Raw genomic sequence first — 50504 nt, forward strand, 5'->3', positions numbered from 1 at the left:
ATCCCGCCGTCCTACCTGGAGACCGTGCTCGGTGGCCCGGTCGGCCTGCGCGACTACCTCACCATTGCCGCGATGGCGAGCGCCCTGGGCACCGTGGCCGGTGCGGTCGGGTCGGGATTGGAGGACGATCTCACCGTCCGAAAGGCCACCTACGGCTACCGTGACCGGGAACGCCGCAGCTGGGTCGATCGGCAGCGTGATCAGGAAGAGCCGTGAACCGGCGGCGCGCCATCGTCTGCTGGGCGCCGCCGGTACGCGCGGGCCGGGGCAGCCGCGCGGCTCAGATCCGGAGCTCCTGGGCTTTGGTCTTGGCGCCCTGCACCATGAGATGGAAGGCGTCCGGATCGCCGCGCAGTAGGGATTTGCCCAGATCCTTGATCTGTTCGTAGGAGGCGTGCGGCGGAATCGGTGGGACATCCGGGTCGCAGCGGACATCGAGCACTGTGGGACTGGGGGTGGCCAGCGCCCGGTCCCACATATCCCCGATATCGTCGGGATGGTCGATGGCGATCCCCTCCAGGCCCATCTCGTGTGCCAGATCGGCATAGGGCACATCGGGAAGGTTCTGCGATTCCTCGAATTTCGGCGCACCGCCCATGGCGCGCAGTTCCCAGGTGACCTGGTTCAGATCATTGTTGTGGAATACGCAGACGATCAGCCGGCGATCTTCCCAGAGGTGCTGGTAGCGCGCGATGGTCATGAGTTCACCGAGCCCGTTCATCTGCATGGCGCCGTCGCCGACCAGCGCGATCACCGGCCGGTCGGGATGGGCGAATTTCGCGCCGATCGCATACGGCACACCGGGCCCCATGGTGGCCAGCGTGCCCGACAGCGAACCACGCATCTCGCCGCGGAAGCGCAGACAGCGCGCGTACCAGTTGGTGGAGGATCCGGAATCGGCGGTGACGACGGCGTTCTCGGGGATCCGCTCGGACAGTTCGGTGACCACCCGCATCGGGTTGAGAGGTTTCGCCTCGACCGCCGCCTGCTGGGCGATCGTTTCCCACCAGCGCGCGACATTCTTCTCGACGGTGTCCCGCCACGAACGGTCCGTCTTGCGTTCGAGCAAGGGAATCAATTGCCGCAGAGTGGCCTTCGCATCACCCACCAGATTCACCTCGGTGGGGTAACGCATCCCGATGAGCGCGCCGTCGATATCGATCTGCACCGCACGGGCCTGATCGAAATCCGGCAGGAACTGGCTGTAGGGGAAATTGGACCCCACGATGAGCAGGGTGTCGCAATCGCGCATCAGCTCGTAGCTGGGCCGGGTGCCGAGCAGTCCGATGGATCCGGTGACGAACGGCAGCTCGTCGGACAGCACATCCTTGCCCAGCAACGCCTTGGCGATCCCCGCGCCGGTGATCTCGGCGACCTCGAGCACCTCCGCGGCAGCGCCACGCGCCCCCTGCCCGATGAGCATCGCGACCCGCGAGCCCCGGGCGAGAACTTCGGCCGCGCGTTCGATCTCCGCCGCCGGCGGAGTGAGGGTGGTGTGCTGGCTGCTGGGCGGGCTCGACGGCACCTGCTTGAACGCGTGCTCCGGCGGCTCGTAAGGCTCTTCCTGCAGGTCCGCGGGCAGAATCAGCACAGTCGGTGCGCGCCGCGCCATCGAAGTACGGAAGGCGCGATCCAGCGCGTTCGGCAGCTGGCTCGCGACATTGACCTCGACGAGATAGTCCGACGCGACATCCTTGAACAGAGATTGCAGATCGACTTCCTGCTGGTAGCTACCACCCATCGCGCTGCGTGCCGTCTGGCCGACGATCGCCACCACCGGGACATGATCGAGTTTGGCGTCGTAGAGGCCGTTGAGGAGGTGGATGGCGCCGGGCCCCGAGGTCGCGGTGCATACTCCGACTTCCCCGCTGAACTTGGCGAAACCGGTCGCCTGGAATGCCGACATCTCTTCATGGCGCGCCTGCACGAACCGGGGCCGGTTGTCGGCCCGGCCGAAGGCGGCCACGAGACCGTTGATCCCGTCGCCGGGGTATCCGAAGACCTGCTCGACACCCCATTCGCGGAGACGTTGCAGTACGTAATCGCCCACCTGCAGCGACATGAGTCCTCCTGGTTCTGTGGATGGCGCGGCGTCGCGGGCGGCCTACCCGCTCGGCGCCGGTTCAACCACGAGGGGTGCGGGCCGGCTCCGGCCGGGCGGGCGGACGGCGAGGCGCGGTGGCCGAACGCCGAAGCCCCGAATGTTCGTCCCTACCACGGTGTACGTATTCCGGACGACACCCTGAGCTCGCTGCAGTGGGCGCGACCTGCACCGGACAGCGACTATCTGTCTCCGGTGAAGAACCTGCACGGGCCCAACCCCGTATCTCCGGTGCCGCCGATCGCGCCGCCGCCCGGCGTGCTGCGGTTCGGGGATGTCCGCGTGGGCGTGCCGGAGTGGTTACCGAGGGAACAGGCGATCCAGCTCGACGACGGTGCCGCGGTCACCGGAGCCCAGCTGGCCACATTCCTGGACTCGATCGGTATGGAACGCACCCGGTCGGACCGGGTAGCCGGTCAGACCCTCGGCGCGGCAGCGCTCGGGGCCGCGGCCGGTGCGGCGGTGGCCGCGCCGTTCGCGCTCGTCGGTGCCGGTGTCGGCGGGGTGATCGGACTGACTGTGGGCTGCCGTTCGCGCCGATCGGGCTCGGCGCGGCACCGCTGGGTGCGGCCTACGGCGCGGCGCTCATGGCCGCCCCGCTCGCGGCGGTCGGGGCGGGAACCGGTGCCGGTATCGGTGCCGCACATGCCCTGAGTGCGCCGCCGCGGGCCCTCGGTCCGGCGCCGGCCGAGGGGCAGTGCTCGCGAGCTGATACCGGCCCCCCGGGGCCACTCCGGGCCGGGGGTCAGGCCGAATGCGGCAGGCTGGTGAGCGCCCGGACCGCGTCGGCCAGCGGGATCATCCGTTCGGACTGTTCGGCCAGCAGACCCATTTCGATGTACTGGCGGATCAGGATGGACGGGGTCACCCCGTGTTCGGCGGCCTTACGCCGGACCCGGTCGCGCATCTCCGGTGTCCATTTGAACGAGGTGGCGACCATGCCCTGTTCGATCCGGTCCGCGGCCGGCGGTAGCGGAGGCAGGGGAGCGGTGTCGTCGTAGGTGAGTGTGTTCAGGAAGTCCTCGGCCGCCTCGGGAGTCCGGGGGTAGCCGGGGTCGGGTTCGTTATCGATCATCTCGGGTCGCCTCCCATGCGGTGTATTCGGCGAGCTGGTGGGGCCGCATCGGGCTCGCCAGCAGGATCTGCCAGCGGGTATCGGCGCGGAGCCACCGCAGCAGCACGATCAGGGTGCGGCCGTCGTCGGTACGACCCCAGACGGTCGCGGTGGGTAGTCCCTCGCGGCTCGTCGCCGCCCGGGGCCACCGCCGCGGCGAATACAGCACCTCCAATACTTCCCAGGGCTCGATTCCGCTGCGGTGGAGCAGGTCGTACGCTCCGGCCCACCATTCGTATTGCCCGTGATCCACGGACAATCACGATAATACCCTGGTATTACCTCCGTGGCCCAGAGCCCGTCCCGGGGAGCACGGTCAGGCGGGCGCGGGCACCGGGGTGTTCTGCCGCGCCGCGACCCACCAGCGCCCGCCCTCCCGGACCAGGACGTACAATGCGACCATTGCGGGATCGTGGTCGATGAGTTCGCCGTGCGCGGTGACCGCGCGGGCCGTCTTGTGCGCGATCGCGATATCCGGGCGTAAGAAAACGATATCGGTCACCGCATAACGCACGTATTCGTCGGCCAGGAAACCGGACAGGCCGCGCCGAGCGGCATCCAGGAGGGCGTCGTAACCGGCGATGATCATGCCCACCGCGTTGCCTGCAGCGGCGTCGGCGGTGAATCCGCTGACCATCAACTCTGCATCGTTGGTGTTGTAGCCCGTTTCGACGTCGGCGACCAACTGCCGGATCGCGGCGATATCGGCGGTGTGGTCGACCGTGCTGTCCTCGACCGAAGGGCGTTCGTATGCTGGTGTGCTCATGAGAACAGCCTGCAACCTCAACATAAGTTGCGGTCAAGACGAGTTGGGCCGAGCGGGCGAATTGTGGCGACCGTCATGGACCGGTCAGCGCAACTGAACCACAGCCGTCGCACGGCCGAACACCCGGCGGCCCTGGTGCCGGGCGGTGAGCGCGATCGTCGCGGTCCGCGCGGCCGGATCGGTCGCTTTCACCCGGCCACCGAACTCGATCTCGGCGCCCTCCCGCGTGACGAAGACCGGACTGGTCAGCCGGACCGCATACTCCCGGAGAGCGCCCGGGTCGCCGAGCCAGGAGGTGACGAAGCCCGCGGCCGTACCGATCGTCAACATGCCGTGGGCGACCGGGGCCTCGAGATCGACGCGATCGGCGACCGCCGCACTCCAATGGATCGGGTTGGGGTCTCCGGAAACTCCGGCGTAGTTCACCAGATCCCCGATCGTGAACCGCACCGTCCGGGCAGGCAGCTCGTCGCCGACATGCACGGTATCGAAATCGCGGACGCAGGGGCCGGGCGGCGGTTCGGCGCCGGGCAGGGCGGGTCGCGAGTCCGGCGGGCGGACGGCCGAACCACCATGCGGGGCAGGAGTGGTGCGATCGGCACCGGGCCGGAAACCGTGCATGAGGACACCGGCACCCAATTCACCGAGGTCGGGTCCCGCACCGCTGCGCCCGACCACATCGGTCCGGGAAACCAGGACCAGCGCGCCGTGCTGATCGGTGACCACGGTTTCGAACGACATGAGGTCGCCGCCGAACGCGTGACGCACCGATTCCAGGCAGACCTCGAAGGACAGGGCGTCGCCGGGGCGAATCGGCCGGTGATAGCGGATCACCTGATCGGTCTGCATGACCTGGCTGAGGTCGTAGCCGGTCATCACCGATTCGAACATCTCCGTCTGCGCCAGGAATCCGGGCACGGAGAACAGCGTCGGCGGGGCGATCAGGCCGGCATATCCGTAATCGATACCGGCGTCCTCGGACCAGTGCACCGGATGGTGATCCTGGACGGCGCGGGCGAACTCCCGGATCTTCTCGCGGCCGACCACATAGTGGTCGCGGGCGCGGTAACGCAATCCCACCGGGAGTTCACCGGCGACGAAACCGCCGCGGGTGGAATCGATTACATCCTCATGAACCATGAACTCGAACCTTACCGAGTCGATATCGATAGTGCTGAGCGACTGCCTTGCACCCCGGCGCGAGGTAGATGCGCCGCCACGGTCGTCACCCGATATTCGCCGAGAGGTCCGGCAGCATCCGCAGCGCCTGATCGGCCCAGTTGTTCCACGCGTGGATACCGTGGGAGGGGAAGTCGTAGTGCACATTCTGTGCACCCAGCGTCGCCATCCGTACCTGGAATGCCCGGGTGTTCACCAGCGCCAGTGCTTCCAGGCCCATTCCGTTGACGGTGCCGATACTGGGGCCGTCGGTTGCGGTGGGCAGCCCGCTCGCGGCCGAAACCCACAGTCGCGTGTTGTTGGCCACCAGACGGGGCGCGGCGACGAACGGGTCGATATGCAGCCATTTCGGATCCCACGGGGCCGCCATCGAATCCACGTTGTACCCGCCGGCGTCGACCATCGCGACCCGGATCGCTTCCCGCATACCGGGCGCGGAGATGTTCAGGTAACCGGAATAGGAACCGGCGAAACTGAACTGACCGGGATAGTGCGCGGCGAGGGTGAGTGCGGCGCTGCCGCCCATCGACAGGCCGAAGACGCCGTTGCGGTGGCTTGCGAAACCCAGCCGGTCGCGCAGGGCGGCCGGCAGGTCGCGGGTCAGGAAGGTCTCCCACTTATAGGTGTAGGACTTCCCCGGACCGGCCGCCAGGGCCTGTAGCCCGCCGGAGCCCGACGCCGAACCCGACGACGATCCGTTCCCCGAGCCGGTTCCCGGCGGTACGCCGAGGAAGGTGCTGGGGGCGTTCCAGTCGGTGTAGAAGCTGGACTGCCCGCCGACCGGCATCACCACATTGATATTCCATTCGGTGAATTTCCGGGCGATATCGGTATCGATCTCCCAGCCGCTGAGGTCCTCGCGGGCGCGCATACCGTCGAGCGCGTACACCACCCGGGAGGTATTGCCGTCGGCGGCGCGGAACACCCGGGATTTGATGGGCCCCATGGCGGAGTCGACCCAGAAATCCATACCCGTGGGGTCGAAGGCGGCCCGCGCGGCGGGAGCGCCACCGCTGACCAGTGATACTGCCTGGATCATCACGGCGAGGGCGGCGGTGGCCAGCCAGAATCTGCGGCGGCTGCGGAAGGCGGGGACCGCCGGTGACAATCGCATGAGGGAACAGGGCCTTTCGTCCGGTGTGAGCACATCGTGCGCACGACCGGCTGCCGCCGTCCGTGCGCTTCCCGACCGGTGCCGAACAACGCGTGGCCCTGCCACGGCATCGGCGTACCGGTTTCTATGTCGCTCCCGGAGACTGTTCTGTTACCTCTTTGTGATGTGTCACGCGCCCGGGCAGGGACGCCTATGACCGGTTCCGGCCGGCCACAGTGGCCGCCGGACGGCCTGCTCCGTTACTTGTGGGCCTTCTTGTACGCCTCGAGCACCTCGGCCGAGATACGGCCACGGTTCGAGACCTCCATACCGTTCGCGCGGGCCCATTCACGGATGGCCTGGGTCTGCCGGGGGTCGGACGCGGCCTGGGCCGGACGTTTGCTCTTCGTGACCCGGCCGCCGACCCGGCGCGCGTGCGTAGCCCACCCCCCGACGATGTCGCGCAACTTCCCGGCGTTGTGTGCCGAGAGATCTATCTCGTAGGTGACACCGTCCAGAGCCAGGGTGACGGTCTCTTCCGCCGGTGAAGTTCCGTCGTAGTCGTCGACCAGCTCAACGATGACCTTGCGCGCCATGCATTCCTCCGAAAGTGGGCATATTGTCCCGACAATCGTAGCGATATCCTTACGGCGCACCGGAACCGGCGGCGGTCGCGACAGATGGTAGGGGTTCCGCCGCGGCGGCGCGCGGGATCTGCTCGGCAGGGCGGCGAAGACGAGCCGGTGCCCGGCTATCCGACCCGGGTCGTGTGGAACTCCTGAAATGCGCGCAGCGTCTCCTGCGGAGCTTCCAGTTGCGGATAGTGGCCGACAGCGGGCAGTTCCACCACATCGGGTTCGTCGACGAGGTGGCGATAGCGGCGCACCATCCGCTCCCCGGACACCGGATCGCGTAGACCGTCGACCAACCGGACCGGGACCTGCGGCCGGATGAGGGCACCCACCCAGCGCTGCCGATGCGTCCGCCGTTCGGCCATATACCCCATCAGCTTGTGGCCGTTGCGTTTCCCGTGCTTACTGCACCACAGCAACCAGAAACGATGCATGTCGTCGGCATCGGGCCTGCTGTCGGGCCCGAACACTGCGGCCAGGCTGTGCGCGAAGGTACCTTCGGTGCCGAACCGGCCGACCAGCGGCCCGAGCGGGCCGGCCAGGAGCCGCTGGATGGGCCGCGGCCGGTGGGCCTCCGGGAAGAGTCCTCCGTTGAGCAGGCAGACCGATTCGATGATCAGCGAGGTATCACCGACGGCCCGGCGTTCGGCATCCCGGGCCAGAAGTTCCTGGGCGACGGTATCGCCGTAGTCGTGCGCGAGGATGTGGAAACGGTCGATGCCCTGTTCGCGCAGCAGCTGCTCGCACAGATCGGCCTGATCGGTGATCGTGTAGTCGTACTGCTGCGGTTTGGCCGACCAGCCGAAACCGATCAGATCCGGGGCCAGGACGCGGGCGAACTGTTCGCACAGGTCCGGCCAGATCCGGTGCCAATCCCAGGACGCCGTGGGGAACCCGTGCAGGCACAATAGTGTTCCCGCCGAACCGGTTCCGCCGGGCTGCCAGAAGATCTGGTGTCCGCGATGGGTGAAACGCTGTCCGTTCGACCGCCAGCTCGCAAACTCGTCCATGGTCACAGCATGCCCCGCCGCGGCCCCGGGGTCGAGCAGGTCCCGGGCGCGTCGGCCCGCACAGGTTAGGGTCGGTGCCGCAACCATCGAGGTCCAGACCCGACCAACCGTCCAGGAGGCCCGCCGTGCGGATCGGCATTCTGCTCAGTGAACGATCCGGAAGCGACGCCCTGCGCGCGCTCACCGATGACCTGCACCGGACCGCCGAGGAAGGGTTCGTCTCGGCGTGGATGTCGCATATCTTCGGCGTAGACGCGCTCACCGCGCTGGCGGTGGCCGGTAGCCAGGTGCCGGAGATCGAGCTCGGGACGGCCGTGGTACCGACCTACCCGCGGCATCCGGGCGCGCTCGCCCAGCAGGCCCGCACGACCGCGCTGGCGGTGGGCCCGGACCGGCTGACCCTCGGTATCGGACTGTCCCATCGCGTCGTCATCGAGAACATGTTCGGGTACGGATTCGAGCGGCCCGCCCGCCATATGCGCGAATACCTGTCGATTCTCGGCCCCCTGCTGGACCGGCAGCCGGTGTCCTATACCGGTGAAACCCTCACGGGGAATCTGGAACTCGGGATTCCGGACGAGGGCCGGATCCCGGTCCTGCTGGCCGCCATGGGCACCCGGATGTTGCAACTGGCCGGGCGTCGCGCCGACGGCACCGTGCTGTGGATGACCGGGCCGGCCACGATCCGGGACCATATCGCCCCGACCATCACCGCGGCCGCCACGGACGCCGGCCGGGCCCCGGCCCGTATCGTCTGCGCACTGCCGGTGCTGGTGACCGACGATGCCGACGCCGCACGGGAACGGGCGGCCCGCACCTTCGCCACCTACGGCACACTGCCGTCCTACCGGGCGATGATGGACCGCGAGGGCGCGGCCGGCCCGGCGGATCTCGCGATCATCGGCACCGAGGAGCAGGTCGCCGCCCGGGTGCGGGAGGTATTCGATGCCGGTGCCACCGAATTCGTCGCCTCGGTCTTCGCCGGTGGCGCGGAGGCACAGCGCACCCGGGCGCTGTTGTCCGGTTTGCTCGGCTGACCGGCTGACGGGGCGCCCGGCTGACCGGCTGACCGAGTGCCTGAGTGCCCGGCCGGTCGATCGGGCCGGCCGGGCGGTCCGGCTGATCAGCCCGGCCGCGTGATCATCACCGGGCAGGCGGCCCGCTGGATCAGCGACTGACTGGTCGAACCGAGCAGCAGTCCGCGGAATCCACCCCGGCCGCGGCTGCCGACCACGACCAGCTGAGCGCGCTCGGACCATTCACGCAGATGCAACGCCGGGGTCGAGGGATACACCTCGCGCCGCACGGTGACCTCCGGGTAACGCTGCTGCCAGCCGGCCAGCCGCTCGGCGAGCACCGCCTGTTCCGCGGTCTGCAGATCTTCGGCCGGTATCTCGATGAAACCGGTACTGGCGAATTCGGTGAAGGTGAGATCGCTCCAGGTGTGGACCGCGACCAGTTCGGCTCCGCGTTCGGAGGCCTCGGCGAAGGCGGCGGCGACGGCGGTATCGCTGACCGGGCTGCCGTCGACGCCGACCACCACCGGGCCGCTCGTGATGTCCTCGGCGTCCTCGCGGACCGCGACGATGGTGCCCTGCCCGTGCGCCGCGACCGCCAGAATGGTCGATCCCAGATGCGCGATGGCGCCGCCGCGACGTGAACCCAGCACCACCATATGCGCGGATTTGGACAATTCGATCAGCATTTTGGCGGGGCTGTGCTCGGAGAGCAGGGTGTCGGCCGCCAGGTCCGGCGCGGCCTCGCGGACGACCTGCACGCCGGTGGTCAATGCCTGCTCGCCGTGTGTGCGCAGGGTCTGCACGGCTTCGTCCACCATCGGCTGATAGGCGACCAGCCAGGTCTTGGCCGGGGTGGAATTCATCCCGTAGGCCAGGACCAGCCGCCGCCCGCGCCGGGCGGCCACCGTGGCGCCCCAGCGGATGGCCGAATGGGCGGCCGGGGTACCGTCCACGCCCACCACCACGGCAGCGGATACGAGCCGATGCGGATCCTCCGGGTTATCGGTCATGCTCCCGAGTATCCACCCGGCAAACCGTGCCGGTCCTATACTGCGGGCGTGTCTGCACGATTGCGTGTCGCGGAATTGTTGCTCGCCGGGCTTCCCGATGCGGCCAGGAATTCTCGTCGGCGGCTCGCCGTCCATGGGGCTTGTCGAATGCCGTGAAATATGCAGATCATGATCACGTGCTGATATCGGATGGGGTGATCGGACTACGGCCGATCGAGGTCGCCGACGCCGCTGCGCATCTGGCTGCCCAGGATCGGGAGTCGGTGCGCCGGACGGCCGGGCCGGGCACACCGAATACGGTGGCCGAATTCGAACGGTGCGCCGCGGAGTGGGCCGCCGGCGGACCCAGGAAAACATTTGCCGTGGTGGCCGTATCGTCGCATGCGCTGGCGGGGACGCTGGATGTGATGCTGGAACCGGACTTCCTGGCGAAACGCCAGGCCGATATCCGCTATGGAATCCACGCGCCGTGGCGCGACAATGGAGTGCCCGGCCGGACGATCGTGCTGGCGTGCCGGTATCTGGCCCGCAACGATTTGGCGGACGAAGCGATGCTGCGTATCGACAGGGACAACAAATCGGAGATCGCGCTGGCCCATCAGCTCGGATTCCACTACCACCGCAGCAGCATCGACTCCGAGGGATACCTGGATTGGTTCCTCCAAGCCCTGTGACCGGGGGATCACGCGCCTTTACGGGTTCGCTTCTGAGCGGTTTTGCGTGGGGCTGTCCTGCGAGCTTTCGCGGTGCCGGAGCTCTTCTCACCGGTGGATTTCGTCCCGCCGGATTTTCCACCACCGCGGCCACCGGACTTCTCGCCACCGCGGGCGCCGCTGGCCTCCAGGCTGCGCTGCAGCGCAGCCACCAGATCGACCACTTCGGCATCGGATTCCTGGGCCGGTTCCGCGGCGCGTTCGGCAACCTTTCCGTCGCCGCTGGCGATCGCCTCCTCCAGCAACCGCTGTAGTTCGACCTGATATTCGTCGGTGAATTGATCGGGGTCGAAATCGTCGGACATCGATTCGACCAGGGTTTCGGCCATTTTGATTTCCTGCGGCCGGGGCGCCTTGGCCTCCTCCAGCGATTCGAACGATACCGAGCGCACCTCGTCCGGCCACAGCAGCGTCTGCAATACCAGCATTCCGTCCCGCACCCGCATCGCGGCCAGCCGGGTCTTCTGCCGGAGGGTGAAATGGACGAGGGCGGTGCGGTCGATACGTTCGAGTGTGGCGGCCAGCAGGACATAGGCCTTGGGCGTGGTCGAATCCGGCTCCAGATAGTACGTCTTGTCGTAGAGGATCGGATCGATCTGTTCCGACGGGACGAATTGCAGAACCGGGATCTCGTGTTTCTCGGCCACCGGCAATTTGGCGAAATCATCGTCGGTGAGCACGACCTTCTCGCCTTCCGGCGATTCGTACTGTTTATCGATATCGGCGAATTTCACCGATTGCCCGCAGACGGAGCAGACGCGGTCGTATTTGATCCGGCCGCCGTCCTTGGCGTGGACCTGGTGGAACCGGATGTCGTGGTCCTCGGTGGCGGTGTAGACCTTCACCGGGACGTTCACCAGCCCGAACGCGATCGAGCCTTTCCAGATTGACCGCATCACTCCATGATGACCGAACGGGACCCGGCGTGCGAGAGCGCCGGGAGATGGAGTGTCGCGGCGGCGAGCCGCGCGCGGGTACCGGGCGGCACCGCCGCGAACAGCCGGGTCATCGCGGTGACGGTTCCGGCGAGATCGGCGTGACCGGACAGATAGGTGCACTGCAGACCGAGATCGAGCTCGAAGAACGCGTCGAAGAATCCGGGAAGCTCGTCCGGCGGCAGTGCGAGCAAGGCCCGGAGCCCGGCGCGGCGCAGGCGATACACGGCCCGGGCAGTATTCGATGTGGCCGGCTGACCGGCCGCGATACCTCCGGCCGCTGCCAAAGCAGCCCCCACGCTGTATCCGGTGGCCGGATGCAGGTACCCGCCGGCGGCGCCGAATCGGCCGGCCCCCGGGGCGCCGCCCACGACCGGGAAGCGGACCCGCTCGACCGGTTCGTCGCCGCGCACCGGGATACCGCGAGCCCGTAACCGGCAGCGCAACCGCCGGGCGAGTTCACCGAGGTCGATCGCCGGTGCGCCCACCAGGCAGGTCTCCTCGAACAGAACCCGGCCGCCGCCGAGCGGGATCGTGTACAGGAACGAGCGCGGGGAGCCGGGATCGGTACCGTTGTCGGCGCGCCAGTCCATGAACAGGGCCGGCTCTTCTTGTCCGGGATCGTCGAGAACGAGTCCGTAGGCCGTCTGTTCGGCCCGGCCGGCCCGGCGCCGCAGGCCGCGCGCGTCGATGACACGATCGGCCCGCACCGTCCGGCCGGAATCCAGGGTGACGGTATGCCGATCGAGGGTCGTTACCCGGCCGGTGAGCACGGTGGCCCCGGTGAGATCGAGGCTGTGCTGGAGGCGGCCGGTATCCAGTATCGAGTACGGCCGGGGGATCGTATGCGCGCGCCGCCCGTGGGCGTGCGGCCGGACGACTGTCGCCGCGACGGTCGTATCGTCCAGCCAGGACGGGAGTTCGTCGGTCCAGGCAGCATAGGTCGCCTGCCAGCGTCGTTGCGGATTCGGATCGATCGCGACAACCGCCATACCGCGCACCAGGCATCGGTGGGCGAGCGCTCGCCCCGCCGGGCCCAGACCGCAGATCACGATATCGGCGCGCACGAGGAGGATCGAAACACGACCGGGACGATCCGGTGTCGGCGGGGTACGGGGATCGTGGTGCGGCTCGGATCGGCCGCGGAATCTACGGACGACGGTCCACATGTCCGGTACGAAGACCTGTCCGCGTGCCCCTGGTCCGTGCGGGGGCTGTGCGAAGGAAATTCTCGATCAGGGAAAGCGGGTGTCCGGCGGGCGAATCCCGCCGGACACCCCGGTGATCACTGGGGCGTCGCGCCGTAGGGTGCCGCGGTGTACCCCTCGGCCGCGCCGATCGCCCCGCCGACAGCCGCGCCGACGGCCATCGCGGGTGCCGCGATCACTGCGTAGCCGATGGCCGCGCCGAGCACCGGGCCAACGACGAGACCGATCGGCAGGAATGGGACACCGGAGATCAGCCCGGCGACTGCGCCGACCATCGCGGAGGTGGTCGAGATCGGGGAGGCCAGCGTATTGGCGACCGATGCCCCGATGGCCGCGGAACCCACGGTCTGTGCGGCCATCCGGTCCGATCGGCTGCGTTCCACGCCCACCGAATCGTAGAAGGTCGCCACCTGCGCTTCCGCCTGTGCGGCGGCGGTATTGATCTCCCGGACATCGAACGGCGGCGCGTCCATGACGACATTGCCGATCCGGAGCTTGCCGGGCGGCGCCTCGATCGGCGCTACCGGCGCCACCGGCATCGGCGCGTGCAATTCGCCCTGCGGAGCGAGGTAGGCGTGCTGGGGTAGCGCCCGGGTCGCCGGGGTGGGGGCCGGTTCGGCGACCGCCGCGGGGGCCGGCTGTGCCGGGAGCAACGGTGCCGCCGCCATCCCGAACGTATCGGTAGCGGACCGCACGGCCACCCGGGTCGCATCCTGGACGGCGACGGTGAGATCGCGGACCGGGTCGGGTGTGGCGGAGGCCGGCTGGAGCGGGTTCGCCGGTAGCGCGGGAATCGGGGGTGACGCGGGTGGAGCGGGGAGTGCTTCGGCATTGGCCGTACCGGCGCCGATCAGTGTCGCGATGAGCGGAACCGCGCCCGCCGCTACCACCGATCCCGCTGCCCGCCGAGCCGGACCGGTAGCTCTGTGCTTACCCATGGTCGCCTTTCTCCGGGAAATTGTCGGTTTGCCAGACATTCGGACCGGAGCGCCCCGCGGATGGGATCATCCTGTTCAGACCGCTGGGCAAGGCGATCCGGAACCGGTTGCGAAGACCGGGCGGAGCGGCGATAACGGGTGGTTTGCGGTCGGGAGGCGGTGACCATGCCACTGGTTGTGCAATCGATCGGACAGACTCGATTCGACGCGGTGCCCGGCGAACAAAACCGGGAACCGGCGCCGGGCCGTGGCGGTTCGGCGTCCGGGACGCCGAGACCGGTTGGGCAGACTGCTCACCGGTAGCCGTGCTGCCCGGGGTCCGGCTGCGGGGCTCGGGCCGGACACCGGGACTCACGGCTGGGCTGCGCCGAGTAGCGGTGTGGTGAAACCATCGGTGACGCCGTACGCCGCCCCGAGTGCGGCTCCGGCGATTATGGCGGGCACCGCGACGACGCCGTACCCGACCGCCGCCCCGAGAACGGGACCGACGACGAGACCGGTCGGCAGGAATGGGATCCCGGCCACGAAACCCAGTGCGGCGCCGAGCATTCCGAACGGAATGGCGACCGGTGCGGCGACGGCGTTGCCGATGGCCGCGCCGATGACGGCGTTACCCAAGGTCTGGGCGGCGAGCCGATCCGACCGGGTGGACTCCACCCCCATCGAATCGAGGTGGTTCGATACCTGATCCTCGGCCTGCGCGGCGCCCTGATTGACCGGGCCGGCATCGAACGGTACGGCGATCACGAAGTTGCCGATCCGCAGTGTGCCCGGTGGGGCGTCGACCGGCGCCCCGGGGATCCCCGGCTGTGCTGCGGGGAGGGAACCTCGGGGTGTGCGATAAGCAGGTGCGGACCGCAGTGCCGCGCCCGGATCGGCGAGCGCCGCCGGTGGTGCGGTCTCGGGAACGGGCCGGATCAGCGGTGCCGCCGCCGCGCCGACCGTATCGGTCACCGATTGGACAGCGTCGTGGACGGCGGTGGTGACCGCAGCGACCGGATCCGGGACGGCAGGTGCTACCGGCGGTTGTGCGGCCGTCGCCGGTGCGTTGATCGGGTCCGTGGCTGCCGGTCCGGTGAACAGGTCTGCGATCGGTGTCGGAATAACGGGTGCCGCCGGCGGGCCGGGCACCGAGGCGCCGAGTGCGGCAAGTGGACCGGGCGCCGGGGAGACGGACGTGGCGAGCGGACCGGGGGTCTGTGTCGCTGGCGTGCCGAAATGGCCCGCGCCGGCCGGTGCTTCTACTGGGGCCGGGGCCGCCGGTGCGCTGAACATGTCCGAGATCGGTGCGGGGAGGGCGGGTGCGGCAGGCATCGGCCCGGCGGGTGTGGTGGCAAGATCCGTGACCGGCGCGGCGAGCGGCGCCGGACCGGGTGCGGTGGGAGTTGCTGCGGTGTCCGCGGCCGGTTCGGGAGCCGGCGGGAACAGGCCCGCCGGGAGCGCGGGCAGGGCGGGGAGTGCCGGGAGCGGGGGTGGAGCGGGGAGTGCTTCGGCATTTGCTGTACCGGCGCCGATCAGTGTCGCGATGAGCGGAACTGCGCCCGCCGCGACGACCGATCCGGTAGCGCGCCGGGTGACACCGGGAGCTCTGTGCTTACCCATGGTCGCCTTTCTCCGGAAATTATCGGTTTGCCCGATATTAGCTCCGGGGGGCGTCGGCGCCTGGGATGTCGGCCGGTCAGCCGACCTTACGATCGCCCCCGGATTTCTCGGCCGGAGCCGCGACCCCGTTGGCGGTGGGATTGGCCTGCGAGGAGCCGGGGGGCCGCCGCCCCGCCGCCCCGCGCACGATTTCCTCGCCCTCTTCGCTGTCGCCGTACACCGCCTCCAGCGCGAGACGCGCGAAGATCCACTGTTCGGTGGCCGCCATCTGGCCGCGCCCGCGGCCGAGGAAGGTCACGAACCATTGGATGATCGTGATGATCCGGCTCCGGTAGCCGACGAGGTAGTACAGGTGCAGCGCCAGCCAGGCCAGCCACGCGATGAAACCGCCGAACTCCAGCTTCCCCACCTGGCAGACCGCGCTGAACCGCGAGATGGTCGCCATACTGCCCTTGTTGAAATATTTGAACTGCCGCCGGTCCGCCTGGGTCTGTTTACCCGCCACCTCGGCCTTGATCTGCTTCGCGGCGTAGGTGGCGCCCTGGATCGCGCCCTGGGCCTGCCCGGGGACATCGGGCACCGACATCAGATCGCCGACGACGAAGACGTTGGGGTACCCCTTGATGGTGAGGTCCGGTTCGACCACCACCCGGCCCGCGCGGTCCACTTCGGTACCGGCCGAACCGTCGGCCAGCATTTTGCCCAGCGGACTGGCCTGCACCCCGGCGGACCACACCTTGCAGGCGGATTCGATCCGCCGGGTGGTGCCGTCCTTGTCCTTCACCGTCACACCGTGCGCATCGACATCGGTCACCAGGGCGTTCAACTGGATCTCCACACCCATGGATTCGAGCCGGCGCTGGGCCTTGCCGCCCAGTTTCGGCCCCATGGGGCCGAGTACCGCGCCTGCACCTTCGACCAGGATCACCCGGGCGTCACGCGGGTCGATGTTGTGGAAGGTGCCCTCGAGTGTGCGATCGGACAGTTCGGCTATCTGGCCCGCCAGCTCGACGCCGGTGGGCCCGGCGCCCACCACCACGAAGGTGAGCAGCCGGTCGCGTTCCTCCTGTGTCCGCGCGACCTCGGCCTGTTCGAAGGAGCCGAGGATGCGGCCGCGTAGTTCGAGGGCATCGTCGATGGTTTTCATACCGGGGGCGAAGGTGGCGAACTGGTCGTTGCCGAAATAGGACTGCTGTGCACCGGTCGCGACGATCAGGCTGTCGTAGGAGGTCACGGTGGACTCGCCGAGCAGTACCGAGGTGACGGTGCGCTCGGTCAGGTCGATATCGGTGACCTCGCCCAGCATCACCTGGGCGTTCTTCTGTTTCCGGAGCACCAGCCGGGTCGCGGGCGCGATCTCGCCGACCGACAGGATTCCGGTGGCCACCTGGTAGAGCAGGGGCTGGAACAGGTGGGTCGTGCTCTTGGAGATGAGGGTGACGTCGACGTCGGCCCGTGCGAGGTGTTTGGTCCCGAACAGTCCGCCGAACCCGGATCCGATCACCACGACGCGGTGCCGGCCGTTCCCAACAGGTTGCGTGCTCATGGTCGCTCCTCGCCAGCGGTGGGCCGGTGCTGCCCGTGATGATCATGTCCGACAACGCACACGGTAGTTGCAGTACCCGTCGAGGACACAGTTCGACGCTGTTGTTCACTCGTGGTGGTGTGGCAACTCACCACGATAGCGACCGCGCGGCGGTCTCGGGGGAGGCGGGCAGGTACCGATTCGGTCGAAATGGCCCAGCCTGTTGCAACAAAGAGAATAGGATGGGTGCTATCTCTCAGGAGGTTCCATCATGGTCACCGTCGACCGTGCCGCCACGCGAGCGTCGCGGGCGCGCACCGATACCGAGAATTCGGCGCTCATCGAAATACCACGGCGCCAGGCAGTCGACCGGCTGCTGTTACAGGTCCCCGAGCGACCGCGAACCCTGGCCACCCCGCCGGACCGGAACCATACCGTCGCGGTACGCGGCGACGGGGGCCTGCCCTATCTGGGGCGCACGCTCCACTACATGCGCTGGGGTCCGGCCGAGATGCTGGACCGGTACCGCCGGTTCGGACCGGTCACCCTGAACAGTTCGATGGGGATGGACCGGGTGTTCGCCGCGGGGCCGGACGCGCTCGACGAAGTGGTCGGCCGGCGCCGCCGTGATTTCGGGCAGGGCTGGGACTACTTCATCGGCCCGTTCTTCCGGCGCGGTCTGCTGCTGCTCGAATTCGACGAGCATATGTTCCACCGGCGCATCATGCAGCAGGCATTCACCCGGGAGCGCCTGGAGGCGCATCTGGCCGAACTGACACCGGTCGTCCGGTCGACCATCGGCCGCTGGGTGCCCGAGGGGGCGGGAGCGAGCCGGACCGTACAGCTGTTTCCCGCCATCAAAGAAATGGCGCTGGATATCGCCGGCGAAACATTCATGGCACTCGAGGTGGGCGACGAGCGCAGGAAACTGACCGACGCGTTCGTGGCCTGTACGCATGCCGGGCTCGCGCTGGTCCGGCACAATGTGCCCGGCGGCAAATGGCGGGCCGGGTTACGCGGCCGCAAGGTGCTCGAGGAGTACTTCCGCGGGATGCTCCCACAGAAACGGCGCAGCGACGCCCCGGATTTCTTCTCCGGACTGTGCCACGCACGCGCCGAGGACGGTTCGGTCTTCAGCGACGACGACGTGGTGAACCATATGATCTTCCTGATCATGGCCGCGCATGACACCACGACCACCACTGCCACCGCAGTTGCCTACTACCTGGGCAAACACCCGGAGTGGCAGCAGAAGGTGCGCGACGAGGTGCTGGCGCTGGATCTGACGAGCGATTCGCCGGCCATCGCCGATCTGGAGAGCCTGCGCAACCTGGACCTGGTGGTGAAGGAAAGCCTGCGGTTGATGCCCCCGGTGCCCGGTATGGTCCGCCGCGCGGTCCGCGATACCGAGATCTGCGGGCACTACATCCCCGGCGGTACCCCGGTCGACCTCGGCTATCAGGTCAACCATCTGCTCACCGAATTATGGACCGATCCCGAGGTTTTCGATCCGCTGCGGTTCTCCGACGAGCGCCGGGAGGACAAATCCCATCGGCTCGCGTGGATGCCGTTCGGTGCGGGTTCGCACAAGTGCATCGGCATGCATTTCGGCACGTTCGAAGTGAAGACGATCATCTCCGCCATGGTCCGCGACTACGCGTGGAGCTTCCCGGAGAACTACCGCATGCCCTGGGGGTTCACCACGATCCCGTTCCCGCGCGACGACGCACCGATGCGGTTGCGGCGTCTCACCTGAGACACCGGGAGCGCCCGGCGCCGGTTCCCCGCGTCGGATGGGGACCGGTGCCGGGCGCTCCCGGAAACGGTTCGGGCCCGCTGATTCAGCGCCCGGACAGCAGATATTCGGCGACCGTGGTATCGGTTTCGGCGCCCACCTGGTAGCCACCTTCACCGTTCATCGCCGTCATGATCGCCAGGGTGTAGCGCTCACCCGGCCCGGCGAAACCGACCGAGTTCACCACCCAGCCGCCCTGTTCCTCGGACCAGCCGTTCTTCAGGCCGGGCCGCATTGCCGAGCCGGCACCCCACACACCCCAGTGCTGATTGGAATCCACGCGGCGCATGAGATCCAGCAGGTAGGCGCGGTCGTCGGGATGCATCCGGTCCAGCACATTGGACATGAGCCGGTCGAGATCGGCCGCGGTGGTCTTCTGGAATGCCCAGTGCGGACCGGGATTGGGCGAGGGCTGCGGGGCCAGGCTGGTCATCCCGTTGGCGCGGAAGGCGTTGTTGAACGCCATCCGGTCCAGGCCCGCGTACTTGTTCCAGAGGATATCGGTGGCCTGGTCGTTGGAGGTCGACATCATCTGCTCGATGAGCCCACGATCCTCCGGCGGCAGGGCGATGGCGCCGACGCGGGCCCGGTTGAGCAGATCCTGTGCGATGGCGAGTTTGATCGTCGACGCGGTCCACACCATATCTTCGGCGTGCGGGCTGGCGTAGACGGCGCCGGTGTTCCGATCGCGGATCACATAACCGGTGACGCCCGGTCGCGATTCGAGATAGGAGTTGACAGTTTCGATACGGTCGGCGAGATCGCAATCGAAACCGTGCGCGCAACCCTGGGTGTGCGCGAGTGGAACGGCATCGGCCGCGGGCAGGCCCGCGGGCACACCGGCGAACATGATCGCGGCGGCGGCCAGGACTGTGGCGGGTGCGGCCATGCGGGGCGCAGCACCGGTGAGCAGGGGGTAACGCACGAGGAAACACCTTGTCACATCGGCGCTCGGCGCGCACGTTTTCCGTGATCCGCTAGTGGACCCGGGCCGCTGCCTTCAGATCGGCCACCGGGCGGCCGTTGAGGCGGTAGCAGTGCTCGAACGCCTCGGTGTGCTGATCACGGGGCCACGAATGCAGAACGACGGTCCGCCCGTAATGCCGGGAGTTGACCAGTTCCCACCGGTCCCCGGAGCGGCGGACGGTGAATCCGTCTCTCGGTATCAGGGGAACAACCAGCGCTTTCATCGACGCGAACCAGCCTTTCGTGCGGTAACCCGTTCCTCCCGGGGTTGCACTGTGACACAGGGCGTCCGCCGGATCCCGGCCATCGGGCCGCGTGTCGGTGACTCATGTGCGCTAAATCACTGTGCGGAACGACTGAATATCGGGTAGAAGCGTTCAGCGCTAGGGACATTCGGATGATGACCACCTGTCCGGGGGTTGTCCTCTGCCGTCGTGGGGGGTGACCCGGCGTTGTCGGTGGCGGGGCGTATAAACGGGTGGACGAGAGAGCTGCCCGAGCTGTGCAGATGCGGGCGGACACCGGCGATCGGACCGAGCGGAAGGGCGGAGATGGCGCTGCACATCCACCGTGCCGAACGCGCGGACGCGCTCGCCGGTGCGCTCGCGGCGGTACTCGCCGATCCGCTGCCGGATCCGTTCGCCACGGAAGTGGTCGCGGTACCCGCCAAAGGTGTGGAGCGCTGGCTGGCGCAACAACTCTCGGGTGTGCTCGGGGCGGCGCCCGGTACCGGCGACGGGATCGCGGCCAATATTCGTTTCCCGGCCCCGGCCGCGCTGGTGGAGGAGGTCCTGGCCCAGGCCACCGGCGTCGGCGCGCAGGCGGATCCGTGGTCCCACGACCGGGTGGTCTGGACGCTGTTGCGGGTGATCGACGAAGCGGTGCACGAACCGTGGTGCGCGGTACTGGCGCACCATCTCGGGCTGGATCCGGCCGGTACTGTCGAAGCCGAACCCGCTTCCGGGCCGGCCGTGGCGGAGCACCGGCTCGGGCGGCGGTACGCCACGGCGGCACGCTTGGCCACGCTGTTCGACGGGTATGCGGTGCAGCGTCCCCGCCTGATCACCGAATGGGCGGACGGGGCCGATACCGACGGCACCGGCCGGCCGCTCCCCGGCGATCTGGTCTGGCAACCTGCCCTGTGGCGCCGGTTGCGCGCGGCCGTCGGCGCCCCCGGCCCGGCGGAGCGGCTGCACACCGCGTGTGCACGCCTGCGGGCGCAACCGCGTGCTGTCACCCTGCCCGATCGCCTGTCGCTCTTCGGGGCGACCAGGCTGCCCGCGGGGCACCTGGCGGTACTCACCGCCCTGGCCGAACATCGCGAGCTGCATCTATGGCTGACTCATCCGAGTCCCGCGATGTGGAACTCGCTGGGCCGGCACCGCCGGCCTCCGGGCGGACCGGCCGGCGATCCCGGAGATCGCTTACCCACCGCGCGGTCCGCACCCTCGGCCTCAGGCCCGAAATCGGGATCGGTATCCGGCACCGACCCGCTGTTTTCTATGGAAAGCACGCGGGTGGAAGATGATTCGGCCGGTTCGGTGCGGCATCCACTGCTGGCGGGGCTGAGTCGCGATATCCGGGAGCTGCAACTGCGGTTGCCGCCTGCCGAAACAGATACCCGCCATCCGGCGGCGTCCGGCCCCGTGCCCGCCGAGGCGAGTGCACCGGATCGGCCTGTCGGCGAGAAATCCATGGCCACGGACAGTTCTGTCGACGACCGAGACGGCCGGAAGCCGCCGGCGACCCTGCTGCAGGCGCTACAGGCACATATCCGTGACGACGACTGGCCGCCCGTCGCGGGCCGGCGCAGCGGCGACGGCAGTGTGCAGATCCATGCCTGTCACGGTCCCGTGCGGCAGGTGGAGGTCCTGCGGGAATGCCTGCTCGGGCTGTTCGCCGCGGACTCCACTCTGGAACCGCGCGATGTCGTGATCATGTGTCCGGAGGTCGAATCCTTCGCCCCGCTGGTGCGGGCGTCGTTCGGGCAACCCGCACCGGCCGGTGCCGAGGCACCGGATGTCGTGGCGCATCCGGGCCACCGGTTACGGGTACGGCTCGCCGACCGTGGGCGCGGCGCGACCAATCCGCTACTGGCTGTGGTGGCGCAGCTGCTGGAGCTGGCGCGGGGGCGGGTCACCGTCACCGAGGTCCTGGATCTGGCCGCCGGTGAACCCGTACGCCGGGCATGCCGTTTCGACGACGACGATATCGAGCGGATGCGGGAGTGGGCCGTCGAGGCGGGCGCCCGGTGGGGGATCGGCCGCCGGCAGCGGCATGCGTTCGGTCTCGGGGAATTCGAACAGAACACCCTCAACGCCGCGCTGGACCGGATCATGCTGGGCGTCACCGCCGACGAGAGTTCGCAGGACTGGCTCGACCGGGTCCTCCCGCTCGACGATGTGGACAGCAACGATATCGACCTGGCGGGCCGGTTCGCCGAATACATCGACCGTCTCGCCTCGATCCTGCGTGACCTCCAGGGGCCCGCACCGGCCGCGGAGTGGTCGGCGATCCTGGGGCGCGCCCTGGACCTGCTCACCGATGTCGCCCCGTCACAGGAGTGGGTCCGTATCGAGGCGCGCCGGGAACTGGCGGCCGCGACGGCCTACGCCGGTGAAACCGTGCTGCGGCTCGCCGATATCACCGAACTGCTGCAGAGCCGGCTGGCCGCTGCCCCGACCCGCGCGAATTTCCGTACGGGCGAGCTGACGGTCTGCACCATGACCCCGATGCGCTCGGTTCCGCACCGGGTGGTGGTCCTGCTCGGTGTGGACGACGCGGTATTTCCCCGCGGTGCCGGCCTCGACGGTGACGATATCCCCGCGCGCGATCCCCTGGTGGGGGAACGTGATCCGCGGTCGGAGGATCGGCAGTTGCTGCTGGATGCGATCATGGCCGCCCGCGACACCCTGGTGGTGTTGCATACCGGCGCCGATCCGGTGACGGGTGCCTATCGGCCGCCCGCGGTACCTGTTGCGGAGCTACTCGATACCGTGCGGGCTCATGTCGGACCGGAAGGTGTGTCCGCGGTCCTCACCCGTCACCCCTTGCAACCGCACGACCGGCGCAATTTCGCCGCCGCAGCACCGTTCTCCTTCGATACCGCCGCCTACGCCGGGGCGCAGGCCACCCTGCGACCCGCGGACCCCGCGGCGACCCCCTTCACCCGGACGCTGCCGGCGGCCGAGACCACCGAAATCGGCCTGGCCGAGCTGATTGCCTTCCTGGAGCATCCGGTGCGCGGATTCCTCTGGCAGCGGCTGGGTTTGCGGATCCCCGATCAGGAAGAGGAGATCGCGGATCGGCTGCCGATCGAATTCGGCGGCCTCGACACCTGGTCGCTCGGTGAGCGGATGCTGACCGCACGGCTGGCCGGAGCCGATCCCGCCGAACTGCGGGCGGCGGAGTGGCGGCGCGGCACCTTGCCACCGGCCGAACTGGGCCGGGCAGTGCTCGACCAGGTGGAACGGACGGTCGATACGCTGTTCCGCGCCGCCGCACCGGATTATGCGCATCCGCCCCGCGATATCGATATCGCCGTCGATCTCGGTGGCGGCCGGCGCCTGACGGGCACGGTCGCCGAGGTGCGCGGTGATCTGCTGGTGCGCACCACGTATTCCCGGGTCGCGCCGAAACACCGGCTGGCTGCCTGGGTTTCGGTGCTGGCCCTGGCGGCGACCGAGGATCGGTCGTGGCGGGCCGCGGTCACCGGTCGCGGCCGGTTCCCGACTCCCGCCTGGCGTGCCGAACTCACCGCGCCTGCCGCGGGCGAGGCGAGCGGACTACTGCGGACCTTGGTCGCGTTACGTGATGCGGGCCTGGCCGAACCTTTACCGATCCCGACTGCCACCACCGCCGCCTACGCCGAGGCGCGGTTCCGGCGCCTCCCACCGGAGGAAGCCATGGTTGCGGCCGATCGCGAATTCGGCGGCGGGGACAAGAAACGCGATTTCGCCGAGCACACCGACCGGAACGTGCGCTACGTATGGGGCCCGGCGCCGGATCTGAGCCGTCTCACCGCCGCCGCGGCGCCCGCCGGTGAGCCTGTGGAGAATACGCGGTTCGGCTCCATCGCGCGCCGCCTCTGGGTACCGCTGTTGCGGGCCGAACAGCAAGGGGCGCCATGAAAACCGCGCGCAGCGGATACGTCGGGCGGTTCCCGTGACAGCGACCGCCACCACGCCGCCCGCGGCCGGCGACACCTTCGCGCTCTGCGATGCCCTGCCGGCCGGTACGACCGTACTGGAGGCCAGTGCGGGAACCGGGAAAACCTATGCGATCGTCGGCCTGGCGGTCCGCTATGTCGCCGAGGCCGCCATCCCGATATCACGGCTGCTACTGGTGACCTTCAGCCGCGCAGCCACCCAGGAACTGCGCGAACGGACCCGCGACCGGTTCGTGGCCGTTGCCGCGGCGCTGGCCGATCCGGTGGTCGCGCGCACTGCGACCGACGAATTGGTGCGCCATCTGGCCTTCGCGGAACCCGGCGAGGTGGCGGCCCGCCGGACCCGGTTGCTCACCGCGCTCTCCGATTTCGATGCCGGCGTGATCGCCACCACGCACAGTTTCTGCCGGCGCATGCTGGCCGAACTGGGGGTCGCCGGTGATCTCGACCCCGGTGTGCGGCTGGTGGAGGAGGCCGACGACCTCACCCGCGCGGTGATCGACGACCTGTATCTGAGCCGTTATGCGCGCACGCCCGCGCCGTTCACGATCAAACAGGCCCACCGGTTCGCGTCCGCCGCGGTGCGCGACCGCCAGGCGGTTCTCGCCCCGGACACCGATGACGTATCGGCGCAGCGGGTTGCTTTCGCCGAGGCGGTACGTGCGGAGACCGAACGACGCAAAAGGCTTGCGAGCGTCCGGGATTTCGACGACCTGCTGGTTCTGCTACGCGATATCCTGGCCGACCCGGTGCGCGGCCCCGGCGCGTGCCGCCGCATCCGCGACCGGTATCCGGTGGTGCTGGTGGACGAATTCCAGGACACCGACCCACTGCAATGGGAGATCCTGTACCGCGCATTCCACGGTCACAACACCCTCGTGCTGGTGGGCGACCCCAAACAGGCGATCTATGCGTTCCGCGGCGCCGAAGTGCTCAGCTATCTCGACGCCGTGGGCCATGCGACCGCCCGGCGCGAACTCACCACCAACCGCCGCAGCGACGCCGGCCTGCTGCGGGCGCTGGAACACCTGCTCGGCGGGGCCGCGCTCGGCCACGACGAGATCGTGGTGCCGACCGTGACCGCGACCCAGCCGTGGACACGATTGCGGGGCCCCGCCGAACTGGTCACGGCGTTGAGGTTGCGGTGCCTGCCGCGCACCGGGGCAGGACCGCGAGGGATGTCGGGATTTCCGAATATCCACCGGCAGCGCGCCCGGGTCGCCGCGGATCTGGCGGGCGATATCGTCGCGTTGCTGGAGTCGGGCACGGTGCTCACCGAGGCAACCGGACGGCGGCCCGCGGCGCATAGCGGTGCCCCCGCCGGGGAGCCGGGGGAGGGGCGCCCACTGGGGCCCGGCGATATCGCGGTGCTCGTGCGCACCCACACCCAGCTGGAGGTGGTCCGGGAGGCGCTCGAACGTGCGGGAGTGCCGGTCGTATTGACCAGTGGCAGCAGCGTCTTCGGTACTCCGAGCGCCACCGATTGGCTGTGGGTACTGTCCGCGCTCGAACAGCCGCATCGCGCGGATCGGGTGCGGCTGGCCGCACTCACTCCGATATTCGGGTACACGAGCACCGACATGGATACCGGCGGAGCGGATCTGGTGGGGCGGGTCAGCGCCGAATTACGCGATGCGGCCCGCCTGTTCGCCCGTGCGGGTTTCGCGGCCGTTTTCGAGGAGCTCGCCGCCACGACCCGGTTGGTACCGCGGTTGCTGGCCGTCGAGCACGGTGAGCGCCGGCTCACCGATATCCGCCAGCTCGCCCAGCTGCTCGACGAGGTCTCGGCCACCGAGGGGTTCGGGCTCACCGCGCTGACCAGATGGCTCACCGACCGGATCCGGGAACCCGGTTCGGGGTCGGTGGCCGGACGCAGCCGGCGGCTGGACCGTGATCTGGCCGCAGTGCAACTGGCCACCGTGCACGCCAGTAAGGGGCTCGAATTCCCGATCGTGTACCTGCCGTTCGCCTGGGACAGTTCGGCCGATCCGAAACCGGCCACCCTGTTGATGCACGAGAACGGCGCGCGGGTGCTCGATATCGGTGGTCCCGACGCGCCGGGCTACAACGCCCGTAAGGAGCGCGCGGACAGCGAATCGGCGGGTGAGGAACTGCGGCTGTGCTATGTGGCGCTGACCCGCGCGTGCTGCCAGGTGGTCGCCTGGTGGGCGCCGTCGTTCGGGACCGCGGTCGCCCCGCTGCACCGGTTGCTGTTCGGCCGGACACCGGAGTCGGCGCAGCCGAAGTCACGAGCCCCGGTCGACGAGGACGCGGCGGTGGTGGACCGGATCCGGGCCTGGGCCGCCGACGCGGCGGAGACCATCTCGGTCACGGCGGCGGACCCGGGTGCGGAGGTGCCGGTGTTCCCTGCGCGGGCCGGCGCCGCCGAGGGCGCGCTCGCGGTGGCGGGCTTCGACCGGAAGCTGGACGACCAGTGGCGGCGGACCTCCTACTCGGCGCTCACCGCCGCCGCGCACAGCGTGGTGCCCGGCGCCGAACCGGAGGAGGCCCTGGGCCCGGACGACGAACCGGAGGCTCCGGCGCCGCTGGCCGAACCCGAGCCGGGTACCGCCTCGCTCATGAACGCACTGCCCTACGGTGCGGAATTCGGCACCCTCGTGCATGCGGTGCTGGAGCGGGTGAGCACCGATGCCGCCGACCCGGCCGCCGAGGTGCGTGCCCGCTGCGCCGAAGCGGTCGGCGAAATGCTGTCGGAGGCCGACCCGGGCCTCCTGGCGGAGGCAGTGCTCGCCGTCCTGCGCACCCCGATCGGTTTCGGTGCCCTCGCCGATATCCCGGACCGGGACCGGTTGTGCGAACTCGAATTCGAACTGCCCCTCGCGGGCGGTGATACACCCGGTGCCGGTTCGGCCACGCTGCACCGGATCGCCGCGCTGGTGCGAACCCGGCTGGCCCCCGGCGATATCTTCCACACCTACGCCGACGATCTCGGCGTCCTGGACGACACCCCTTTGCGCGGATACCTCACCGGCAGTATCGATGCCGTGCTGCGCACACCCGACGGCCGGTTCGTCGTGATCGACTACAAGACGAACCGGCTGGGCACCGGTGATCTCACCGTCGCGCACTACACCCGCGGCCGGATGGCCGCCGAGATGATCCGCTCGCACTATCCGTTGCAGGCCCTGCTGTATTCGGTCGCGTTGCACCGGTACCTGCGCTGGCGGCTGCCCGGTTACGACCCTGCGGAACATCTGGGCGGTATCCGCTACTTGTTCGTTCGCGGCATGATCGGACCGGATACCCCCGACGGTGCGGGGGTGTTCGACTGGATACCCCCGCCCGCCCTGATCATCGAGTTGTCCGAGCTGCTGGCCGGAGGTGAGTCGTGATACCCATCCGGGTGGCGCAGCGCGGGCGCGGGATACTGCGGGAATTCAACGAGGCCGGGGTGCTGTCGGCCGCGGATGTACATGTGGCCGCCCGCCTGGGCCGGCTCGCGGGGGAGGACCGCGAACCGGTGTTGTTCGCGGCGGCGCTAGCGGTACGCGCGGTGCGGTCGGGGTCGGTCTGCCTGGACCTGACCAGGATGCGGGATATCGGCGTGGATACCGACGACGAACACCCCGATCAGCTCGACCTCACCGAATTGCCCTGGCCCGACGAACAATCGGTGATCGACGCGGTACGTGACAGTCCGCTCGTGGTCGGCGGCCCGGCCGGCCCGCTGCGGCCGTTGCGGCTCACCGAACCGGCCCGGCCGGGCGTCGGCCCGCTGCTCTACCTGGACCGGTACTACCGGCAGGAACAAACCATCCGCCGGGTGCTCACCGCGCGGGCGTCCGGCCATCCGGCCGCCGACCCGGCCGTGGTGTGCCGCGAACTCGATCGGCTCTTCGGCCCGGCGGGCGATACCCCGGACCGGCAGCGTCTCGCCGCGGCCCTGGCTGCCACCCAGTGGACCACCGTCGTCGCCGGCGGACCCGGCACCGGGAAGACGCATACCATCGCCCGGATCCTCGCTCTGCTCGTCGCGCACCGCGCCGCCGAACCGGGGGGCGCACCGCTGCGGATCGCGCTGGCCGCGCCCACCGGTAAGGCGGCGGCCCGATTGCAGGAGGCCGTCCGCGATCAGGCCGGGCCACTCGGCCTCCCGGAGCTCTCCGCAGCCACATTGCACCGCTTGCTGGGCTGGCAGCGCGGTCGCAGTACCCGGTTCCGCTACCACGAACACAACCGCCTGCCCTACGACGTGGTCGTCGTGGACGAGACCTCCATGGTTTCGCTGACCATGATGAGCCGGCTCCTCGCGGCGCTGCGCCCGGATACCCGGCTCGTGCTGGCCGGCGACCCGGATCAGCTCGCCTCGGTGGATGCGGGGGCGGTGCTCGCGGATCTGGTGGCCGCGCCGTTCCCGGGCGAGTCCGATCCGGCCTTCGAGACGATTCTCGCCGCCGACCCCGGATTCGCCGGTGCGTCCGCACAGGCCGAACCGGCGGAAGCCGCCGAGGCGCTCACCGAATCCGAGCGTAAACGGTTGCGCGGCGGGATCGTACAGCTCACCCGGGGTCGGCGGTTCGGCGGCCGGATCGCCGAACTGGCGGTGGCCGTCCGCGCCGGGGATACCGAGGCTGCGCTGGAACTGCTGCGGTCCGGTGGGGATACGCTCGAACTGCTCGGGCCCGACGACGTTGCCGCAGTCCGCGCCGATACCGTCACCACTGCGCAGCGGGTCACCGCCGCGGCGGAGACCGGGGACGCGGCGGCGGCGCTGACCGCTTTCGAATCGCATCGACTGCTCTGTGCTCATCGCCGGGGCCCGTACGGGGTGGAGCACTGGGACCGGACGGCGGCCGAATGGGCTGCCGCCGCGGGCGCGGGTGCGGGCCACCGGACCGGTCCCTGGTATCCGGGACAACCGTTGCTGGTGACGGCCAATGATCACGAGGCGCGTATCTACAACGGCGATACCGGTGTGGTGGTGAGCCGTCCGGACGGGTCGCTGCGGGTAGCGCTGCAGCGGGGCGAGGAACCGCTGCTGATCCATCCCACCCGATTCCCCGCGGTGGTCACTGTGTTCGCGATGACGATCCATCGCAGTCAGGGCAGTCAATACGATGCGGTGACCATCGTCCTACCGGAGCCCGGATCGAGCCTGTTGACCCGAGAACTCCTGTACACCGCCATCACTCGCGCCCGTCGGCACGTGCGCATCCTGGGAACCGAGGACGCCATCCGCGCCGCGATCGACCGGCATGTACTGCGCGCCAGCGGACTCAGCCTCGCCCAGGCCGATCAACTCTCCTGACCGGCGGCAACGGCTCCGCCGACGTCCTCCGGCGCGGCGGGGAACAGTCCGGGCAGTCCCATGGCGTACCGGAAATCGGCGGTATTGCCCAGTGTCGCGAGCACCACGCGGATCATCGTGAGCCGGGCCTCGGCAACGGTGGCCGGATCGGGTTCGCCGCCGGGGTCGGAGGCGGCCGAGATCCGGTACACCACGTATTCGCAGACGTGCAGGGCGGCATCGAGATCCAGCGGTGCGGGCACTGTGCGGCCCAGTTGTGTGAACGTGGCGCGCACGTTGTCGCGGATTCCGTCGAGCGCGGCATTGCGGTACGCCGAGACCGGTGAGGCCGGATCGTGGAGTTCGGCGAACAGCGGCCGCAGCATGGCACCGTGCCCGCGGGCCCAGTCCAGGTAGGCGTCGATCAACCGGATTCCGAGTTCCACGCCCTCGCCGGTCGCTTCGAGCGCGGCCGCGATCCCGCCGACCAGTTCCGCGTTCGATACCTCCAGCAGCACATGCAGCGGTTCGGTGGCGTTGGCGAAATAGCGGTAGAACGTGGGCCGGGAAAGACCGGCCTGGTCGATGATCCGGGCCACGCTGAGACCACGGGAGCCGGCGCGGGCGAAGACCTCGCCGGTGGCGTCGACGATCCGGGCGCGCACTTGTTCGGCCTGTGCTCGGGTCTGCGGCGGCCGGCCCCGCCGCGCCGGCGGGTCGTCGTCCGGATGTTGCAGCGCTTCGGTGACACCCGCCTCGCCGTCATGACTCGGGGCCGGGGTGCTCACGCGGTGCCCGCTCGGCCCGCTGTGAGATCCCACAGCCGGCACCGGTACCGGCCTGTTGTCCGCACCGTGCCTCTTGACACTCCACACCGCACGAGCATTACATTAACACCACTGTTCAATTAATCGCCGTGCCGCGGATCGCCGCGGCACACCCTCGCTCCAGGAGAATGCCGACGATGACGACCGCCCAGCGTCCCGCCGCCACCGGCGCACTCACCCCGGACCTGGTCGAACGGCTGCTCGCCCGGGCCGCGGCCGGTGGTGCGCCCGCCGTCACGGTCCCCGCGCCGGTCACCGGCGAGCCGATCGCCGAACTGCCGCAATCGTCGGTTGCCGATATCGAGGCCGCATTCCAGCGGGCCCGCGCGGCCCAGCGGCAGTGGGCGCAGGTGCCGGTCCGGGAGCGTGCCGCGGTCCTGCGCCGCTTCCACGATCTGGTGCTGGCCGAACAGGACACCGTCCTCGATATCGTGCAGACCGAAACCGGTAAGTCCCGGGTGCACGCCTTCGACGAGGTCGGCGATGTCGCCGTGAATTCCCGGTACTACGCCGCCACCGCACCCAAACTGCTGGCCCGCCGCAATCCGCGCGGAGTGCTGCCGGTGCTCACCGATGTGCAGGTGCGGCAGCGGCCCAAGGGTGTGGTCGCGGTGATCTCACCATGGAATTATCCGCTGGCGCTGGCGGTTTCGGATGCGCTCCCGGCCCTGGTCGCCGGCAACGCGGTGGTGGGCCGCCCGGACAACCAGACCGCGCTCACCGCGCTGTGGGCGGTCGACGCGGCCGTCCGGGCCGGCCTGCCCGAGGGACTGTGGCAGATCGTGCTCGGCCGCGGCTCGGTGATCGGCGGCGAAGTCATCGACCGCGCCGACTATGTCGACTACACCGGTTCCAGCGCCACCGGCCGGACCATCGGCCGCCAGGCGGGGGAGCGGCTGATCGGTTGTTCACTCGAACTGGGCGGGAAGAACCCGCTGCTCATCCTCTCCGACGCCGATCCGGTGGCCGCCGCCAAAACCGCCGTGCGGGCGAGTTTCGCCTCGGCCGGGCAGTTGTGCGAATCGATGGAACGTATCTATGTCCACGAATCGGTCTACGACCGGTTCATCGGCGAATTCGTGCCGGCGGTGAAGGCATTGAAGCTGGGATCCCCGCTGGACTACACCACCGATATGGGTTCGCTGACCTTCCCGCGCCAGCTCGACACCGTCCGCGCCCATGTCGACGACGCGGTCGCCAAGGGTGCCACCGTGCTGGCCGGCGGTGTGCACCGGCCCGACCTCGGCCCCTACTTCTACGAACCCACCGTGCTCACCGATGTCACCGCCGAGATGACGGTGTACCGGGAAGAGACCTTCGGTCCCGTCGTCTCGGTGTACAAGGTCGCCAGTGACGACGAGGCGGTCACCCAGGCCAACGACACCCCGTACGGTCTCAACGCCAGTGTGTGGTCGCGCAGCGCGGCCCGGGGGCGTGAGTTCGCGGCCCGCATCAACGCCGGCTCGGTCAATGTGAACGAGGGCTTCATCGCGGCCTGGGGTAGCGCGGACGCACCGTCGGGCGGTGTGGGAATTTCCGGTACCGGCCGCCGGCACGGTCCCGAGGGCCTGCTGAAGTACGTCGACACCCAGACCATCGCAGTCCAGCGCATATTGCCGATCGCGCCACTGCCGGGGATGTCGGAGGCCGCGTGGGCGAAAACCATGACACTGTACTTCCGGGTCATGAAAACTCTGCGCCAGAAATAGGCACGGCCGGAAACGGGCCGCTACCCCCTGATTTCGCTGCGAGACAAAGGATCCGAATCGATGAAACTGGACACGGTGGCCGGTAAGAAGGTGCTGATCACCGGTGCCGCCATGGGCCTGGGCAAACTGTTCGCCGAACAGGCGGTACGCGAAGGCGCCGCCGCGGTGGTTCTCTGGGATGTCAACGAGACCGCCCTGCGCGCGACCGCGGCCGAACTCACCGCGGCCTCCGGCGCGATCCACAGCTACACCGTCGATATCTCCGATCGGAACGCCGTCGCGGCCGCCGCCGAATCGGTGCGGGTGGACGTGGGCGATATCGACGTCCTCGTGAACAATGCCGGAATCGTGCGGGGGAACACGTACTTCTGGGAGACGAAGGACCGCGACGATATCGATCGGACCATGGCCATCAATGCCCTGGCACCGATGTATGTGACCCTGGAATTCCTGCCGGCCATGGTCGCGGGAACCGCCGAGGCCCGCGTGCTCACCATCGCTTCCTCGGCCGGTCTGGTGCACAACCCGCGGATGAGCGTCTACGCCGCATCGAAATGGGCCGCGCTGGGCTGGTCGGATTCGGTGCGTATCGAACTCGGCCAGGCCGGGCACGACCATGTCAAGGTCACCACCTTCTGCCCGACCTACATCAATACGGGAATGTTCGAGGGCGCCACAGGTTTCTGGTTCACGCCGATCCTCGACCAGCACAAGGTGGTGGCGACCGCGTGGGCGGAGATGAAGAAGGGCACCCCGGTGGTGATCATGCCGTGGACCTCCCGCCTCAACAAGGTCCTCTCCGGTGTACTGCCGCTGAAACTGCGGGATCTGTTCCTGAACACCGTCGGGGTGTATCACTCGATGGACAAGTTCAAGGGCCGGAAATAGCGGTCGCCGGCCGGCCGATCGCGACGGTTGCGCCGAGCTCGGCGGAGCGGGCGATCCGCGCCGCGAAACCGTTGTCCGTGAGCAGTGCCGTGGCGGCGGGGATCTGATCGGTACCGATCTCGATCAGCACACAGCCGCCGGGCGCCAGCCAGGCGGGCGCGGCCGCGGCGGTGCGGCGGGCGAGCTCCAGCCCGTCCGGACCGCCGTCGAGTGCGGTGGCCGGTTCGTGATCGCGGGCTTCCGGCGGCATCCGCGCGAGGGACTCCGACGGTACGTACGGAGTGTTCGCCAGGAGGATATCGATCCGCCCGCGTAGCTGCTCGGGCAGCGCGTCGAACAGATCGCCCTGATAGACCCGCCCGCCGACACCGGCGAGGTTGCGGCGGGCGCAGTCGGCCGCGACCGGGTCGATATCGGCGGCGTACAGGTCCGGTAGTGGGTCCGGGCGGCCGGTGAGTTCGCTGATCAGCGCCAATCCCAGGGCGCCCGAACCGCAGCACAGATCCACCACCGTCCGCGGCGGGTCGGCCCGGGCCAGCGTGAGCGCCTCGTCCACAAGTAGCGCCGAACGCCGCCGCGGGACGAAGACACCGGCCCGCACGCCCACCCGCAACCCTTTGAACTCGGCCCAGCCGAGGACGTACTCGAGCGGGTTCCCGGCGACCCGCCGCGCCACCAGTCCGGCCAGTTCGGCGGTGGATCGGGCGGTGTGCACGAGCAGTTGTGCCTCGTCCTCGGCGAAAACGCATCCCGCGGCGCGGAGCTCCCTGGTGACGGCCTCGATATCGAAAGCGGGCATTTGCACAGTCTGTCGGGTGTACCGGTCCGGCGCACCGGATTATGATCCGCGCCGCGGCGGACGGCGCCTGCGTCAGGGGCGGAAAGCGCGCAGTGTGTTCTCGACCAGAGCATCGGCGTACTCATCGGTGAGCGGCCCGGTGCGCAGCAGCCATCGTTGGAAAAGCGGCGCGTAGAGCATCTCCAGAACGAGGTCGAGATCGGCGGCCGGGTCGAGCTGCCCCGATTCCTGAGCGCTGCGCAGCCGGGCCTTCTTGGCTTCGTCGACCGGGTGGGCCAGCGTTTCGCGGTACCGCGCCGCGAGTTCCGGATCGTGGATGAGCGCGGAATTGAGTGCCCTGACCGGGCGCTCGAATTCGGGGTCGGCGAATTCGGCGGCGGTGGCGCGTAGGACGAGTTTGAGGTCGGCGGCGAGATCACCGGTATCCGGTAGTTCGATGCCGGCGCCGTCGGCGGATTCGCTCAACGCCAGGAAGGAGTCGAAGATGACCGCTCCTTTCGACGGCCACCACCGGTAGATCGTTTGTTTCCCGACGCCGGCCCGTGCCGCGATCGCCTCGATGGATACCTTCGCGTATCCCGATTCGGCGATCAGTTCCCGGGTCGCGGCGAGGATGGCCTGCCGGGATCGTTCGCTGCGCCGGGAGCGGTCAGGAGTCCGGTCGGTGGTCATGCGGACAGCGTAGCAATCCAACGAGACGCAACGGTTCGTTTGACTTCCGTACCGCCTGGCTGCATACTCGGTGACACGAACCGAGACGGTCCGTCTCGTTAAAGAAGGGTGACTATCGTGACAACCACACGAACCTGGTTCATCACCGGTGCTACGCGCGGCCTGGGCCGGGCTTTCACGGAAGCGGCATTGGCCGCGGGCGACCAGGTTGTCGCGGTGGCCCGCAATACCGAACCGCTGGACGAACTGAGTGCCGCCCATCCCGGCGCACTGGTCCGGTTCTCGCTGGACGTCTCCGATCGCACCGCCGTATTCGCCGGGGTCGAGCGGGCCTTCGCCACGTTCGGACGTATCGATATCGTGGTCAACAATGCGGGCGGGATGCTGTACGGCATGGTCGAAGAAGCCACCGAAGAGCAGATCCGCGCTCATTTCGAGGTGAATTTCTTCGGCGCCGTCTGGGTTTCGCAAGCAGTGGTGCCCCGGCTGCGAGCACAGGGTGGCGGCCGTATTTTGCAGGTGAGCTCGATGGGAAGCGGCGGAGGGATGGCATCCGTCGGGTTCTACGGAGCAGGAAAAGCGGCCCTCGACTCGTTCGGCCAGGCGCTGGCGATGGAGGTGGCATCCTTCGGAATCAAGGTCACCAGTCTGCAGATGGGTGGTTACGACACCGGACTGTTCACCGCCGGCACCACCGCGACCGATCCGCTCCCGGAGTACGAGGCGCTCCGGGAGGAGATGGCCGCGATGTGGGGTTCCGACGCCGGACCCGATCCGGCCACCGCCGCGGCGACGATCATGCGTCTGGTGGACGTCCCGGAGCCGCCCCGCGCGCTCATCGTCGGCAGCCAGTCCTACGACATGGTCCAGGAGATGGAGCGCGACCGGGGGAAGTCGCGTCAGGAGTGGGAGGATCTCAGTCGCTCGGCTCCGGGCTGATCGGTGGGTCGCGGAACGCCCAGACCGCGGCCGGGCGGCCGGTGGCTCTGGTGCGGCGCCGCTCCCCGGTTTTCACCAGCCCGGGGATCCCGGCCAGGGTGCGGTTGAGATTGGCCGCGTCCGGCCGGGCGCCCGCCATGGAAGCGGCGAGGTCGACGGCGCGGGTCGCCGGGAACTGGGCGCCCAGCAGTGCGCGGGTGAGCGGGGGATCCTTCCACAGCAAGCCCGCGAGCAGGCCGCGCGCGGCTGCCACGATGCTGTTGTGGTCGAAGGCCAGGTCCGGTGGCTCGTCGAACGAAACCCATTGTGCGGGCCCCGCGTGCGGTCCGGTCACCGCCCACATGACGATGGACAGGGTGGGCCCGCGCGGATCCCGATTCGGTTCGTCGAAGGTCACCAGCTGCCCGACCGGTCCGAGGGCGGCGGGCGGGACACCGAGTTTGGCGTGTACCGCACGGGCCGCGGCATCGGCCAGGCGTTCGCCCCGGCCCAGCAGCACCCCCGGGAGCGCGAGCCGGCCCGTGAACGGTTCGTGGCCGCGGGCCGCGATGCCGAACGTGGCTGCGGCATCCGCGGCCCAGAACCGCAACGCCACGACATCCACCGATACCGCCGATTGGTCCACGGCCCCATACTGCCGCATCCGGGCCCCGCAACCTATGGCCCCGGCGCCGCCGGACAGCACGCCGGGTGTCGTCACTACGCCACTGCCCGGGGGACCCGCCGGTCGCGGAGAGGGGCCGGGGGCCTGTCCGGCTGGTTATCGTGAAGGCGTGCCGAACCGTATCGTGAAGCGCAGTGCGACCCTGGCCGACGGCCGGGAGCTCATCTACTACGACGACGCCGATACCCGGCTCGGTCCCGAACGCCGGATCGATACCCGGCCGCTGGAGCCCCGGCCGCCGACCGCCACCATGCGCCAGGATGTGCTGAACGGGGAGTGGATTTCGGTCGCCGCCGCTCGGCAGAGCCGCGTGGTACTGCCCCCGGCCGACCGCGACCCCTTGGCTCCGCAGACGCCGGACAACCCGTCGGAGATCCCGGATCTCTACGATGTGGCCGTTTTCGAGAACCGTTCGCCGTCCTTCGGGCCCGCGCTACCCGGCGACGGTACGGGCGTGGTCGCGGCGCCGGGTGGCCTCGCCGATATCGGCGACCTCGGGTTCGGCCGGGAACGCGTGGCGGTCGGACGCTGCGAGGTGGTCTGTTTCAGTCCCGAACACGAAGGGTCCTTCGGCGATCTCACCCCGAGCCGGGCGCGCACCGTGATCGAGGCCTGGGCCGACCGCACCGCCGTGCTGTCGGAACTACCGGGCATCGAGCAGGTTTTCGTCTTCGAGAATCGCGGCAAGGCGATCGGTGTCACGCTGCCGCATCCGCACGGTCAGATCTACGCCTACCCCTATGTGACGCCGCGGACCCTGCGGGTGCTCGAATCGGTGCGCCGGCTCGGGCCCGACCTGTTCCAGCGCATCCTGGAAACCGAACGCGCCGGCGACCGGGTGGTACTGGCGGGGGAGATGTGGACGGCGTTCGTCCCGTTCGCGGCGCGCTGGCCGATCGAGGTCCATCTGCTGCCGCACCGGCATATTCCCGATCTCGCCGCCGCGAACGACGCGGAGCGGGACGAGCTGGTCACGCTGTACCTGCGGTTGCTCCGGGGGATCGATGCGCTGTACGAGGATCCGACGCCGTATATCGCGGCGTGGCATCAGGCGCCGGTACACACCGGCCGCGATACCGTCCGGCTGCATCTGCAGCTGACCTCGATCCGGCGCGGCGCGGACAAGATCAAGTACCTGGCCGGGTCCGAGGCGGCGATGGGGGCCTTCGTCGCCGATATCGTCCCGGAGGAGGCGGCCGCCCGGATCCGGGCGGCCGTCACCACCGGATGATCAGCGACTGGTGCTGAGCTGGAAGGTGCGGGTCGCATCCAGGTAGATGCTGTACTGCGCCTGTTTGCTCGGCGGCGGCAACTGCGAGACCAGCTGGTTCAGTGAGGTCGTGGCGCCCACCACCGGGATTCCTGCGACGTAGAGATCGGCGACCGCGCGCCGGATATGATTCGGCGAGGTGACCGCTACCGCGCTGGTGGCGCCGAGACCGTGCAGGATTTCCGCACTGAACAGCGCGTTCTGCACGGTGGAGCCGGCCCGGTCCTCCACATGGATCCGGCTCGCCGGAATCCCGCGGCCCACCAGCCAATTACGCATCGCCTCGGCTTCGGTGATCCCGTTGCTGGGGTTGTAGCCGCTCACCACGATGGGCGAGAACGGCGAGGCGATCGCCTGGAACCAGGCGGCCTGCAACCGGTCGGCCAGTTCGGGCCGGGGCGTGCCGTCGGGCAGCAGACCGAAACCGAAGACCACGATGCCGGTCTGCGGTCCGACCAGGGCCGGCAGCGGATTGGGGAGGGTGGCGATCCCGGCCCCGATCCCGTGCAGGACGCGGTCGGTGCCCGCGGCCATCTCCGGGTCGACGACCCGCAGCCGCCCCATGGCGTCGTTCATGGCCGGGATATCACCGGCGTAATGGGACCAGATCGCCTGCAGCGACAGGGCCTCGGCATCGGCCGGGTCGCGGCCGATGAGCTCGCGCAGATCAGCGCGGCCCGCGTCCGAGTTGCCTTCGGTGAAATGACGCTGGGCGGAGTTGTAGAGGGCGTCCGTTTCGGGGCTGGCCTGAGCGGGCGCGCCGAAAAGACCGGCGAGAGAAATACTTGCAGCGGCGGCGACGGCCACCAGATATTGCAGACCTCTGCGATTGTGCACTACGGCGACACCTTTCCACGGGGGAGTTGGTTCTCGTAGGGATCGGGTCGGAACTGACGGATGTGCGGTACGTGGCAACCCACCATAGAGCCGAACAGGGCCGCGACCGCGGATTTGCGGCTGTCCGACTCGTGACATGTCTCAAACCCGGCAGCGCCGGCAGACCGCTGATCCGGCGGTATCCTCGCGGCCGCTACGTCGTGTCGCACGACGCCCTCGCGTACCGCGTCCCGGCACGGCGCTAGGGTGGATGCTCGTGGATACCGCATCGCTGACCGGGAAAGATCTCGCCGCCGCTCTCAACGCGGAGACGACCGCGCGGGCGCAGGCCCGCACCGAGCAGACCGGCCGGGCACCGCGCCTGGCGCTGATCGTCGCCAACGACGATCCGGCCAGCGCCTGGTACGTCAACTCGTTGAAGAAATCGGCCGCCAACCGTGGTATCGAATGCGACACAGTCGATCTGGGTGCCGATGCCTCGGCCGATACGTTGCGGACCGAACTGTCCGTGCGCAGCGCCGACCCGGACACCGATGCGATCATGCTGCAGACCCCGCTCCCGGCCGGGGTGAGCCTCGATGACGTCTCCCCGGCGATCGCCGCCACCAAAGATGTGGACGGGGTGAGCCCACTGTCGCTGGGCCTGCTCACCGCCGGATCGGCCGGCTTCGCGCCCGCCACCGCCGAGGCCGTGGTCGAACTGCTGAAACATCACGGGATCGCGCTCGAAGGCCGCCACGTCGCCATCGTCGGCCGCTCCAATGTGGTCGGTAAACCACTGGCCCAGCTGCTGCTGGCCGAAAATGCGACGGTCACCGTCTGTCATTCCCGCACCACCGATCTCCCCGCGGTGACCGCCGCCGCCGATATCGTGGTCGCCGCCGCCGGCCGGATCGGGCTGGTGACCGGCGCCAATCTGCGTCCCGGCGCGGTGGTGATCGATGTGGGGACCAACGAATCGGCCGACGGCTCGATCGTCGGTGATGTGGACCCGGAATCGGTCCGGGGCACGGCGGCCGGGCTGAGCCCGGTGCCGGGCGGAGTCGGGCCGGTGACCACCGCGCTGCTCATGCGGCATGTGGTGATCGCGGCCGAACAGGCCGGGCGTACCGCCGATACCGCGCCTGCATAACTGCCGTCCACCGGGGTTGTGGCCTGCGGGTTTCGCGACCGGCTCGGTTCGGGTAGGGCTAGGGAGTACGGTCCATCGGGCCGTACCTACAGTCGAGTTAAGGTGACATCGTGAACGTCGAAGTGACACCCTTGCCTGGGATAGGCGTACGCAAGGATTTCCCACTCACCACCGTGCGCCGGCGGATCGGGGTAGTCGACCACAAGGACGGCACGATCGACCTGATCTTCACCAAGATCGGCGATCCCGATGCCACCACGCAGATTCCGATGACCGAGGCCGAAGCCGGCACCCTCGCCAATCTGCTGGGGGCCCCGCAGCTGGTGGGCCAGCTGCGTAACGAGCACCGCGATATGGACGGGGTGAACACCCGGCAGTTGCCGGTCGGGGAGAACTCCCCCTACGACGGGCGGACGCTGGGCGAGACACGGATGCGGACCCGCACCAAGGCCTCCATCGTGGCGGTGATGCGCGCGGGCCAGGCCATGCCGGCGCCGGGGCCGGATTTCGTGTTCACCGGGGGCGATGTGCTGATCGTGGTGGGGACTTCCGAGGGTCTCGACAGCGCCGCGGACATCCTGAACAACGGGTGATCCTCCGGCGATGAACGCGACCACGCTGGCAATGATCCAGCTGGGGGCGGTGTTCTTCGGGCTCGGCGTGCTCGGACGCATCGCGGCCCGGATCGGCATGTCCCCGATCCCCCTGTATTTGATCGGCGGACTGGTATTCGGGGAAGGAGGTTTCTTCGAACTCCACGAAGTCGGCGAGTTCATCCATCTCGCCAGTGAGATCGGCGTGGTGCTGCTGTTGCTGCTGCTCGGCCTCGAATACAGCGCGGCCGAACTGTTCACCGGTATGCGCCGGTCCTGGATGGCCGGTCTACTCGATCTGGTGCTGAACGCGACACCCGGCGTGATCGTGGCGCTGTTGCTGGGGCTGGGGCCCACCGGCGCCCTGGCCATGGCCGGTGTCACCTATATCTCGTCGTCCGGAATCATCGCGAAGGTTCTCAATGATCTGGGCCGGCTCGGTAACCGGGAAACACCGGTGATCCTGTCGATCCTGGTCTTCGAGGACCTGGCGATGGCCGCCTACCTGCCGGTGCTGACGGCCGTTCTGGCCGGGCTGGGTTTCGTGGCGGGTCTGCAATCCTTGGGCATCGCCCTGGCGGCGGTCACGGTTGTCCTCGTGGTGGCGCTGCGATACGGCAGATACGTTTCGGCGATCGTATCCAGCGAGGACCGCGAGATATTTCTGCTGAAACTGCTCGGTTCGGCATTGCTGGTGGCCGGGGTGGCGTCCGCGCTGCAGGTCTCGGCCGCGGTCGGAGCCTTCCTGCTGGGTATCGCCATCTCCGATACCACCGCGCACAATGCGACGAAGGTCCTCGAACCGTTGCGTGACCTGTTCGCGGCGATGTTCTTCGTCCTGTTCGGATTGACCACCGACCCCCGCAGTATCCCGCCGGTTCTGGGGTGGGCGGTGTTGCTGGCGGTGATCACCACGGTGACGAAGGTCGCGACCGGCTGGTGGGCCGCCGCGCATGCCGGATCCTCGCGTCTGGGTCGCGCGCGTGCCGGTGCCGCGCTGGTGGCCCGCGGCGAATTCTCCATCGTCATCGCAGGCCTGGCCGTGGCGGCGGGCGCCGTACCCGACGAATTCGCTGCCCTGGCGACGACCTATGTTCTGCTGATGGCGGTCGTCGGACCGATTGTGGCCCGGGTGGTGGAACCGGTCCTGCGGTTCGTCACCCGGCAGCCGAAACCGGAGCCGGATACCGCGGACGAATAGCACCGGGATCCGCCGATCGGCCTCCGCGGCGAGGGAGGCCGATCGGCGAACCGGAGGCCGCCGGTCAGGCGGCAGCGGCCGAATACAGGGACCGCAGCACGGTGGCCGGATCCTCGACATCGACGACGAGCCGGGTGTAATCGGTCCCGCGGAGATCGATACGCAGCGCTTTACCTCCGAAGAGCGTATCCCAGAATTCTTTCCGGCCCTTGCCGCGGAAGGTTCCGGCTGCGATCGCGCCGGGGAAGAAGGCGCCGGGCGCACGCACCCAGGGCGGGCGCAGATCGATTTCCGCGGGCGCGACCGCCACGATATTCGCCAGATCGAAGGTGATCCGGTCGCACAGCGAGAGCACCCGGTGCGCGCCGCGGACCTGGACAGTGACGGTGGTGCCGGTGATCTCGATATCCACCATGGGTTCCTCCCGGGGCCGAGTTCCGCTCGTCTCCTACCAGAATGCCGCCGGGATCTGTCGGTTGGCTGTGCTGCTGCTGTGAATGTTCTCAGGTTGGCTGTTTTCCGGGTCACCCCAGGTAGCGACGACCGTGGGTAGGCGGCGCGGTTCTGCGGTGGCGCACCGCGGGCGGTATCGGTCAGACTCGTCGGTGTGGAACAGAAAACGAACGAGTGCCCGGCCCCGCGCCGGGGAACTCGGCGGACCGGACGGTTCCGGTACGCGTCGAGTCGAGGTGATACGAGGTGACCGCACTCGCTCCGGGGGAGAACCGGCCCGCGCCGGGCGACCGTTTGACCGTCACAGTGACATGTTCGGCGACGGTCGATGTCTCGGCACTGCTGCTCGCCGCCAACGACAAGGTCCGGTCCGATGGGGACTTCGTCTTCTTCAATCAGCCCGCCGGCCCCGGCGTCACGTACCGGCACGGCCGGGGCGCCGGGGATGTGGTCGATGTGCAGACGCCGATGCTACCGGCCGATATCGACAGAGTGGTGGTCACCGCGAGCCTCGACGGTAGTGGACCGCCGGCCTTCGGGGCGGTGGGATCACTGACGGCGACGATCACCGGCCCGCAGGGGACGCTCATCTTCCCGGTTTCCGGGCTGAGCACCGAAACCGCGGTGGTCTGCGTGGAGATCTATCGCCGGTCCGGTGCGTGGAAGGTGCGCGCGGTGGGGCAGGGCTACGATAACGGCCTGGCCGGTATCGCCACCGATTTCGGGGTCAATGTGGACGACGATCCGGTACCGCCCTCGCCCGCCCCACCGGAACAGCCCCCGGCCTCCCGTACCGATCCGACCATGGTCGCCAACCCCGTAGTGGTGCAACAGTATTCGCCGCCATCGGCGCCGAATATGCCGTCCGCACCGGGGCATCCGCCGCCGGCCGCTCCCCATCCGCCTGTCCCGCCCGCGGCTCCCTTTCCGCCGGCGAACCCGGCGCCCTACCCCTCGGGTGGATACCCGCCGCAACAGCCGTATCCATCCCAACAGCCCTATCCGCAGCAGCCGTATCCGCCCGCCGCCCCCTATCCCGCGGCACCACAGCACAATCCAGCTCATTTTCCTCAGCAAGGAGCTCAGCCGATGCACAGCGAGCTGTTCGACCCGCGTCATGCCGAAGTCTCTGGTATGGGTATCCAGAAACAGGGCGGCAAGATGATCAAGGTCGGGGTGAACGGCGAAACGCTGGTCCGCTCCGGCTCCATGGTCGCCTACCAGGGCGACCTGCATTTCCAGGCGCTGGGCTCCGGCGGTATCGGCCGCGCCATCCAGCAGCGGCTCACCGGCGAAGGGGTGCCGCTGATGAAGGTGTCCGGCCGCGGTGATCTGTTCGTCGCCAACGGTGCCGCAGAGGTGCACATCATCGATCTGGACGGGACCGACGGGCTCACCATCAACGGGTCGAACGTGCTGGCCTTCGATCCGACCCTGGGCTACGACATCCGGATGGTGCAGGGCGCGGCCGGTGTCGCCAGTAACGCCGGTTTGTTCAACTGTGTGTTCTCCGGTCGCGGCCGGATCGCCATCACCAGCCACGGCACACCTGTCGTGCTGAATGTCGACCAGCCGACCTACGCCGATCCGCAGGCGGCGATCGCGTGGTCGTCGAGCCTGCAGACCGGGGTCAAACGCAACGATTCCTTCGGGCTGGGCCGGCTCATCGGCCGTAGCACCGGGGAGGGGATCACGCTCTCGTTCTCCGGCCGCGGATTCGTCATCGTGCAACCCTCCGAACTACCACCCGGCGGCCTCCTCGGTGGTACCGGCGGTGGACAGGAGGCGGGCCAGAGCGGTGGGCTGCTGGGCGGTCTGCTCGGCTGACACTCGGCCACGGACAAGCCCGGCGACCGGCCGCGGTATGGGAACCCTCGCACACGCGGTCGATCGTCATGGACACCGGTGCCTGCGGGAGTGTGGTATCGACAACACATGGTGATGTGCGCTCGGTACGACGTGGTGATCGTGGGCGGTGGGCACAACGGGCTCGTCGCGGCCGCCTATCTGGGCCGGGCGGGGCATTCGGTACTCGTTCTGGAGCAGGCGGCGACCGCCGGAGGCGCGGCGGTTTCCGCACAGCTGTTCGCAGGGATCGATATCCGGGTATCGCGCTACTCGTACCTGGTCAGCCTGCTGCCGGACCGGATCGTGGACGATCTGGGTGTACGATTCCGCACCCGGAAGCGGCGGATATCGTCCTACACCCCGGCCGGGGATACCGGCCTGCTGGTGGACAACAGCTCGCGGGCGGCGACGCGGGAAAGTTTCGCCCGCATCACCGGATCGGACCGGGAATTCGCGGCCTGGGAGCGATTCTCGGCGATGACCGGTGAGGTTGCCCGCGCCGTATTCCCGACCCTCACCGAACCGCTGCCCACCCGCGACGAGCTCCGGAAGCGGGTGGGCGCGCGGCAATGGGCGGCACTGTTCGAGCGACCCCTGGGGGAGACGATCGAGGAGTATTTCGCCGACGATCTGGTTCGCGGCGTGGTGTTCACCGATGCGCTGATCGGTACGTTCACCCACGCCCATGATCCGTCGCTGGCCCAGAATCGGTGCTTTCTCTATCACGTGATCGGCGGCGGAACGGGCGACTGGGATGTGCCGGTGGGCGGGATGGGCGCGCTGACCGATGCCCTCCTCGCCTGTGCGCGTTCGGCCGGCGTGGAAGTGTTGACGGGCGCCGAGGTCGTGGGGGTGGATACCGACGGTACGACCGCGCAGGTGCGGTTCGTGACCGATGGCGCGGTATCGGCCGCCGTCGACGCTCGATATGTCCTGGCGAATGCGGCGCCCGCCGAGCTGGCGCGGTTACTCGGCGAACCGGCGGATACGGAACCCGAAGGCGCCCAGCTGAAGATCAATATGGTGCTGGACCGGCTGCCGCGTCTGCGCGATACCGGGACCGACCCACAGGATGCTTTCGCGGGGACCTTCCATATCGCGGAATCCTACGAACAACTGGACCGCGCCTATCGTGAGGCCGCCACGGGACGGCTGCCCGCGGCGCCGCCGTCGGAGATCTACTGCCATACCCTCACCGATCCCAGTATCTCCGGCCCCGATGCACCGGATACCCGGCATACGCTGACCCTGTTCGGTTTACACACCCCCGCAAGGCTTTTCGCCGACGACCCACAGGCGAAGAATGAGATCGCCGTCGCCGCCACCCTGGCCCAACTGAACACGGTACTGGCCGAACCGGTGCAGGACTGCCTGGCTCGCGACGCCCACGGCGCGCCGTGCCTGGATGCGGCCACACCCGTCGACCTGCAGCGGACCCTGCGCCTGCCCGGCGGGCATATCTTCCACGGCGACCTGTCGTTTCCCTATCGCAGCGGCCCCGCCGAGACACCGGCGCAGCGCTGGGGTGTGGATACCGCGCATCGTAATATCCTGCGCTGCGGTGCCGGCACCGTTCGCGGTGGTGGTGTGAGCGGTATCGGCGGGCACAATGCCGCCATGGCGGTGCTCGAGGAAACCGCCGCCCAGCGGCCGGGAAATGCGCGGTGAATTCTGGTCGGAGAATCGGCTGCCGTGCCCGCTTGCGGGAGTGTTCGAATACTTTGTGGCGGTAGGGTTGTCGGCTGTGGATCGGCCCGGCGGGTCGTTTCGATTTCGCTGACCGGCGCCGAGGAGATGGACGTGGCACTCGATACCGCACCCAAGGGTGAGGCCCCCGACGACAAGGCCGCGCGCGAGCTGAAGGCGATTCGCGAGCTGGAGAACCGGCTGGCCGCCGCCTATTCGGCCGACCGCTCGGCGGCGGAGGTGGGTGTCGCGGTGCGGACGACGCACGACCGGTTCTCCGGCAGCACCGTCCGCGATTTCGTGCCCATTCTGGTGGAACGCGCGGTACGCCGTGAACTGGAACCGGCGCAAGAACCGGAGGGCGCCACGGCGACCGGACCGGACACCGCCACGGCGCCGACCGAGAAACTCACGATGGGCGCCGGCGAGACCGTTTCCGCGGATCGCGGCCGCGCACCGGCCACCGGTCGCCGCGGTCTGTTCGTGCTGGCCGGGGCCGGTGTGGTGGCGGCGGGCGCAGCCGCCTGGGCGGTGACGCGACCGGGGGCCGAGGCGACGAATGCGGCCGCGCCGGTCGCGGGTGCGCCGCTGAGAACCGTTACCGGGATCGTCGGATCGGAGAAGACGGCGTTCTTCGGCGATCCGCGGGTCGCGGAGGTCTTTGCCGCCCACGGATTCGAGATCCGGGTGAAAGCGGCCGGGTCGCGGGAGATCGCCACCTCGATCGATCTCGCGGGGCAGGCCTTCGCCTTCCCGTCCAGCCTGCCCGCGGCCGAGAAGCTGAAGCGTGAGGTGGGTGTGCGGACCCAGTTCACACCGTTCTATTCGCCGATGGCGATCGCGACCTTCGCGCCCATCATGAAACTACTCGACGCGGCCGGAGCGGTGAGATACGACGGCCCTGTCCCCGCGCTCGATTTCGCCGCCTATATCGATATGGTCCAGCGCGGTGTGCAGTGGGACGAACTGGCCGGGAACCGGACCTATCCGGTGGCGAAGAACATCCTGATCAGCACGACCGATATCCGGACATCGAATTCGGCGGCGATGTATCTGGCGGTGGCCGGGTATGTGGTCAACGATCACGCCGTGGTGCGCGGTGCGGCCGCCGAGCAGCATGTTCTGCCTACCTTGCAGCGGCTTTTCCTGGCCCAGGGGTACACCGAGGGCTCGAGTACGGGACCGTTCGAGGAGTACCTCACCGTGGGTATGGGTGCGACCCCGATGACCTGGATCTACGAGGCGCAATATGTCGCCGGGGCCGTCGCGGGCCGCCTGCGCGACGATATGGTCCTGCTGTATCCCTCGCCGACGGTGCTGTCACGGCACACCGTGGTCCCGCTTACTCCGGAAGGGGAGGAGATCGGGGAGCTGCTGCACAACGACCCCGATCTGCAGGCGCTGGCCGCCGAACACGGATTCCGCACCGGTGACGCGGCCCGGTTCGACGAGGTGGTGACCGAGCACAATGTGCAGGTCAGCCCGGATCTCGTCGATGTGGTCGATGTTCCGGCCTATGAAACCCTCGAACATCTGCTCGGTGGGGTCGCGGGCGCCTACTGACAGGGTCGGCGGGGGACCGCAGGATCCCCCGCCGGCGACCTCACAACTGGGTGGCGACCTCGTTGGCGATGAGCGCCAGGTGTTCGAGATCGGTGAGGTCCAGGATCTGCAGATAGATCCGCTCGGTGCCGATCTCGCGATAGCGGCCGATCTTGTCGACGACCTCGGCGGGCGACCCCGTCAGCCCGTTGGTGCGCAATTCGTCGACCTCACGTCCGATCGCGGCGGCCCGGCGCGCGATCTCGGCCTCGTTCGTGCCGACACAGGCGACGAGCGCGTTGGAGTACACCATGCTGTCCGCGGCCCGGCCCTGCGCCGCGACCGCCGCGCGGACCCGCTCGAACTGGGCGGCGCTGTCGTCGGCGGAAAGGAACGGAATATTGAACTCGCTCGCGTACTGCGCTGCCAGCCGGGGTGTCCGTTTGGGGCCCTGGCCGCCGACGATCACCGGGACGGGCTGCTGAACCGGTTTGGGCAGCGCCGGTGAGCGGCGGAGTTCGTAGTACTTCCCGGTGAAGTCGAAGGTTTCGCCGAGCGCGGTCTCCCAGAGGCCGGTGATCACCGCCAGTTGCTCTTCGAAACGGTCGAATTTGTTGTCCGGGAACGGAATACCGTAGGCCGCGTGTTCCTCGGCGAACCAGCCGGTGCCCAGGCCCAGCTCCACGCGACCCCCCGACATCTGGTCCACCTGCGCGACCTGGATCGCCAGCGGTCCGGGCAGCCGGAAGGTGGCGGCGGTGACGAGTGTGCCGAGCCGGATCCGGCTGGTCTCCCGGGCCAGGCCGGCCAGGGTGATCCACGCATCGGTCGGGCCGGGCAGACCGTCCACCGACCCCATGTGCAGATAGTGATCGGAACGGAAGAAACCGCCGAAGCCGAGTTCCTCCGCGGTCTTGGCCACCCGCAGGAGTGTCGTGTAGTCCGCGCCCTGCTGCGGTTCGGTGAAGATACGCAGTTCCATGAGGCTATCGTGCCGCACGGCCGGGTGGCGGCCCCGGCCGCCCTGCGGCGGCGGTGACCACCGCCGTCAGACCAGGCGCGCGGCCGGGCCGGTCATCGTGGTGGGCAGGACCTGGCCGGACCAGCCGCACGGCAGACCACAGCTGGCGATGACCACGGTTTCGATTTCGCCGGTGTCGTAGATGCGGCGATAGGACTCCGCGCGCGCCGGATAGCCGCACGATTTGCATTTACCGAAGTAGTTGAGGATCTCGTCGGTGTGGTTGCGGACCACCCGGCGCCGGGTCTCGGGCATGGTTTCCTCCGGGGTCGCCATTGACTGTTACGGCGCCGAATGTAATTCGCGCACAGCGGGTGTGTGGCCGGAGTGAGCCGGGGCTGGGAGCACTCACACCGTCGTCGCGGAAAGCTTTGGGCAACCTCCAACCGCGAGGTCGGCGGGCTTTCGGGCCCCGGGGTGAATATCCGGCAATTCGCTTCGTGACCTGTCACAGAGCCGCCCCGGAGTGGGGGTTACTCGCTGGTAATAACGGTGGCGCCGGGCTATTGTGAGCGACGTTACAGATGGGTTTCCCCGCCGACCCAGTTGTCCGTTGCGGGCCGACGAGAAGTTGTACGAGTTGGTTACCGACGTCATCGATGTGGTCGCGGATCTGCCCGCGGCGCGCGCCGCGGTGTGGGATCTGCTGCTGGATCCGCAGACCTATCCGCGCGCGTTCACCGGGATCGGCGCCTGCTCCAGGCTCGACCTTCCGGGAGCACAGCCGGTCTTCGAATTCCGGATCGGCACGCCCGACGCGGGTATCCGGGTGTTGCGGGTACGAGTGGTCACCGGCCGGTGGTACGAAAGTTGTGAACTGCACGCGCCGGAGATCGGCAGCTTCGCCGCTCTGCGGTTGACAGGGGAAGGGGATCGCAGCCGGATCGCGGTCACCTTCTTCACCCCCGGCCGGGTACACCGGCAGGTGGCGGGACTGTCGAATTCCGCTGTCCAGGAGTGGGCGGTCAAGGGATTACGCCGGATCGCCGATATCGTACGCGGCGCCCGCACCTCGATCGTGGCCAACGGGGAGGCCTCGCCGGTACGCCGCAGCTTCGGGGTGATGCGGCAGGTCACCGTCAGCGGTGTGGTGCGTACGAACGCGCAGGTGGCGGTGAAACAACTACTGTCACTGAACAAGTGGGGCTTCAACCTGGCCGGTGGCTACGCCGCCGGGGCCGCCTACTCGCCGCACCGGCTCGCCGTGATCGATGACCGGGGCACGCGGACCTTCGCCGAGATGGACGAACGCACCACCGCGCTCGCCGGGGCCATGGCGGTGGCCGGTCTCGGTGCCGGCGATGCGGTGGGCCTGTTGTCGCGTAATCATGCCGGCATGGTCGAAACCATGGTCGCGGCCGGAAAACTCGGCGTGGACGTGGCCCTGCTCAACGCCGGTCTGGCCGCGCGCACCATCGAGCAGATCGTCCAGCGGCACCGGCTCTCGGCCTTGTTCGTCGACGGTGACCTGGAGGAACTGGTGCAGTATCTGCACGAGGACCTGCCCCGGTTCACCACCGATCTGCTGCCACCGTTCCCGGACCGCTACACCGTCGACGATCTGATCGATCTGGGCGAGCGCGACTTTCGTATACCGGCCCATCCCGGGCGGCTGATCGTCCTCACCTCCGGAACGAGCGGGGTTCCGAAGGGGGCACGGCGCCCCCACCCCAAAGGGTTCGGCACCATCGCCGCGCTGCTGTCCCGGATTCCGCTCGAAATGGAATCGGCAATGCTCATTCCGGCCCCGCTGTTCCACACTTGGGGGCTCGCCGGTCTGCAGCTCAGTACTGCGCTGCGATCCACGGTGATCCTGCCGGAACGTTTCGATGCCGAGGACTGCCTGCACCTGGTCGCCGAACACGGCATCACCACCATGATCGTGGTGCCGACCATGGTCAACCGCATCCTCGACCTCCCGCCCGCGGTGCGCGCCCGGTACGACACCTCGAGCCTGCGGCATGTGATCAGTTGCGGGGCACCGCTGGCCGGAGCCACGGTCCTGCGCTTCATGGACTCCTACGGCGATATTCTCTACAACGTCTATGGATCGACCGAGGTGTCCTGGGCGACCATCGCGACCCCCGCAGATCTACGTTTCGCGCCCACCACCGCCGGCCGGCCGCCACTCGGTACCCGGGTCGCGGTACTGGGCCCGGACCACAAACCGGTGCCGATCGGCGCCACGGGGCATATCTTCGTGAGTAACCACATGCTGTTCGACGGTTATGTCAACGCCGCGCCGCCGGACGAGGCGCACGGCATGCTCGATACCGGCGATATCGGATATTTCGATGTCAACGGACGGTTGTTCATCGCCGGCCGCGACGACGAGATGATCATCTCCGGCGGCGAGAACGTTTTCCCGCGGCCGGTGGAAGAGGCTCTCGCGCATCTGCCGCAGGTGAGCGAGGTCGCGGTGGTGGGTGTCCCGGATCCGGAATTCGGTCAGCGGCTGGCTGCCTTTGTGGTGAAACACGAAGGGTCCGGGCTGGATCCGGATATGGTGCGCACCTATATCCGGCATCGCCTCAGCCGGTTCTCGGTGCCCCGGGACGTCACCTTCCTGCCGGCTCTGCCGCGCGGGGAAACCGGGAAGATCTTGAAATGGCTACTGGCGGGCGGACACAACGGTGAGCTTCCGCCGCCGGGAATGGGCGGGCTGGGGATCAGCGGCTCGGCGTGACCCGGCCGCGGCGGCGGCGATGACGTTCACGCCGCGGCGCGAACGGATGCCGAAAAGGTGCCGGTACCGAAGATATTTGCGCTGACATGGGGCAATCAATGGTTGCCACGGCGCGGGGTCGGTGCGCGCCGGCCCCGCGGGGGCGGGCAAGAGGAACGGGGGCCACGGACCGCCGAGCGGGCACGGGTAGATTCAGCATCCGCATAGGCAATCGGTCAGGGAGAGGCATCCTCCGTGGTAGTAGTTTCCGTGCTCGCAGGGCTGGCCGCGGTGGTGGTACTCGCCGGAGTGCACTGGTACCTGTGGCGACGGCTGGTCCGCGACACCACGCGAGCAGGTTCGATGTGGCGGCCGATCGGTGCCGGGGTGCTCGGCCTCGGCGTGGTGCTGATGGGTACTGCGTTCGGTGCGGTGTTCGCGGGCGCGACCTGGGATTTCTGGCGGCTCGCTGCGTGGCCGGGTTTCATCTGGGCTGCGCTGTTCATCTACCTGCTGATCGGTGTGCTGGCGGGAGAGATCATCCGTCCGCTGCTGTTGCGTGGACTGGAGACTCGCGACGCCGGAACCGCCGCGCCCCAGCCGGCGGCCGCCCCCGCACATCCGGCGCAGGCGCCGGAGCCCGTGGGCGCGGCGGTCGGAGACAGCGGGGAGCCGCCCCGGCCGGCGCCGATGGCCCGGCCGGGGCCGCCGCCGGAGGTTCCCCCCGGTTCCGCCG

43 protein-coding genes and 1 pseudogene (1 of these 44 only partly in view) are annotated in these 50504 nt (G+C 68.7%); 20 read left to right on the forward strand and 24 right to left on the reverse strand.

Annotation, left to right across the window (positions count from 1 at the left end):
• Positions 1-216: the end of a hypothetical protein gene (locus tag ON22_RS33290; RefSeq protein WP_156052211.1), read on the forward strand. The gene continues 891 nt to the left of window position 1, outside the view; the window shows 216 of its 1107 coding nt (coding positions 892-1107); the start codon falls outside the window, past its left edge; it ends in the stop codon at positions 214-216.
• 64 nt (positions 217-280) lie between these two features.
• Here ON22_RS33290 and ON22_RS33295 read toward each other — a convergent pair whose 3' ends face one another.
• Positions 281-2062, reverse strand: coding sequence for a thiamine pyrophosphate-requiring protein (locus ON22_RS33295; protein ID WP_033241980.1), 1782 nt, complete (start codon positions 2060-2062; stop codon positions 281-283).
• On the opposite strand from ON22_RS33295, the gene ON22_RS33300 reads away from it, so the two are divergent.
• Complete coding sequence (locus ON22_RS33300; RefSeq protein ID WP_174375650.1) at positions 2030-2755, forward strand: hypothetical protein; 726 nt, start codon at positions 2030-2032, stop codon at positions 2753-2755. The genes ON22_RS33295 and ON22_RS33300 overlap by 33 nt on opposite strands.
• Before the next feature lie 91 nt (positions 2756-2846).
• Here the strand turns inward: ON22_RS33300 and ON22_RS37350 are convergent, their stop codons facing one another.
• From ON22_RS37350 to ON22_RS33335, 7 genes are all read right to left on the reverse strand, one after another.
• A complete protein-coding gene (locus tag ON22_RS37350) occupies positions 2847-3176 on the reverse strand; it encodes a hypothetical protein (RefSeq protein ID WP_033241981.1) in 330 nt (109 codons plus the stop codon).
• On the reverse strand, positions 3166-3468 hold the full coding sequence (locus tag ON22_RS33310; RefSeq protein ID WP_033241982.1) for a hypothetical protein: 303 nt from the start codon (positions 3466-3468) through the stop codon (positions 3166-3168). The genes ON22_RS37350 and ON22_RS33310 overlap by 11 nt, the downstream gene beginning before the upstream one ends.
• A gap of 63 nt (positions 3469-3531) precedes the next feature.
• On the reverse strand, positions 3532-3981 hold the full coding sequence (locus tag ON22_RS33315) for an SgcJ/EcaC family oxidoreductase (RefSeq protein ID WP_033241983.1): 450 nt from the start codon (positions 3979-3981) through the stop codon (positions 3532-3534).
• An 84-nt stretch (positions 3982-4065) separates the two neighbouring features.
• On the reverse strand, positions 4066-5121 hold the full coding sequence (locus ON22_RS33320) for a fused (3R)-hydroxyacyl-ACP dehydratase subunits HadA/HadB (RefSeq protein WP_051158402.1): 1056 nt from the start codon (positions 5119-5121) through the stop codon (positions 4066-4068).
• Positions 5122-5206: 85 nt separating this feature from the next.
• The gene (locus tag ON22_RS33325; protein WP_033241984.1) at positions 5207-6274 is read right to left on the reverse strand and encodes an alpha/beta hydrolase; all 1068 of its coding nucleotides are present in this window, start codon (positions 6272-6274) and stop codon (positions 5207-5209) included.
• Between the two features lie 239 nt (positions 6275-6513).
• On the reverse strand, positions 6514-6849 hold the full coding sequence (locus tag ON22_RS33330; RefSeq protein WP_033241985.1) for a histone-like nucleoid-structuring protein Lsr2: 336 nt from the start codon (positions 6847-6849) through the stop codon (positions 6514-6516).
• Positions 6850-7004: 155 nt separating this feature from the next.
• Positions 7005-7895, reverse strand: coding sequence for an alpha/beta fold hydrolase (locus ON22_RS33335; RefSeq protein WP_033241986.1), 891 nt, complete (start codon positions 7893-7895; stop codon positions 7005-7007).
• A gap of 125 nt (positions 7896-8020) precedes the next feature.
• On the opposite strand from ON22_RS33335, the gene ON22_RS33340 reads away from it, so the two are divergent.
• Positions 8021-8932, forward strand: a complete 912-nt coding sequence (locus ON22_RS33340) for an LLM class F420-dependent oxidoreductase (protein WP_033241987.1) — start codon at positions 8021-8023, stop codon at positions 8930-8932.
• An 86-nt stretch (positions 8933-9018) separates the two neighbouring features.
• On the opposite strand, the gene ON22_RS33345 is transcribed toward ON22_RS33340, so the two are convergent.
• Entirely contained in the window at positions 9019-9924 is a 906-nt protein-coding gene (locus ON22_RS33345; RefSeq protein ID WP_033241988.1) for a universal stress protein, read from the reverse strand.
• Positions 9925-10100: 176 nt separating this feature from the next.
• On the opposite strand from ON22_RS33345, the gene ON22_RS33350 reads away from it, so the two are divergent.
• Positions 10101-10598 (forward strand): GNAT family N-acetyltransferase, encoded by a 498-nt coding sequence (locus ON22_RS33350; RefSeq protein ID WP_033242466.1) that lies wholly within the window; start codon positions 10101-10103, stop codon positions 10596-10598.
• An 8-nt stretch (positions 10599-10606) separates the two neighbouring features.
• Here ON22_RS33350 and ku read toward each other — a convergent pair whose 3' ends face one another.
• From ku to ON22_RS33375, 5 genes are all read right to left on the reverse strand, one after another.
• Positions 10607-11533, reverse strand: a complete 927-nt coding sequence (ku, locus tag ON22_RS33355; protein WP_033241989.1) for a non-homologous end joining protein Ku — start codon at positions 11531-11533, stop codon at positions 10607-10609.
• Positions 11533-12639, reverse strand: a complete 1107-nt coding sequence (locus tag ON22_RS33360) for a lycopene cyclase family protein (protein ID WP_231508040.1) — start codon at positions 12637-12639, stop codon at positions 11533-11535. Before ON22_RS33360 ends, ku begins: the two co-directional genes overlap by 1 nt.
• A 218-nt stretch (positions 12640-12857) precedes the next feature.
• Positions 12858-13718 carry a hypothetical protein gene (locus ON22_RS33365; protein WP_156052212.1) on the reverse strand — a complete coding sequence of 287 codons (861 nt, stop codon included), beginning with the start codon at positions 13716-13718 and terminating at the stop codon, positions 12858-12860.
• Between the two features lie 351 nt (positions 13719-14069).
• Complete coding sequence (locus ON22_RS35110) at positions 14070-15320, reverse strand: hypothetical protein (protein WP_051158404.1); 1251 nt, start codon at positions 15318-15320, stop codon at positions 14070-14072.
• Between the two features lie 76 nt (positions 15321-15396).
• Positions 15397-16866, reverse strand: a complete 1470-nt coding sequence (locus tag ON22_RS33375) for an NAD(P)/FAD-dependent oxidoreductase (RefSeq protein WP_033241990.1) — start codon at positions 16864-16866, stop codon at positions 15397-15399.
• 250 nt (positions 16867-17116) lie between these two features.
• On the opposite strand from ON22_RS33375, the gene ON22_RS33380 reads away from it, so the two are divergent.
• Positions 17117-18601 (forward strand): cytochrome P450, encoded by a 1485-nt coding sequence (locus tag ON22_RS33380; RefSeq protein ID WP_033241991.1) that lies wholly within the window; start codon positions 17117-17119, stop codon positions 18599-18601.
• An 85-nt stretch (positions 18602-18686) separates the two neighbouring features.
• On the opposite strand, the gene ON22_RS33385 is transcribed toward ON22_RS33380, so the two are convergent.
• Both ON22_RS33385 and ON22_RS33390 read right to left on the reverse strand, forming a co-directional pair.
• Entirely contained in the window at positions 18687-19529 is an 843-nt protein-coding gene (locus ON22_RS33385; protein WP_033241992.1) for a serine hydrolase, read from the reverse strand.
• A gap of 88 nt (positions 19530-19617) precedes the next feature.
• Complete coding sequence (locus ON22_RS33390) at positions 19618-19830, reverse strand: hypothetical protein (RefSeq protein ID WP_033241993.1); 213 nt, start codon at positions 19828-19830, stop codon at positions 19618-19620.
• A gap of 327 nt (positions 19831-20157) precedes the next feature.
• Between ON22_RS33390 and recC the strand changes: the two genes are divergently transcribed.
• Genes recC through recD form a run of 3 tightly spaced genes read left to right on the forward strand, consistent with a single transcriptional unit; the run spans position 20158 to position 29043 of the window.
• Positions 20158-23736, forward strand: coding sequence for an exodeoxyribonuclease V subunit gamma (gene recC / locus ON22_RS33395; RefSeq protein WP_033241994.1), 3579 nt, complete (start codon positions 20158-20160; stop codon positions 23734-23736).
• A 34-nt stretch (positions 23737-23770) separates the two neighbouring features.
• Positions 23771-27127: a UvrD-helicase domain-containing protein gene (locus ON22_RS33400; RefSeq protein WP_081596026.1), complete on the forward strand. Its 3357-nt coding sequence runs from the start codon at positions 23771-23773 to the stop codon at positions 27125-27127.
• On the forward strand, positions 27124-29043 hold the full coding sequence (recD, locus tag ON22_RS33405; protein WP_033241995.1) for an exodeoxyribonuclease V subunit alpha: 1920 nt from the start codon (positions 27124-27126) through the stop codon (positions 29041-29043). Before ON22_RS33400 ends, recD begins: the two co-directional genes overlap by 4 nt.
• Here the strand turns inward: recD and ON22_RS33410 are convergent.
• Positions 29031-29810: a TetR/AcrR family transcriptional regulator gene (locus tag ON22_RS33410; RefSeq protein ID WP_306306631.1), complete on the reverse strand. Its 780-nt coding sequence runs from the start codon at positions 29808-29810 to the stop codon at positions 29031-29033. The two genes, recD and ON22_RS33410, sit on opposite strands and share 13 nt — an antisense overlap.
• A gap of 176 nt (positions 29811-29986) precedes the next feature.
• Here ON22_RS33410 and ON22_RS33415 point away from each other — a divergent pair, with 176 nt between their 5' ends.
• A complete protein-coding gene (locus tag ON22_RS33415; RefSeq protein WP_033241996.1) occupies positions 29987-31558 on the forward strand; it encodes a succinic semialdehyde dehydrogenase in 1572 nt (523 codons plus the stop codon).
• A 60-nt stretch (positions 31559-31618) separates the two neighbouring features.
• On the forward strand, positions 31619-32446 hold the full coding sequence (locus ON22_RS33420; RefSeq protein WP_033241997.1) for an SDR family NAD(P)-dependent oxidoreductase: 828 nt from the start codon (positions 31619-31621) through the stop codon (positions 32444-32446).
• Here ON22_RS33420 and ON22_RS33425 read toward each other — a convergent pair.
• On the reverse strand, positions 32430-33245 hold the full coding sequence (locus tag ON22_RS33425; protein ID WP_033241998.1) for a putative protein N(5)-glutamine methyltransferase: 816 nt from the start codon (positions 33243-33245) through the stop codon (positions 32430-32432). The genes ON22_RS33420 and ON22_RS33425 overlap by 17 nt on opposite strands.
• Positions 33246-33317: 72 nt before the next feature.
• Complete coding sequence (locus tag ON22_RS33430; RefSeq protein WP_033241999.1) at positions 33318-33917, reverse strand: TetR/AcrR family transcriptional regulator; 600 nt, start codon at positions 33915-33917, stop codon at positions 33318-33320.
• 117 nt (positions 33918-34034) lie between these two features.
• On the opposite strand from ON22_RS33430, the gene ON22_RS33435 reads away from it, so the two are divergent.
• Positions 34035-34856, forward strand: a complete 822-nt coding sequence (locus ON22_RS33435) for an SDR family NAD(P)-dependent oxidoreductase (RefSeq protein ID WP_033242000.1) — start codon at positions 34035-34037, stop codon at positions 34854-34856.
• Here ON22_RS33435 and ON22_RS33440 read toward each other — a convergent pair.
• Positions 34834-35481: an NUDIX hydrolase gene (locus ON22_RS33440; RefSeq protein WP_081596030.1), complete on the reverse strand. Its 648-nt coding sequence runs from the start codon at positions 35479-35481 to the stop codon at positions 34834-34836. The genes ON22_RS33435 and ON22_RS33440 overlap by 23 nt on opposite strands.
• A gap of 148 nt (positions 35482-35629) precedes the next feature.
• Here ON22_RS33440 and galT point away from each other — a divergent pair, with 148 nt between their 5' ends.
• Positions 35630-36751, forward strand: a complete 1122-nt coding sequence (gene galT / locus ON22_RS33445; protein ID WP_051158405.1) for a galactose-1-phosphate uridylyltransferase — start codon at positions 35630-35632, stop codon at positions 36749-36751.
• Here the strand turns inward: galT and ON22_RS33450 are convergent, their stop codons facing one another.
• Positions 36752-37627, reverse strand: a complete 876-nt coding sequence (locus ON22_RS33450) for a YdcF family protein (protein WP_231508042.1) — start codon at positions 37625-37627, stop codon at positions 36752-36754.
• Between the two features lie 256 nt (positions 37628-37883).
• Here ON22_RS33450 and ON22_RS33455 point away from each other — a divergent pair, with 256 nt between their 5' ends.
• From ON22_RS33455 to ON22_RS33465, 3 genes are all read left to right on the forward strand, one after another.
• Positions 37884-38759, forward strand: coding sequence for a bifunctional 5,10-methylenetetrahydrofolate dehydrogenase/5,10-methenyltetrahydrofolate cyclohydrolase (locus tag ON22_RS33455; RefSeq protein WP_033242474.1), 876 nt, complete (start codon positions 37884-37886; stop codon positions 38757-38759).
• Between the two features lie 110 nt (positions 38760-38869).
• The gene (locus tag ON22_RS33460) at positions 38870-39352 is read left to right on the forward strand and encodes a cation:proton antiporter regulatory subunit (protein ID WP_033242002.1); all 483 of its coding nucleotides are present in this window, start codon (positions 38870-38872) and stop codon (positions 39350-39352) included.
• A 10-nt stretch (positions 39353-39362) separates the two neighbouring features.
• Complete coding sequence (locus ON22_RS33465; protein ID WP_033242003.1) at positions 39363-40553, forward strand: cation:proton antiporter; 1191 nt, start codon at positions 39363-39365, stop codon at positions 40551-40553.
• 64 nt (positions 40554-40617) lie between these two features.
• Here ON22_RS33465 and ON22_RS33470 read toward each other — a convergent pair whose 3' ends face one another.
• Positions 40618-40968, reverse strand: coding sequence for a hypothetical protein (locus ON22_RS33470; protein ID WP_033242004.1), 351 nt, complete (start codon positions 40966-40968; stop codon positions 40618-40620).
• Between the two features lie 284 nt (positions 40969-41252).
• Here ON22_RS33470 and ON22_RS33475 point away from each other — a divergent pair, with 284 nt between their 5' ends.
• The 3 genes from ON22_RS33475 (at position 41253) to ON22_RS33485 (ending at position 46103) form a co-directional block, all read left to right on the forward strand.
• Positions 41253-42833, forward strand: coding sequence for an AIM24 family protein (locus ON22_RS33475; protein ID WP_033242005.1), 1581 nt, complete (start codon positions 41253-41255; stop codon positions 42831-42833).
• 108 nt (positions 42834-42941) lie between these two features.
• Positions 42942-44522, forward strand: coding sequence for a phytoene desaturase family protein (locus tag ON22_RS33480; RefSeq protein WP_033242006.1), 1581 nt, complete (start codon positions 42942-42944; stop codon positions 44520-44522).
• Between the two features lie 132 nt (positions 44523-44654).
• Positions 44655-46103, forward strand: a complete 1449-nt coding sequence (locus tag ON22_RS33485; protein ID WP_231508044.1) for a three-helix bundle dimerization domain-containing protein — start codon at positions 44655-44657, stop codon at positions 46101-46103.
• Positions 46104-46143: 40 nt separating this feature from the next.
• On the opposite strand, the gene ON22_RS33490 is transcribed toward ON22_RS33485, so the two are convergent.
• Both ON22_RS33490 and ON22_RS33495 read right to left on the reverse strand, forming a co-directional pair.
• Positions 46144-47064, reverse strand: coding sequence for an LLM class F420-dependent oxidoreductase (locus ON22_RS33490; protein WP_033242007.1), 921 nt, complete (start codon positions 47062-47064; stop codon positions 46144-46146).
• 66 nt (positions 47065-47130) lie between these two features.
• Positions 47131-47358, reverse strand: a complete 228-nt coding sequence (locus ON22_RS33495; RefSeq protein WP_156052213.1) for a hypothetical protein — start codon at positions 47356-47358, stop codon at positions 47131-47133.
• A gap of 325 nt (positions 47359-47683) precedes the next feature.
• On the opposite strand from ON22_RS33495, the gene ON22_RS33500 reads away from it, so the two are divergent.
• Positions 47684-49789: an AMP-binding protein gene (locus ON22_RS33500; RefSeq protein WP_033242476.1), complete on the forward strand. Its 2106-nt coding sequence runs from the start codon at positions 47684-47686 to the stop codon at positions 49787-49789.
• 234 nt (positions 49790-50023) lie between these two features.
• Positions 50024-50504 (forward strand): annotated as a pseudogene (locus ON22_RS37080) (metallophosphoesterase); the annotation flags it as partial.

Source organism: Nocardia carnea NBRC 14403 (assembly GCF_000308515.1).
GTDB lineage: Bacteria > Actinomycetota > Actinomycetes > Mycobacteriales > Mycobacteriaceae > Nocardia > Nocardia carnea.

Bases quoted from the DNA above. Each gene is read 5' to 3' on its own strand.
- ON22_RS33295 (WP_033241980.1), bottom strand. From the start codon at position 2,062: ATGTCGCTGCAGGTGGGCGATTACGTACTGCAACGTCTCCGCGAATGG.
- ON22_RS37350 (WP_033241981.1), bottom strand. From the start codon at position 3,176: ATGATCGATAACGAACCCGACCCCGGCTACCCCCGGACTCCCGAGGCG.
- ON22_RS33315 (WP_033241983.1), bottom strand. From the start codon at position 3,981: ATGAGCACACCAGCATACGAACGCCCTTCGGTCGAGGACAGCACGGTC.
- ON22_RS33320 (WP_051158402.1), bottom strand. From the start codon at position 5,121: ATGGTTCATGAGGATGTAATCGATTCCACCCGCGGCGGTTTCGTCGCC.
- ON22_RS33325 (WP_033241984.1), bottom strand. From the start codon at position 6,274: ATGCGATTGTCACCGGCGGTCCCCGCCTTCCGCAGCCGCCGCAGATTC.
- ON22_RS33330 (WP_033241985.1), bottom strand. From the start codon at position 6,849: ATGGCGCGCAAGGTCATCGTTGAGCTGGTCGACGACTACGACGGAACT.
- ON22_RS33335 (WP_033241986.1), bottom strand. From the start codon at position 7,895: ATGGACGAGTTTGCGAGCTGGCGGTCGAACGGACAGCGTTTCACCCAT.
- ON22_RS33345 (WP_033241988.1), bottom strand. From the start codon at position 9,924: ATGACCGATAACCCGGAGGATCCGCATCGGCTCGTATCCGCTGCCGTG.
- ku (WP_033241989.1), bottom strand. From the start codon at position 11,533: ATGCGGTCAATCTGGAAAGGCTCGATCGCGTTCGGGCTGGTGAACGTC.
- ON22_RS33365 (WP_156052212.1), bottom strand. From the start codon at position 13,718: ATGGGTAAGCACAGAGCTACCGGTCCGGCTCGGCGGGCAGCGGGATCG.
- ON22_RS35110 (WP_051158404.1), bottom strand. From the start codon at position 15,320: ATGGGTAAGCACAGAGCTCCCGGTGTCACCCGGCGCGCTACCGGATCG.
- ON22_RS33375 (WP_033241990.1), bottom strand. From the start codon at position 16,866: ATGAGCACGCAACCTGTTGGGAACGGCCGGCACCGCGTCGTGGTGATC.
- ON22_RS33380 (WP_033241991.1), top strand. From the start codon at position 17,117: ATGGTCACCGTCGACCGTGCCGCCACGCGAGCGTCGCGGGCGCGCACC.
- ON22_RS33385 (WP_033241992.1), bottom strand. From the start codon at position 19,529: ATGGCCGCACCCGCCACAGTCCTGGCCGCCGCCGCGATCATGTTCGCC.
- ON22_RS33390 (WP_033241993.1), bottom strand. From the start codon at position 19,830: ATGAAAGCGCTGGTTGTTCCCCTGATACCGAGAGACGGATTCACCGTC.
- recC (WP_033241994.1), top strand. From the start codon at position 20,158: ATGGCGCTGCACATCCACCGTGCCGAACGCGCGGACGCGCTCGCCGGT.
- ON22_RS33415 (WP_033241996.1), top strand. From the start codon at position 29,987: ATGACGACCGCCCAGCGTCCCGCCGCCACCGGCGCACTCACCCCGGAC.
- ON22_RS33420 (WP_033241997.1), top strand. From the start codon at position 31,619: ATGAAACTGGACACGGTGGCCGGTAAGAAGGTGCTGATCACCGGTGCC.
- ON22_RS33425 (WP_033241998.1), bottom strand. From the start codon at position 33,245: ATGCCCGCTTTCGATATCGAGGCCGTCACCAGGGAGCTCCGCGCCGCG.
- ON22_RS33430 (WP_033241999.1), bottom strand. From the start codon at position 33,917: ATGACCACCGACCGGACTCCTGACCGCTCCCGGCGCAGCGAACGATCC.
- ON22_RS33465 (WP_033242003.1), top strand. From the start codon at position 39,363: ATGAACGCGACCACGCTGGCAATGATCCAGCTGGGGGCGGTGTTCTTC.
- ON22_RS33470 (WP_033242004.1), bottom strand. From the start codon at position 40,968: ATGGTGGATATCGAGATCACCGGCACCACCGTCACTGTCCAGGTCCGC.
- ON22_RS33480 (WP_033242006.1), top strand. From the start codon at position 42,942: ATGGTGATGTGCGCTCGGTACGACGTGGTGATCGTGGGCGGTGGGCAC.
- ON22_RS33490 (WP_033242007.1), bottom strand. From the start codon at position 47,064: ATGGAACTGCGTATCTTCACCGAACCGCAGCAGGGCGCGGACTACACG.
- ON22_RS33495 (WP_156052213.1), bottom strand. From the start codon at position 47,358: ATGCCCGAGACCCGGCGCCGGGTGGTCCGCAACCACACCGACGAGATC.